A 57,671-nucleotide genomic window follows, 5' to 3' on the forward strand; every position below is an offset into this window, starting at 1 on the left:
GTAAACCAACAACAGTAGCTCCGGTAGCTCCTCCTCCTACTGCATAAACAATATTTGAGATCGCTACATTCTGACATACCGTTTGGTTAGCGGTAGCCGCTGCTGATGTTAAAGCAATTATAGGTAGCGGTGTTACTGTGATAGTACCCGTAGCCGTAGCTGCCGGTGCACATCCACCTGTAGTCGTTACCGTGTAGTTAGAACGTTCCTGATGCTGTTGGTGTTCCACTGATGGTGAATACTCCGCCTGCATAACTTCCTGTTACACCAGCCGGTAAACCAACAACAGTAGCTCCCGTTGCACTCCCACCAATACTATAAGTAATAGGTGTAATTGCATTATTAGCACATACAGTTTGCGCATTAGTTCCAACCGCAGAAGTAAGCGTAATTACTGAAGGAGGATCAACAGTAACATTAACCGCTTGAGGAGTTCCAAGACATCCTCCAGGATTAGATGTTGGCGTTACTGTATAAACAACAACTTGAGGAACCGATGTTGTATTAACAAGCACATTATTAATTGTAGCGCCACTCTGAGGAGTTGTACTTTCCCCTGTTACATTAGGATTAGCTGTAGCAACCCAAGAAAATGTAGATGGTTGATTAGCTGTTAACGCCAAACCTACGGAAGTATTACTACATATTGTTGCCGTATTTGCACTTGTCATTACAGGACCAGAAGCCATAACAGCTGTAAAAGTATTTGCCGCATCGGTTTGACAGGCAACATTTGACCAGCTTCCGGACTCTCCATCCCCACTCGTATTGACCGTTACACCTAAATTCTGTCCCGCCACACACGTTGAACTAACAGTTAGGTCCCAACAGAAGGTCCAACTTAATCCAGTACCCGAACAGTTATCCCCAAAATTATCAGAGGCAGCAGTTCCACCATCTGTAGTATCGAAATAAAATCCTGGTCCCCAAGAGCCATAGCCTGATGGGAAGAAAATCCAATCACCATCAGAACCCGGTCCCGGAATATTCTGACATGTTGCAGCCGGTGTCGCATTAGTGATGGTACCTGTCCAACCTGGTCCCATAGTAATCTGAACCCCATGAAACCAGTTTGTATTAGTCTGCTCCCATTGCGTTACTGTATAACAAAAACGTACTACCTGTCCTGGCGAATAGGTTCCCCCAACAGGTGCTGGTGTTGCCGTTAGCGCACTTTGTCGTAAACAGTTATTACAATCGGTATCATTATCTAATGTAATTGAAAAATTATTATCGGTTGCAGTAGTTGATCCACCACTAATTTGAATATAATAAGTATTACCTATAACAAGAGTCGGCACCACTAAAGTACCATTACCCCCTCCTCCAATATTGGTACAGGAAACACCTGTAAGCGAGTTACAGTTCGTACCTGTCCATACTCCAATACTTGCATTTGGGAATCCATTAATTGCAAAATTTAAAGATGTACCAGTTGCAGTAAAACTATACCAAACATCAAGAGCCGGAGACTGCATATTTCCGCCACCTGAACAACCCGTTAAATAAGTGTACGGATTTGCTCCTGTAGCACCAACGGTAGTCTGATTATTTAAGGTAACCGCAGCCCCATCCTGTATACCACTAGCACATACTCCCGGAGTAGGTAAAGAACCAATGCTTGTCGCACTATTACAGTTATCATTTGCAGGTTGCGCCCAAGCCAACGTGCTAACTATAGCAAAAAGTAACGATAAACAAAATTTAGTAAAAATATTCTTCATACTACTTAACTTTTAAGATATGATTTATTAGGGGTTACAGCAACGCCTTTTGCAACATAGCCGTTAGCTGTTATCGACCAGACATAATTTCCAAACTTTGCATCATCATACATAAAACAAGTATCTGACATGCTCGATCCGTTCTGCATCTCTTTCCTGGAGAGCAGCCTGACAACCGAACCGTCATCTAAAACTATGTCGTTAGATTTTGAGAAATAAAAGTTCCCACACATATCTGCCTTTTGAAAAGCAGCCGTAAGGACTTCTTTAGAATATTTGTTCCCTATTTTAATTACAGTAAAATTCGCATTCTTACTCTGCGAATAAATAGACAAACAAAACATCATAAAAACAAGTAGTAATAGTTTCTTCATAATTGTTTTTGGTTTTGAATTTTATAGTTTGGATTTGTTTTTAACTCAATTTATAATTCAAGGATCAGACGTTTTATTAAGAAATTTATTTGTAATAATAAAATCGTAATATCACACTTTAACCTTAAAATATTAAATTTTTGTTAATTAACAAATATGCAAAACTTTAGGAATAAAAAAAATATATTGATAAAAATATTTTAAAATCAATGATTTTCATTCAAAAACCCTTATACAGCAAGGCTTTTAGATGAATTTAATCACACATTTATACCTGTTTTTGTTAAATATTTATCAACAATTCTTCAACATTCATCGAAATTATTATTCAATTTGTCGATAATGAGTGATTCAGTTTAATTATTTATCTTTGCGTAATAATTATTCTAAACACCATATCATTATAATGATTCATAACGACGATTTGAACGATCAATTAGGAGATGATCATATTGCTACAAGTGCAGAAACTCCTTTACGTTCTGATGCATTTGAAATGTCTGATGAAGAGAAAATTACCTCTATCAGAAAAGATGTCGAAAACATACTGAACACACTTGGCCTGGATCTTACCGACGATAGCCTGAAAGGCACGCCAAACCGCGTAGCCAAAATGTTTGTGAAAGAGATTTTCGGCGGATTACACCCTCATAAAAAACCAGGTTCTTCCACTTTCGAAAACAAATACAAGTACGGCGAAATGCTGGTAGAAAAAAACATCACCGTTTATTCTACTTGCGAACACCACCTACTTCCAATTGTCGGACGTGCTCACGTTGCCTATATTTCCAACGGAACTGTAGTAGGTTTATCCAAAATGAACCGCATTGTTGATTATTACGCAAAGCGCCCTCAGGTTCAGGAACGTCTTACCATCCAGATTGTTCAGGAATTACAGCGTGTTTTAAATACTGATGATGTTGCCTGTGTTATCGATGCCAAACACCTTTGTGTAAACTCAAGAGGAATCCGCGATATTGAAAGCAGCACCGTAACAGCTGAATTCGGAGGAAAGTTCAAGGAAGACAAAGTTCGCAGAGAGTTTCTGGATTACATTAAACTTGAAACAACTTTCTAAATTGTTGAGATTCTGAAGTTTTATCTTTTCAATCTTTTAATTTATCAACCTTACATTTTATATGCGTTTATATCAGAATCAAACATTAAAGTTATACAATTCGCTTACTGGTGAAAAAGAACAGTTTCAACCCTTACATGAAGGCCATGTTGGCATGTATGTATGTGGTCCGACAGTTTACAGTAATGTTCACTTGGGGAATTGCAGGACTTTTATGTCTTTTGATATGATTTACCGTTACATAAAACATTTGGGATACAAAGTACGTTACATTAGAAACATTACAGATGCCGGCCATCTAACCGATGACGGAAATGTGGATAATGACCGTTTTGTAAAACAATCCAGACTCGAAAAACTGGAACCGATGGAAGTAGTTCAGAAGTACACCGTAGATTTTCACAAAGTACTTCAGTTGTTCAATCTTCTTCCCCCAAATATCGAACCGACAGCAACCGGACACATCATTGAACAAATTGAAATCACTCAAAAACTGATTGAAACCGGATTTGCCTATGAAAGCAACGGTTCTGTCTATTTTGATGTTTTAGAATACAACAACCGAGGTTTAAATTACGGGGAATTAAGCAATCGCAACATAGAAGAGCTATTGGCTAACACCCGAGATCTTGACGGTCAGGACGAGAAAAGAAACGCTGCCGATTTTGCGCTGTGGAAAAAAGCATCTCCGGCACATATCATGCGTTGGCCTTCTCCGTGGGGAGATGGTTTCCCGGGATGGCATTTAGAGTGTACTGCCATGAGCACTAAATACTTAGGTCAAAAATTTGACATTCACGGTGGTGGTATGGACTTAAAATTTCCTCACCATGAATGTGAAATTGCTCAGGGAAAAGCCTGCAACGGCACTTCTCCGGTAAATTATTGGATGCATGCCAATATGCTGACAATGAATGGACAGCGCATGAGCAAATCTACAGGGAATTATATTCTTCCAATGGAACTTTTCAGTGGTGAGAATACTTTCTTTGAGAAAGCTTTTCATCCAAGCGTTGTTCGTTTCTGCTTTTTACAGGCACACTACAGAAGCATTCTTGACATTTCCAACGAAGGCATGCTGGCTTCCGAAAAAGGATACAACCGATTAATGGAGGCTATTGAAAATCTAAAAAGTCTTGAAGCAGGACAATCTTCTTCCTTTGACGTAAACCAATGGATTCAAACCTGTTACGATGCCATGAACGATGATTTCAACAGCCCTATTCTAATTGCGCAGTTGTTTGAAGCCGTTCGTTACATCAATCTTATGAAAGAAGGAAAAGAAACACTAACAGCAGTTGATTTGGAACATTTTAAAAATGCAATTCACGCTTTTGTGTTTGATGTTTTAGGATTAGTAAGCGAAAAAGAAACCGCAACAAACAGTGACAAACTGGACGGTGTAGTTAATATGTTAATTGGAATGCGCAATGAGGCCAGAGCCAATAAAAACTGGGGCTTATCCGATGAAATTCGTGATAAACTTTTGGCATTGGGCATCCAATTGAAAGACGGTAAAGAAGGTACTTCTTTTTCAGTTCAATAAATCAAATTACAAGACTATAAATTCTCAAAATGATGGAGTATCTTTACTTCATCATTTTTTTTTGAATTATGCTGAAACAGATTCTCATTTTACCTTTTATTCTTCTGGTGCGGTTTTATCAGGCAGCAATTTCACCTTATACTCCGGGTGTTTGCCGCTACTCACCCACTTGTTCACAATATACCGTGGAAGCCCTTAAAAAACACGGTTTATTCAAAGGCGGATGGTTGGCGGTTAAACGAATCGGAAGCTGTCATCCGTGGGGTGGCAGCGGGTATGACCCCGTACCTTAAAATTTCTGATTAAATTAACCCTTTTTAATAGCCTTGCTATTTTTCATTTCTTATTTTTACCAAAATTAAAGAATACACTTTCAATATGACACAATCGTTATACTTTGTATGGAACCCCTCCGAAGGGATTGACTTAGGTTTTTTCATGATTCGATTTTACAGTTTAATGTTTATCATTGCCTTTGGTTTGGGATGGTACCTTATGAAACATATCTACCAGAGAGAAGGCGAATCCCTTGAAAAACTGGATTCTTTGTTTATTTACACGGTATTCGCAACACTTTTAGGTGCTCGTTTAGGCCATGTATTCTTTTACGACTGGGACTACTTTAAAGACCACAAGCTGGAGATTCTATTACCGTTTCGATTCGAACCTCAATTTGAATTCACAGGTTTTGCCGGTTTGGCCAGTCACGGCGCAGCCATTGCCATCATTCTGGTAATGTTCTATTACAGCAGAAAAATTATCCACCGACCAATTTTATGGATTTTAGACCGAATTGTGATTCCGGTTGCCAGTGGTGCTATTTTCGTACGTTTGGGCAACTTTTTCAATTCAGAAATTGTTGGAAAAAAAACAGATTCTGCCTTGGGCATCAAATTCATACGAGATCAGTATTCCCCGCGTGAAGCAATGGAAAAAACAGGGCTTACGGATCCGAAAGCAGCCTACAACGCCATTGAAACCAATCCGCAATTTACCAACTTACTGAATGATGTGGTAATAAAACACCCGGCACAGCTTTATGAGGCCTTTGGCTATGTGATTGTATTTGCCATTTTGTTTTATCTGTACTGGAAAACCAACGCCAGAGAAAAACAGGGCTATCTTTTTGGCTTGTTTTTAGTAATGCTTTGGACCATTCGTTTCCTTGTGGAGTTTGTAAAGGAAAGCCAGGGTGGTTTTGAGAGCTCCTTAGGGCTTTTCTCTACCGGACAATGGCTAAGCTTACCTTTTATTGCAATTGGCGCTTATTTCATCTCCAGAGCGCAAAAAACTAAAGAATAAATAGAATCAGAATACTATATAAAACAAAAAATCCCAATGTTTATTGGGATTTTTTTTATGGCTGAAAAGAACATTACTCTTTGATAAACTTGGTGTTCGAAGTTCCTTTATCAGAACTAACTTTAATGAAGTAATTCCCGGAAGTCAAACTCGAAACATCAACCGTTTTTACATCCTGAGCATTTGGCACTACTAAAACCAACTGTCCCAGCGTATTATAAATACTGATAGACGTCACTTCAATGGTTTGTTTGGTTTCGATGTTCAAAACCTCTTTTACCGGATTCGGATACACGCTGATATACTTTCCAAACTCAAAATCCTGCGCATTCAACGTTTGAATGGTTGTCGTTGCCGTATTGGTCACGATTGGGAAGTTGTAATCAAAATAAATGCTCGCGGTGTTGCTGAATGTATTCCCTGTCACCAAAGTTGGTTTTGTCTTGATTTTGAAGGCCACAAACCCATCATTATTCGCATCGTCAAAAGGCAAGTTGATGTTCTCAAAAATGAACTCCACTTTATCGCCAGAGATTTTCGTGTAGTAGTTATGGCTTCCGCTAATCGGAACTAAAGAGTTAACATCAAACTTCGTCGCATCAATTACGTCTTTCACTACGATATTTTCTGCTGAAAATGTTCCTGTGTTCTCAAAACGGATCATATAATGCACATACTTCCCTACAGCACTTGGCGCGATGGTTGTTCCTTGTAAGCAGGTTTTATCATTCGGGTCATAAGAATTCACAATTCTTTGATTGAATACAAACGTATTATCTGCCGGTGTTTCATCAGTAGCTGTTGAAGATATACTTGCAGTAAAATTAAGTACATCGCCCCCATTCACCGCCGGGGTATCCATTGGTGAGTTTATGCGAATCGTCAGCTCAATAGCCTTACTCTCAGAAGGTTTCAAATTAACAAAATCCCAAGAAATCGAATTTGTTGTCGAAGTAGTATAAACCGGATTCGTACTAAGCAATCCCAAAACTGCATTATTATACATTAAGTTTACCGAACCCGATTGAGTACCAGTCCCCTTATTTTTATAAACTATTTTGTATTTCGAAGTGAAACCTGGTCGTGCAGGACTTATCGGCAACATTAAAACTTCTAAATCCGAATGAACTCCATTTGCCGTAATGCAAAAATCTTGGGCTACCGGACTGGATTGAGAAGGAAAAGAAACGTTAACCACGGAAGGTGCCACATTAAAATATGGATACAATTCAATGTTTGGGGTAACAACATAAGCACCTTCATTAACAGAAATCGCATAATTACCCGTTTGGTTTGTCGTTATAAAGCCATCTGAAACCCCATATGTGATCTTTAAATTGGCATTAGGGATTTTTATGTCGTTTACATCACAGCCATTTCCATCTAAATCATATTTTACATCCCCTTGCAACGTATAGTACACCCCAGCCGGAGTAAAAGAACAATACGAATTTACTTCAACAACAGAATTAGACATCCCGCTCTGATACACTTTATTTCGAAAAAAGGGTATCTGAGATTCTTCCACACATATATATCTTAAATTAGGGTTGTCATAAAAAGTCACATCATAAGTTCCCCATGTATGACCATTTTTTAAGAACAATCCCGTCAAAAGATTATCACTGCATTTTGCCGTGATTAAATTCAACTTATCTGACAAGTACAAATTACCCGTCATCCTATTATCCTGACATTCAAGTATTCTCAATCGATTCATCCCAGATAAATTAAGACTTGCTATCCTATTCGCATTACAATACAGTTCTTCCAAATTGGGCAAGCTCGCAAGTTGAAGATTTGTTAAAAGTGTATATCCGAGGCCTACGCAATACAATTTCTTTAAGCTGGGTAAATTAGTTACTGTAAAATGCTGTAACCCTGTACCGTTAAAGCTTATGTTTACCAGATTATTTAAACCGGTAATCGTCATATTGGCTATACGATCTACCGATGTAGCGGTAAGATTTTTAAGGTTTATACAAGGCGTTAGATTTAATGTCGTCATAACGTCGTTCTCACTACAATCCAGTGTTTCTAAATTCACCAAGCCGGTTAAATCTAAAAAATCATCCGTAAAATGATAACAGTTTAATGCCTTAAGATTACTTAATCCTGCAACAATGAGGTTTTGAGTATAATTCTCCCCAATATTAAGTTCTCGCAAATTAACCAGAGGTCTGGCATCAAACGATTCTATTGAGTTTCTAAAACAGAACAAATGAGTCAGGTTCGTAAAGTTTTCTATCCCGCTCAAATTATCAATAGGATACCAACCGTCATAAGGTTCACTTAAATCCAGCTTATACACATTCAAAGCTTCACTAACCTGTATTTCCATATCATGATTGGTATCAATTTCCATTGCCACCTCGTTTACATCATAGGCAACAGGAGCATTTCGTTGTGGCCAATGTAAGCTGTTTAAAAGTTTTAACTTGAAATTAGAATCAGAAAAATAGATGGTCTGTGCACTGGTTTCAGAAAAAAAACACAGGGTAGCAACCAATAAAAAAGTAAAGTTTTTTCATAAAAAAATTTAACGGCATCAAAGATACAATTTCCTGATTACCACAATGTATTATTCTTACAAATATGTCGAAAAAGAAGTTAGGGATTGCTTGCGTAATGTAAAGTCATTCATAAAACGATCAAACACGCATATCGAACCCCTTCAACCGAGTTCACCAATGGGGCTAATGGGGTTAAGAAAGAAGAACCGCTTTTAACAAAAAAAACCACTCAAAATTGAGTGGTTTTTTTTGAATATTAAATATCTTAAACGTTTGCTTCTTCGTGCAGTCGTTCTACTTCTTTCTTATCTGACTTCGGCATAGTATCTACCAATACCGGTGTTGCTAAGAATAAGGAAGAGTAAGTACCGACACCAATACCAATCAACATCGCGAAGATAAACCCTCTGATCGACTCACCTCCGAAGATGAACATGATTAACAATACGATAATCATCGTCAATGATGTATTGATGGTTCTTGATAACGTAGTATTTACCGAGTCATTAACGATTTTGTTAAAGTCACCTTTTGTGTTACCCGCGATAAACTCACGGATACGGTCGAATACAATTACGGTATCATTCATGGAGTATCCGATAACAGTAAGGATAGCTGCAATAAAGTGCTGATCCATTTCCATATGGAATGGCATGAATTTGTACAATAACGAGTACGTACCCAATACGAAGATAACGTCGTGCGCTACAGCTGCGATAGCTCCTAATGAGTACTGCCATTTACGGAAAGAAACCGCTAAATACAATCCTACTACTAACATCGCTCCGATAACCGCCCAGAAGGAGTTGCTCTTGATATCATCTGAAACGGTTGCACTTACTTTTGTAGACTGCACTACACCTAAAGTTTTACCTTCCGCCGTGTTGATGAAATCGTCGTAAGAAATATTGCTTGCGTAGTAAGATTTAAGACCGTTATACAACTTCTCGTTAACTTCTTTATCTACACCTACTCCGTCTTCCTGTACTTTATATTTCGTGATAATACGCATCTGGCTTGGGTTACCAAACTCTTTTACTTCTACGTTTACACCAAATTCCTGAGATAATTTTTCTGAAACTTCTGTCGGTTCAACCGGTTTTTCGAATTTCACCTGGAAGGTTCTACCTCCTACGAAGTCAACTCCTTCATCCAATCCAAAGGTTGCAAAGGAAATACAACTTCCGATAACCACTAAAGAAGAGAAGATATACGTAAACTTCTTAGCCTTGATAAAGTCGAAGTTAAAGTTTGTAAACCAGTTTTTAGTAGTATTGGTTGCAAACATTAAGGTTCTTCCTGCTGCGATATCTCTGTCGATGAAAATTCTAGCGATAAAAATTGCAGTAAATAATGATGTGAAGATACCAATTAACAATGTAGTCGCAAACCCCTTAATTGGACCTGTTCCGAATACGAAAAGGATTAAACCGGTTAAGATGTGCGTAACGTTCGCATCAATAATCGAACGCATAGCACCTTGCCAGCTGTATGACGTTACTACCGCATCCGGCAATGATTTTCCATGACGCAATTCTTCTTTTGCTCTTTCGTAAATAATGATATTGGCATCCACGGCAGTACCCATTGTTAATACGATACCTGCAATACCCGGTAAGGTTAATACCGCACCAACACTCGCTAAAATTCCGAACAACAACAATAAGTTTACCAATAAAGCAACGTTAGCATACCAACCTGCTCTACCGTAATAGAATACCATCCATAAACATACCAACGCCAATCCTACGATAGAAGACATGATACCGTTATCGATTGCCTGTTGTCCTAAGGAAGGACCAACAACTTCTTTCTGTACAATTTCCGCAGAAGCCGGTAATTTACCTGCTCTTAAAATATTGGCTAAGTCTTTCGTTTCAGAGATTTCGAAAGCCCCTGAAATTTCACAACTTCCACCTGGAATTGGTTTCTCAACTCTTGGCGCAGAGTGTACTGTATTATCCAGTACAATTGCTATGAAACCAACTGTTTTAGAAACGTCAGATGTAAAATCTTCCCATTTTCTAGCACCTGCTGCATTAAACTGAATAGTAACACATGGTTTTCCTAATTGGTTAAAGTCGTCTTTAGCACTAGTAACTACTCCACCACCAACTGGAGGCACACCGTCACGGGTTGTTTTAAGAGCATACAGCTCAACAACATCCGGCGTTTTAGCATTTACTTTACCCCATGCAAAACGAGCAAAACGCTGCTCTGCAGGCAATAAAGCTCTGATATCTTCTCTTTTTAAGAATCCATTTACTTTAGCAGTATCCTTAGGATCAAAATAAGCCAAAACCGGACCACCTTGTTGTCCTGGACTTTTCACCAAACCTAATAACGGATTGCTCGCTGCTAATGCTGCTGCTGTAGTATCTTTTGCAGTACTTCCTGTTAATAACGAATCAATTTGAGACGCTTTAGGGGTTTCTTTTTTAACATCAGCTGTTTTTTCAGTCTTTTTCAAAGATTCGTTAGCCGCCAATAGGAAGTTACCGATTTCTTCAGCTTTATAAGTTTGCCAGAATTCTAACTGAGCAGTACTTTGAAGTAATTTAGTAATACGATCTACGTCTTTAGCACCCGGTAACTCTACTAAAATTCTTCCAGACTCTCCTATTTTCTGAATATTAGGCTGCGTTACTCCGAATTTGTCAATACGCTCTCTCAATACGTTGAAAGCACTCTCAATTGACTCCTTAACTTTTTGCTTGATGATTGGTTTTACCTGAGCGTCGGTCATTTTAGAATCTATCTCAGTAAGATTTCTGTTGGCAAAAATCTCAGGAGAAGATAATTTTACGGAACCATTAGAAACTTTATCGAAAGCAATGAAGAACGCATCCAGATAATCCTGATTACCTTCTCTGTTTTTTGTAGCTTCTGATAACGCCTGGTTGAAAACCGGGTTTTTAGAATTATTCGCTAATCCTTTTAAAACGTCTTTGATGGAAATTTGAAGCGTTACGTTGATACCTCCTTCAAGATCAAGACCTTTGTTAATTTGTTTTTCTCTTACTTCATTAAAAGTATGTCCTAAAAATACTTTTTCTTTACCTATAGAGTCTAAATACGCTAATTCTTTTTGAGAATCGCCATTCGCAAATGCTTTTGCTTTGCTTTCTATATTACTGGTAACAAACGTGAAGGAAAGCTGGTAAATACTTACCAATGCAAACAAAATTGCAAAAAATTTAATGAGTCCTTTATTCTGCATTATTACTAAAAATTAATTATTTTTTTCAAAAACGAGCAAATATATACTTTACAATACTATTTACCAATTTATTTCTTAATTATATCAAAAAAAAGACTGCACAAAGCAGTCTTCAATTTTATATACGATTTGGATTACACCAAAACAGACTTCAAATCACCATTCATCGCACGAACAGCATCGGCACTTTTCGCAAATAATGCTTTTTCAGCATCGTTTAATTTGATATCTACAATAGACTCGATTCCGTTTTTACCAATGATACATGGCACTCCCAAACATATATCTTCCTGACCATACTCTCCTTCCAACAAAACAGAACAAGGAATCATTTTTCGCTGATCGTTTAAAATACTATCCACCAAATAAGCCACAGATGCTCCCGGTGCATACCACGCCGAAGTCCCTAATAAACCTGTTAAAGTAGCTCCTCCTACCATAGTATCGGCTGCCACTTTATCCATTTCTTCCTGAGAAAGATAAGTAGAAACCGGCGTACCGCAGTACGATGCTAAACGTGTCAAAGGAATCATGGTAGTATCACCGTGACCTCCAATAACCATTCCATCAACATCATTTGACGGCTTGTTTAATGCTTTTGACAAATAATATTTAAAACGGGAACTGTCTAATGCACCACCCATTCCAATGATACGATTTTTAGGCAATCCGGTAGCTTTTAACGTTAAATATGTCATAGTATCCATTGGATTAGACACCACAACAATAATAGCGTTTGGAGAATGTTGCAATACATTTTCAGCCACACCTTTAACGATTCCGGCATTAATTCCGATTAATTCCTCACGAGTCATTCCCGGTTTTCTCGGAATACCTGATGTGATCACTACCACATCACTCCCAGCTGTTTTAGAATAATCGTTTGTTGAACCTACTAATCTGGTATTAAAACCTGTTGTAGTGGCACATTGCGAAATATCCATAGCCTTACCTTCGGCAAAACCTTCTTTAATATCTAACAACACTACTTCACTTGCAATTCCTCTGTAAGAGATAACATCTGCACAAGTGGCGCCTACATTTCCGGCACCAACTATTGTTACTTTCATGATTACTATATTTTTTTTGGGTTGGTTAATAAGGTTCTAAATATAGGAATTAAAATTCATATTGAACAGAAAAATTGGTGTTAACAAATTTCCCAAAAGCAACAATCGGCTGAAAATAGAATTTCTTAAACCCATAACGTCCTGAAACTTCACCCATAACATTGGTTTTGGTCTTGTAAATCTCTTCCAGCTTGATGTTCAAAATCTCCTGAAGCGGGATTACATCTTCAATTTCTCCCCTTTCACCACCTACCTTATATTTAAAATTACTCGTATTAGCAATAATCCCGGCCATCAATTCAAAATTTCCGAACTCTTTTGAAGCATTTACCTGGAACTGCCAGGTATCCACAAGGCCATTCAAACGATTAATTCCCAAACTCCCATACTGGGTAGGAATACTGATAAAATCAAAACTGATATCTTCTTTAGAATACAACACTAATGCCGCAAGATGTATTTTTTTACTTTCAAGACTTTTAAAATACTGACTGAAATTATGTTTCAAACCGAAACCATATACCTGATAATCACCCTTTTTAAGCTTGGTTTTTGTGGAATATTTCCCAAGAATTTCAAATCCGTAAGGCAATGCGATCGAGCCTTGCAAATATGGATAGAAAATCGTTTCCTGATTAACACCTTCCGGGCTTTTTAAACGAATTTCCTCTCCATCCAGATCACCAACTAAATATATTTGAGCATCATTACCCAAGGCAGTTGGAACATTTGCTGATGTAGCTCCTTCAATCTGAAAAAACTGAAAATCCGAATTTTTAATATCAAAACTTCTGTCTCTTTTCGGTACGAAAAATAAATTCGTATGAATCCCCAAAGTCACATCCCATAATTTTCTCTTTTTAGGAGAAGTCATCCATCCGGAAGCTGCCTGATAAACCGCCGCATCTGTAGCCGGAGTTATGTATTGATCCGAAAAGAAAAGGGCATCATTTAACAGATACCCTAAATCTTCCAAAGCTTGTTGTGACTGTGCCTTGGACTCGTTTGCAAAAAACAAACAAGCCAGCAACAATCCAGATATTTTAAGCCGTTTATGCATCAATATTTGCATACGCAGCGTTTTTCTCAATAAACTCTCTACGTGGCGGCACCTCGTCTCCCATCAACATCGAAAACACTCGATCCGCTTCTGCCAAACTGTCAATCCCAACCTGACGCAAGGTTCTGAATTCCGGATTCATGGTTGTTTCCCACAATTGCTCCGCATTCATCTCTCCAAGACCTTTATAACGCTGAATATTAGTTCCTCCACCCATTCTTTCTGAGATTTCATCACGCTGAGCATCATTCCAAGCATATTCCTTTTTATTCCCTTTTTTCACCATATACAATGGCGGTGTCGCAATATAAACATAGCCGTTTTCAATCAACTCTTTCATATAACGGAAGAAGAAAGTCAAAATCAAGGTTGAAATGTGACTACCATCGACATCGGCATCACACATGATAACTACTTTGTGGTAACGCAGTTTTTCAAGGTTTAAGGCTTTACTATCTTCTTCTGTTCCGATAGTAACCCCTAGTGCCGTGAAGATATTACGAATCTCCTCATTTTCAAACACTTTGTGGTGCATTGCTTTTTCCACGTTCAAAATCTTACCACGCAATGGCATAATCGCCTGGAACGCACGGTCACGACCTTGTTTTGCTGTTCCACCTGCCGAGTCTCCCTCGACTAGGAACACCTCACATTTTGCCGGATCCTGCTCAGAACAATCGGAAAGTTTACCCGGTAAGCCACCGCCCCCCATAACAGTTTTGCGTTGTACCATTTCACGAGCCTTTTTCGCTGCGTGACGTGCCTGAGCTGCCAAAATTACTTTCTGAACGATAATTTTCGCATCGTTTGGATTTTCTTCCAAGTAGTTCTCCAACATCTCTGCAACCGCTTGAGAAACCGGCGAAACCACCTCTCTGTTTCCTAATTTGGTTTTTGTCTGACCTTCGAATTGAGGTTCCGCCACTTTTACCGAGATAATCGCAGTTAAACCTTCTCGGAAGTCGTCTCCGGAAATTTCGAATTTCAATTTATCCAACAATCCGGAAGCATCAGCATACTTTTTCAACGTACGGGTCAATCCCATACGGAAACCTTGTAAATGCGTACCTCCTTCATGCGTGTTGATATTATTTACGTAAGAAAAAATATTTTCAGAGTAGCTGTCGTTGTAAATTAACGCTACTTCAACCGGAACTTCTCCTTTTTCGTTTTCCATACTGATTACGTGACCGATAATTGGCACACGGTTTCCATCAAGGAATTTAACGAATTCTTTCAGACCTTCTTGAGAATGAAAGGTTTCTCCAACGTAATTTCCGTCTTTATCTGTTTCTCTTTTGTCGGTTAGGGTGATGGTGATTCCTTTGTTAAGAAACGCCAACTCACGCATACGAGCCGCTAAAGTATCATACGAATATTCTAAAGTTTGCTGAAAGATCGTACCATCCGGCTTAAACCAAACCGTTGTTCCGCGCTTGTCAGTTTCCCCAACCTGCTTAACCGGATACATCGCTTTACCTCTTTCATATTCCTGCTCGTATACTTTTCCTTCTCTGAAAACCGTAGCTTTTAAATGGTCGGATAATGCGTTAACACACGACACCCCAACCCCGTGCAAACCTCCGGATACTTTATAGGAATCTTTGTCGAATTTACCTCCGGCACCGATTTTGGTCATTACAACCTCTAATGCGGAAACTCCTTCTTTTTTATGAATATCTACCGGAATACCACGACCATTATCTTCAACGGTAATGGAATTATCCTCATTAATCGCTACAACAATAGTATCACAATGTCCGGCCAACGCCTCATCAATCGAGTTGTCCACTACCTCGTAAACCAAGTGGTGAAGCCCTCGCACTCCCGTATCTCCAATGTACATCGAAGGACGCATCCTTACGTGTTCCATCCCCTCAAGCGCCTGAATACTGTCTGCCGAATAATTGTTCTTTTTTACTTCTTCGCTCATAATTTATCGTCTGAATGTGTATTTTTTTGTCTAACGAGCAAATATATAAAAACGAAGCTGATTTTCCATTACAAATACCCCATTCTAAACGTAAGTTATTAACAAAAAAAGCTTTTTTATCAAGATTCCAAGCGAATAAATTTACTAAATCGGCAACAAAAGATTTGGAGCGAACGGTTCGGGATTCCTTGGTAACCCTATTCCTGCTGTACATTAAATCTTTTGCTACGGTGCTCTCCGCAAAAGGATACCATTCCCATCAGGGCTAGGAAGGATTCTTTGTGGTGTGTTTGTGATTTTTAGAGCCACCCCGCCCTGCGAGCACCCCTCCGCGGGAGGGGAATACTACCTCAATATCTTCAGACCACCCTATTCATTTTCACCCCTTTTATGGCAAGTATAAATACATTTGAAATAGTAAAACATTAATCAATTAATTAACAAATTCTTATATATATTTCTGTTATTTTACATTAATTTTAACAAGCAAAAAAGGGCAAATTAAATCAATTTTAGATTATAGCCGTAGCAGATCACGATTCATAAAAAAGGATTCCACACTAAGGTAATCTAACCCAATAAGGATGATTTTTAAATGAAATAACTCTATCTCTTTTTCCTGTAAATCAAAATTAAAAGGACATCTTTTTTTACAAAAATCTTCTTAAAACCCCATTTCATATAATTTATTTTTAACTGAAAATACTGTAAGATGCTTACCTCTACAGTTCTTAAAAAAATTAAATATTATGAAAACACATTTTACTTTTTTAATCGGATTATTACTTTCTTTTATTAGTTACTCCCAATCCTCTAGCTTCATACAATGGCAGAAAACATATGGTGGCACTGCAGATGATTATGCAAATGACATTTGCCAAACCTCAGACGGCGGTTATCTTGTTGCCGGAATGACAGGTTCTAATGATGGCGACATTACAGGAAATCATGGAGAATATGATTGTTGGGTTGCAAAAACAAACAGCACCGGAACTATTCAATGGAAAAAAACATTGGGAGGTTCAAGTATGGATGACATTAAAAGTGTACAGCAAACCCTCGATGGTGGCTATATTCTAGCAGGCTCAACAAACTCATCAGATGGCGATATTACAAGCAATCACGGAGGTTATGATTGTTGGGTTGTAAAATTAAACTCCACAGGAACCATTCTATGGCAGAAAACGTTTGGAGGTACCGGTTGGGAATCGGTACAGAGTATCCAACAAACTTCAGATGGAGGCTATGTATTTGCCGGGTACAGCGGCTCTGTAGATCGCGATGTCACCACAGCTTATATGGGTACTAATTATTGGGTGGTGAAATTGGATTCTTCCGGAACTATTCAATGGCAGAAAACATTAGGCGGCAACGGACAGGATTATGCATGGAGCATACAACAAACGACAGATGGCGGGTACATTGTTGCCGGGGAAAGCAATTCTACCGACGGTGATATAACTGCAAATGCAGGAAACTATGATGGCTGGGTTGTAAAACTGAATGCAAGCGGAATTATACAATGGCAGAGAACCTTGGGAACAAACTATATTGATAATATATCCTGTATCCGACAAACTTCTGATGAAGGATATATGCTGTTATTGAACAGTAATAACAATGTCTATTTCGAAAAATTAGATAAAAACGGAATCCCTCAATGGTATGAAATTGCAGGAGGTTCAAGCTATGATCATTCCTACGACATGCAACAAACTGTTGACGGTGGTTATATTGTTGTAGGAGTCACTTCTTCTACAGACGGAGATTTGTCCGGAAATCACGGTGGCAATGATTATTTGGTTGTTAAATTTAACGCAGGAGGAGCATTGCTGTGGCAAAAAGCAATGGGCGGTACTGGAGAAGACAAGGCCTTTGCTATCCAAAGCACCTCTGACGGGGGGTGCATTGTAGCCGGGATGAGTAATTCTACCAATGGTGATGTAACGGGTAATCATGGCGATTATGATTATTGGATCGTAAAATTATCATCCGCTCCATTAGCAACAAATGACTTTCTCCAGGAAAATTCGTTTATAATCCACCCCAACCCTGTTTCAAATACCGCAACAATTTCCTTTACCCTTTTACAAGCAGAAAACGTTTTAGTCAAAATCTTTGACCTGAACGGAAGATTGGTTTTAACTCTTGACGATAATTTTTTTGAAGCAGGGAAAAACAACCTGAATTGGAATTCAAACACATTGAATACCGGAATTTATATCCTGCAATTTAAAGCAGGAAAAAATATGCAGACTAAGAAATTGATTGTGATGAAATGATTTTTAAAACAGGAATTATGAAAATAAAAATTATTGAGTTAATCGATTAAACTTCCATATACCATCACCCTTAAATATTGTTTATGGAAAATTTCAATGGTCAAACATACCCAGTATAGTAAAAAATTACCAAATGATCATGCCTGCAAAGCCTATTTAAGCAAAATTAAATAAGATAGATAGTTTTCAATAAAAAAGCGCCGATTAAAATCGACGCCTTTAAACAAACAAACTAATCACATTGTAAATTATGCAATTGCTTTTTCTGCAATAACTGCTATAGTGGTATCGGCATTTACGTGAGCTGCATTGGCACGACCGCTTGGATCTTGGTTGATCTGCCATTTTGGTATCCATTTTCTAACGGTTTTCGCGGCACTCTCCTGTGGAAAATGTTTATGAAAAATTGTTCGGTAGAAAAAGGCCTCTTTTGTAACAGGCGTGTTGTACGGAAATACGACTGCTGCTTGGGCAAATTCTTTATCAGAAACCTGCGATGCGCAATATTCAATTAACTGATCAATCCAGTTATATCCCACCCCATCGGAAAATTGTTCTTTCTGGCGCCATAAAACCGAATCCGGCAAATAAGGCTTTTCCGGCGTATCAAATGCTTTTCTGAGAATGTATTTTTCGATATCATCGTATGTTTTAGGCATTTTCTCTTCCGGTTGGATTTTGATAGCCAACTCCAAAAAAGCTTTGTCTAAAAACGGAACTCTCGCTTCTAAACCGTGTGCCATGGTTGATTTGTCAGCTCGCAATAAATCAGCAGTAGACAAACGTTGCACGCGTTCAATGGTTTCTTTCTGAAAATCAGCCACACTTGGGGCATTTCTGAAATACAGATAACCTCCAAAAATCTCATCAGAACCTTCCCCGGAAAGCACCACTTTGATTCCCATATCGGTGATGGCTTTAGAAAGGAAGTACATCGGCGTACTTGCACGAATGGAAGTCACATCATACGTTTCCAGGTGCCAGATTAATTTATCCAGAATTTCAATACCTTCTTCGATGGTAAAATGGATTTCATGATGTTCAGTTCCTAAAAATTCCGCCACATCTCTGGCCGCAATCGCATCTGGTGCAGTAGCATCCAAACCAATGGAAAACGAACGAAGTCTTTGCCCATCAACTTCTTTCAATAATCTAGAAGCAATTGAAGAGGTAAGTGACGAATCCAAGCCTCCGGAAAGCAACACACCAATAGGCACATCACTCATTAAGCGTTTGCGAACGGCTTCGGTTAAGGTTTCGCGAATGGCTTGTAAATCCAGTTTTTCTACCGCCAACGATTCGTCTTCCCATTTGGGTTGATAATACTTAACAAAACCGGTTTTTGGTGTGTAATAATGTCCGGGAGGGAAAGCTTCAAACGATTCACACTGATCGGCAATTGACTTCATTTCTGAAGCGAAATACAATCGACCTGCTGCGTCTTTTCCGTAATACAAAGGTTTCACCCCAAGCGGATCGCGGCCGGCTATAAAATCATCGCCGTCTATAACCACGAAGGCAAAAATGCCGTCCAACATATCGCAAAATTCATATCCGAATTCTTCATACAGATGCACGATTACTTCAGAGTCCGAAGTGGTTCTGAAAGTATGGTGCTTTAATATCGTTTCACGCAATTTCTGATGGTTGTAGATTTCACCGTTGTGTACCATCCAGGCGGAAGACGTTCCCTGAATGGGTTGCTTGCCATTTTTTAAATCGACGATGGATAAACGCTCGTGGCTTAAAAAATGTCCTTTTTCGGTGATGTGTAAGTCGCTTTCATCTGGTCCACGGTGGGACATTCTTTTGGATAATTGCTGGACTAAAGTGGTATCGAGTTTTTGTTCTGTTCCAAGGATTGCTAAAATTCCGCACATAATCGTTTCATTTAAAGTTTTATTATGAAACAAAATTGCGCTTTAAAGTTTTATATTGAAATCATAAATCATATTTCAATTACATTTTTAAATTCAAAAAATCTATTTTTAAACAAAACTGTAATTTACAAACATTAAAAAACTAATTTCGGATTACAGATTGTAATTTCGACGCGTACTTGCATAAAAAAAGCTGCCAAAAGACAGCTTATGATTCAAATTTAATCTTTTCGAAAAGATATACCGGTAATTTCTTAACAGATTGTTTCAAACGGGACAGGTTTTCATTTTTAACCGGTTCGTCTTTAATGTAATGATTGTAATTAAGGAACAGATAATACATTACAATTCGGTTGTAATCGTCCAGATTTGGATCTTCTATGGCATCCAGGATTTGTTTTTCAAAAACCACTTTGTCTTTGCTTTCCGTAAGCGCTCTCCCCAAACGGCCAATATCGGCATAATAATGATTCTTAACAGGATTGTTAATTCGGAATGAAGTTCCTAAAAGCAAATCCGGCACATTAATATCCAACACCTCTAATTCCCGAATATACGTTTGTCTGGCTGCCTGAGCCCAACTCCCGTCACTTACACGGTCAAACCTGTCGTTCATAACGTTGAGATGCGATTTGAGAAAAACATCCCATTTGGTAGTTTCTGCCGATAGTATGGCAATATTGACGGCGTGATAACGGGGTGAGGAATCCATACTGCAACCACCAACTACCCTTCTGTCCCTCTTTAACTGCAACGCTTCTTCTTTTGAAATATAACGGGCAACGAGCTCTTCCAACTGATCATCGGAATGCGCAGAACCTTTTGCATCAGTCAAAGCCTCATTAAGCATTCTGATGAACGCCGGGTTGGTATTTTTTAAAGAGTCCAAACGTGTTAACCGAAGGGATTCCCAAATTGCCATTTTCTTCTGAAATGTATCGAAATCCTCTTCTGCTTGTTTTTTTAACTTCTCTTTTTCTGCTTTTTCTTTCTTAGACAGCTTTTTCTTTGGTTTATCATCTGAATAGTCTTCAAAATCCATAACCAAATTGAATTTTTCTGAGTCAAAATCAGGCTGCTTTAAGGTTTTCTCAATAAAATCATTTAATGCTGAAATCTTATTAGGAAGGGTATCATAAAAACGTCTTCCGCTGTATTGTGCTTTTTCGGAAAAAATCTGCGATGTAGTATCGATCAGGCATTCCGAATACTGAATCATCTGCTGGTATTTACTTGAGATCTTTCGGATAGAAAAATCCTCCTGAAAGTAAAGAGCCGTGAGATCTTCTTCGGAATAATCGGATTGCTCACTGTATTCTGAAATCCATTTTCCTTTGGCTTTAGCATACTTCCTTGCATAATCCGTTTCACTGATAGTAAAACCAAAACTTGGGTTATCTCCCAACTCGACACTGCTGAAACTGATCATTTCACCATCTTCATCCTCATCAAAATACTCATGAGTAATCACCAAATTATCCCTAACAACTAAAGCTTTTGGATATTTAGCAACAAATGCCTCGAGTGAAATATTTGCCTCAATATCTTTCTTAGCCTCTTTAACATTTTTAGTACTTACACGAACGTAAATAGCTTTACTCTGTTTAACCGAATAATAGGATTTTGGTTCACAGGTTTTAAATTTCAAATTTAGGGAATCAACAATGTGCTTCAATTTACCCACAGTTACATCCGAATAAATCAAACCATTGTCATAAACCTGAAATTCACCGTTCTGGGAATGTGAAACAACACAAACAAGCAACGCGAAAAAATAGAGCAGCTTCTTCATAATAGTTAAATTTGGTTATAACTATTTAACGCGTTTTCCCTTAATAAAAGTATGAATAGGTTTTACATAAGGCACGCCATCAATATCCATGGTCATGATATCGACATCGAAAATGGTAAAATCGGCCCATTTTCCCTCCTCAAGACTTCCTTTTTCGTTTTCTTCAAAATTGGAATACGCGGCCCAAATGGTCATTCCTTTAAGTGTTTCTTCTCGCGTTAAGGCGTTTTCAGGCTGAAAACCTCCTTGTGGATAGTTTTTCAGATCTTTTCGGGCTACGGCGGCGTAAAACGTGTACATTGGATTCACTTCTTCAATAGGGAAATCGGTTCCTAAAGCTATCAAACCTGCTTTACCCAACATTTTTTTATACGCATAGGAATTTTTAATGCGCTCCTTGCCCACTCTGTCCTGCGCCCAATACATATCGGAAGTGGCATGTGTGGGCTGAACGGAAGGAATAATTCCCAACTTGAAATAGTCGAAATCGGCTTCCTGCATGATTTGTGCGTGTTCGATTTTCCAGCGTCGATCCGGTTTATCGGCTAACACTTCTTTGTAAATTTTAAGCAACACGGTGTTGGTGGAGTCTCCGATGGCGTGCGAGTTCATCTGAAACTCAGAATCGGCAATTTGCTGTGCCACGGAACGGATTTCTTTTACAGGGGACAACAAAGCACCAAAATGTTTCGGTTTGTCGGAATAGGCTTTATGCAAACAGGCGCCACGGGAACCTAAGGCTCCGTCTCCAACAAATTTGAAGGAACGAACGTTAAGTTTGTCGGTTTTTTGAATGCCGAGTTGGGTATAATAATCAACGTTTTGTTTGGATACCGCCACCATCGCATAAATATTGATATCCAACTGATTGTTTTCCTGCAACTCGTCAATTAAATCGATGGTTTCACGCTCCAGACCTGCTTCGTTTATTGTGGTCAGGCCGTAATCAAACATTACTTTTTCTGCCTCCTGCAAAGCTTTCATTTGTATTTCCTTTGAAGGCTTCGGAATACTACTGAACACCAATTCCATTGGGTTATCAATTAAAATCCCGGTGAGTTTGCCGTTTTTAATTTCGATTTCACCTCCTTCTACTTTGGTTTTTTCTGTAATTCCCGCCATCGCTAATGCCTTGGAGTTGGCCAATAAGGCATGACCGTCAATACGGGAGATCGCTACGGGTGTATTTGGAAAATACTTGTCCAATACTTCTTTGGTTGGAAACTCTTTGATGGCCCAATCGTTCTGATCCCAACCGCGACCTTGTATGTAATCGAGATTTTTCTCTTTCTGAAAAGCAATGATTTTAGCAACAACCTCATCAAAACTTTTAGTGCCGCGCAAATCGACACGCTGCAAGTTTAAGCCATAGCTGTAAAAATGGGCATGAGCATCGTAAAATCCCGGGTAAATGAATTTATCTTTTGCATTGATATTGTTCTTGGAAACATACTTTTTATTGACTTCCGCAGATGTTCCGATTCCGACAATCTTTCCGTTAACAATAGCGAAAGCTTCGGCGTTGTCAAAATTTTTATTGACGGTATAAACTTTGGCATTGGTTACGATTAAATCGGCCTGTATTTTTTTCTGAACTTTTTGGGCAAAAACAGAAGTGGTCAATAACGCTAAAAGATATGGTTTCAAATTCATCATGTTGGTTTTGAAACGCTAAAGTAGTAAATTACTGAATGCTTTCAACCGTAAATTTTGAGCCGTTCACTTCCACAACTGCGCCGTCTTCTTTACCGATTAATTGCGAACCTAATGGCGATTGTGGCGAAAGCGCTAAAACGGAAACCCCTTCAATATTGATTTTTGGCAATGCTGCACTAATGAACAAATGCAGCCCATTAGCTTTTACAAGACTTCCCAGAATCACTTTCTTGCTTTCAACGGAAACATCAATTTTACTTAAAACATCTTTAAAATGAATCGCTTCCTGTAGCTTGGTACTTAGTTTTTCCTGCTCCAGATGCATCATGGACAAAGCCGTTTCGTGTTTGTCGCCTGCGGAACTTTTAGCATCATTTTGAGCATCATCGGCCAGACCGGAAATCATGTCCCGATACACATCAATTTTGTCTTGCAATAGGGTTAAGTGATGCTGGAGTATTTTTTGTTTGAAAGTCATAAATGCTTTTTAAATTAATTTTTAGGAACAAAATCCATCGGCAACATATCGCCTAGCCTTTTTTTTCCTAAATCACCGCCGAATTGGATTTTATCGGCTTCTGTACTATTTCCAAATTCGTCAACATAAAACTCCTGGATTAAAAAGTCTACCTTAGATTGCTTTTTTTTGTTATACAACAAATTAAAAGTCGCTATAAATTTCGAACCGGTGTTAGCGATATAACCATTTGTCTGCGTATTCTTGGTAACGGTTATCTTTTTTAAACTTCCTTCCTGAGTAATTGAAAAAAAGTGATCGGGATTGTCCTGATAAGATCCGTTGAACAATAAAAAATTTTTACCGCCCCAAACATTTTGCGAAAGATTCTTAAAAAAATGCATTTGAGAACCGAAATAGGCGACACCGCGATTTTTGTCCGTTTTCTCAGATATATTGGCATCGGCATATCTTGTCGTACCTAAGAACAAGCTGCTCATCACGTCGGCGCTTTTTATGCTTTTCTTATAAAATTTTACATAAAAATCAAGCATTTCAAATTCTATACGATATCCTAAATAAAGGTTTTCAATTTCCAATGGAACATTTGAACTGGCAATTAATGTATTCGTTTTGTAATCGTATTCGAAATCGATTTCATTTTCATTGAGAATTTTACATGTTTTACCTGCCTTGGTTTTTCCCAAAAACTGTTCTCTGAAAACAGCGAGTTTTTGCTCTCTGGTAAAAGGATCTTTAGCAATTACAATCTCATCCAACGAAGTGGCCTTGGGTGTCATATAAATTACAGCGTTGTTATCCTTGAAAGGATTTTCAATTATCATGGTTTCATAACCTATGAATCGGATAACTAACATGGTATTAACCGTATTGCGGATGGACAAGTCATATTTTCCAGTTTCATCAGTGGAAGTTCCTATGGTAGTACCATCCAGATAAACCGAAACACCCTGCATGGGCTTTTTGTTTTCGTCATAAACCCGGCCGCTTATCGTTTGCGAAAACATATGACCGGTCGCAAGAAGCAATAAAAGTAAAATTCTAATCATATCATTCTTTTGAAATCTGCGCAATAATAAATAAAAAAAGAGCATAGATTTTCGCTACGCTCTTAATTTTTTACTAATTCTTTTACAATTTTAGAAATCAAACTTATAATTCGCTCCCACTAAAAACTGAAATCCCTGCACCGGATAATTCATCCAACGTTCGTATTGCTGGTTAGCAATGTTGTTCAGCTTTAAGAAACCGGTTAAACGTTCGTTGTGTTTATAGCCTAAATGAGCGTTTAAGTCGAAATAACTGTCTAACGTTACCTTATGAGTGGTAAATGTTGGCGGAAAAACGGCCGTTAAATCCTGAGTTATCATTTGATCTTTACGTTCCCTTACGAAGAAAACATTCGTCCCGGCATACCATTTTTTGGTAATATTCACATCTAAATTTGCTCCAACTTTCATGGAAGGCAAATTCCATGCTTCGTCCTGATCGGTTGTATACGAATTAAAGGTTCCGTTGATGCCGAAAGAGGCGTTCTTTGAAAAATCCATTTTCAACTCTCCAAAAATACTAATGGTTGTCAGCTTATCGTATACCACACCAAAAGAATTTCCATAGGCATACCCTTCTTTATTAGTAGTAACGGCAAAGGGGTTGGCAGTAAAAAAAGCTTTATCGTCTTCAGTCATATAAGAACCTCTTACATTGAAGGTTACCGTATTGGCCAGTTTTCCTTTCAATCCTACATAAACATCGTACTGCTGATTGGTTGGTGCAATGGCTAAAGTCGGGGAAACGAATTTATTTTCTTCTGCAAAATCTGCAAACGTATTTTGTTTTAAGGTCCCTTCTGCGCCGGCATAAGCAATCATAATATCTCCGACTAACTTATAAGAAGCCTTAACTTGCGGAAAGATGTAAAACTTGTTATCGCTTTCCTCATTGAATTTCCCAACGCTATAGAAAAAACCTGCTCCGGCTTGTACCGACAAATCGTCCTGCTGTAATAAAATTGCCGGCTGTACTCCGAAGTTTAAATACGAATAAGAAATATCTCCTGTATCGAAATAATCTTTTTCAAAACTTCCGCCCACATAATCTACTACAAACCCCGATTTGAATTTGAAATTATCCACCTCAAAATTGATGGCCGGCTTTACAAAAAATCGATTTTCCTGTGAACCGTGTGAATCCCAAAAACGTTTGAATTGCAATGAAGTTTCATCCAAAACACTTTCTTTCATCCCTACTTTTGCACCTAATGCAATGGTCTGATAGGTTTGCTGCTCGTTTATGGTATTGATAACGTCGTCTGTAAAAGTTACAAATTCAGTAGGCAAACCATACCAGTTGTACATTTGATGTTTGTAACCTAAATCGGCATTCCAGTCCAGATCGCGGGTGCGGCTTCCGTAGGTAAAATCTAGCGAAGTATCGTAATATTTATCCTCCAGTTTTACTTCGTTAATACCGCCTTGCGAAGACAAATGGCGCAACATCCCCCCTACATAATCGGTGCTGCTTAAGTTTTCGGTAATGAACAGTTCGCCGTTTACAGTTCCGTAATTACCAACGCCTAAGGTTGCATAATTCTTGAAGATTTTTTCCTTAGCGGATTTGTCAACTGAAGCCGCTTTCCCCTTTGCAGGTGTAAACGTAGACGCTACCGGAAAGGAGAAAATATTATACTTAATCTCTTCTTTATCGGTATTGACTTCATCTTCGATAACTGGTGTTTCTTTTACTTTGAAGGCATCCGAAATGGTTGGGGTATATGGTTTTACCACGTTTACCACTTCCGTTCCTATGTTTTCATCTTTCTTTTGTGAATAGGATTTCACTCCTGCACAAAGCGCTACTATTGCTGTTATATATCTGAAAGTCTTGTTCATCGCTTTAAATTTTAATTTGGCTTATAATTAATTGGTTATGGATGAATTGCGTTTTGCTTCTTCTCCTTTGATGAAATCGAGTTCGGTTTGAGCTTCAGTTACGACATCTTCATATTGAGCGAAATTTTTGATTACACTCTCCAAAATGTAAGTCGCCTGGAAACTGTCTTTCAATCCGTAGAAATTTTTAGCCATTACAATCAATCCTTTGGCTCCGAAATATTTATAACCCGAGTAATCTTTCGCTAATTTCTGAACCACCGTATTGGAAGTTTCAAACTTCCCTTCTTTATTTTTAAAATACGCGTCGTAATACAAAGCTTCGGCTGCCAATTCTCCTTTGGCAATTTTCTGCAATTTCGCATAGGCCTCTTTTGCTTTTACTTCATCATTGGTTTTAATAGCCGAACGAGCTACAATGATTTGCGCATCACTTTTAATATTGTCTTCAATTTTAGAATTCCCCAATACTTTATCAGCATAAATTACCGCATTCGGATAATCTTTCCCTTCATAATAACATTTCATCAGGTTGGATTGGGCGAAAGTGATATTCTGTGGAAAATCAGCTTCGGTTTCCAAACGATTTAACACCGGAATGGCTTTATCGTAGGTTTTGGCTTTCAGATGAATTTCGCTTAAACGGGCTAACGACTGCTCGGTGTATTCATTTCGCGATTTGCTGATTACATACTCGTAATTCGGAATGGCATTGTTAGCCAAGCCGTCTGCAAAATACAATTGTGCTAAATAGAAATTCGCTTTCAAGGCATGTAATCCGTTCGGGAAATTCGCTAAATAACCGCTGAAACCGGAAATGGCTTGTTTGGCATTATTCTGTAAATATTGTTTCTCAGCTGCGTTGTAGGTATCGTTGTCCAAATCAGCATTCGATACTTCCACAAAATCCAAGGTTTTTACCCAAGCGGCGTATTCATCCACTTTGTTTTCATCCATGTAGATTAAACGAGCGGTGGCTACTGCTTCATTGGCTTCTTCCGTTCTTGGATATTTTGCCACCACTTCTTTAAATTTCGTAAGTGCTGATGCATTATTGTCATTGTTGTAATACACCAAGCCCTGACGCAAAATTGCTTTCGACACATACGAACTTGATTTGTATTCATTTTTCAGTCGGTCATATGTTTCAACAGCTTTGTTTACATTGTTTTGGGTTACATAGGTGTTGCCCAATTCGTATAAAGCATCGTCAGCATACTGTGATTTGGAATGCAATTTCATGAAGGCATTCAAATCTTCAATCTTTTTGTCATTTTTGCCTACAAATCCATAGGAAATGGCTTTTTGAAAATGAGCATAATCGGCATCTACACTGCGCAATTCGATGGCTTTGTTATAAGCATCCATCGCTGGCCAATACTTGGTGGAAACGAAATAACTGTCTGCCATACGCAAATACGCATCGGTTAGTCGAACGTTATCTCCTTTTGCCGTTGCCACATAATCCTGAAAATGTTTGGCCGCACTTTCGTATTCTTTTAGTTTGAAATAGGTATAAGCGATATTATAATCGGCGTTTTTGGCTTCCGGAACGTTTTTGGCTTCGGCATAACCTGCAAATTGTTTGAAACTGATTAAGGCTTCATTAAACTGATCCAGATTGTACTCGGTTTCCCCTTTCCAAAAAGTCGCCCGTGCGCTGAATTTAGCATCTCTTGGTTCCGCAATTGATTTTTTGAACAACGCTAAAGCTTCCTGGTAATTCCCATCGGTATACAATTCCAAACCGCGATAAAAAGCCACTTTCTGATACGCCTGACGGTTTTGCGGATTTTTGTTTTTCTCCAGCAAACTCAACGCTTCTTTGTAGTTTTTGGAAGTAATATAGGAGTTGATTAACAGGTTTTCAATTTCCAGTTTGTAAGATGTATTCGGATATTTGTTCAGGTAGCCCATCAACACTTCCGGCACACTTTGGTAAGGGTTTCCGATTTCATAACTCAATTTGGCGTAATTCAGATAGGCATCTTCCTGAATTTTCAACTCGAACTCCATTTCGGAAGCGTTTTTAAAAGCATTCAAAGCCTCTTGCTTCTTCCCTAATTTCAGGTAACTTTCGCCTAAATGATAATAAGCATTTTGCGCTACACCATCCTGACCGTTGATGATTTTATTGAATTCGCCGATAGCGCTTTCGTAATTTCCTGCTTTGAAATAAGCGTACCCCAATTGGTAAAAATCGGTGTTGTTCCATTTTCCTTTTTTACCTCGGTATTCTTTTAAATACGGAAGAGCTTTGTCGTATTGTTTTAAATTGAAATAACTCTCCCCGATGATTTTATTCAGTTCCGATTTTTCTTCTGCGTTGGATTTTGACAACTGTGGAAGTCCTAAATCGATGGCTTTCTGAAAATTACCCAATTTGAAATTCATGTCAGCTTGGAAATAAGACATTTTTTCTTTGTATTTGTCCTGATCCTGAACCTGATCAAAATATTGCGTTGCCTCTTTATAATTATCGGTCTCGTAAGCCATATAGCCTAAATAATATTTCGCCTGTGAACCAAACTCTTGTGAATTAGCCACTTTGTTGAAATATTTCTCAGCTTCTTTTTTATTCTTAGCCGAAAAATAGCAGTAGCCTTTCTGGAAATTAAATTTTTCACGCTCGTCATTGGTCATAACGCCTTCATCCACACGATCAAAATATTTTAAAGCCTGCGGATAATTGGATTGCTCAAAATAATAATGCGCCACCTCAATAAAAGCTTGATTTTGTTTGGATGATGTCGGGTATTTTTCCACGAAATCTTCCATCATCGCATCGGCTCCGGACTGCTCCAAACGAATGGCGCAATTAGCACTGTAATAGGCACAATCCGACTTTACTTCATCATTAGAAGTCGCGTTTTTCACTTTATCAAACAAAATCTGAGCTGCTTGATATTGCTTATCTTTATAAAGGACAACCGCTTTATCAAAATCAGTAAGCTCGTGTGTATAGATATTGGATTGTTGTGCAGAAAGATTTATAGCACTCATAATGAGAGCCGTAGAAAGAAACCTGTTCAGTTTTCGCATAATTTTGGCTTTTAAACATTCAAATATATCAAATTCCCGTGGTTAATAACGTGGGGTTTTCGGGGTTTATTATATATGTTTTCAACAAATTTCGAGCCAGAAATAAAATTCCTAATTACAATTACCTATAATCCATTTAAGTCTTGAACCCAGAAACTCAGAAACAAAAATAATTTTATTTGAAAAAGTTCGTTCTACTTCTTACTTTTACCAAAATTAAACTTCGAACCATGTCACAAACGATTCTTTCATTAAAAGAGGTTACCATATTTCAGGAAGGCAACGCCATTTTATCCAACGTTAACCTAGACATTAAACAAGGGGACTTCCTTTATATCATCGGAAAAACAGGTTCCGGAAAGAGTAGTTTGATGAAAACCTTATATGCTGACTTGGATTTAACCAACGGTGAAGGCACTATTGTAGATTATGATTTAAAAACGCTGAAGGAAAACGACATCCCATATTTAAGAAGAAAATTGGGGATCGTATTTCAGGATTTCAAATTACTGCCGGACCGAAACGTACACGACAACTTAGAGTTCGTTTTAAGAGCTACCGGCTGGTCTGAAAAGGAAGAAATCCAGGTAAAAATCGAAGAAGTGTTGGACAAAGTAGGTATGAAATCGATGACCGGTAAAATGCCACACCAACTTTCCGGTGGTGAACAACAACGTGTTGCCATTGCAAGAGCCTTACTAAACGATCCGGAATTAATTTTAGCCGATGAACCTACCGGTAATCTTGATCCGCAAACCAGTGTGGAAGTAATGGAAGTACTAAAAAAAATCAACCAGAACGGCAAAACCATCATCATGGCTACCCATGATTATGCCTTATTGATGAAATTCCCATCAAAAACCTTAAAATGTGAAAACGGTCAGTTGTTTGAAGTAGTGCAACGTACTGTGTAAACTACTATTTTGAAAGTTCAGCCGCGAGTAATCGGGCATTCTCAATATCATTTAAATGCGATTCAAGTATTTTTTTACGGCGCGCTGTTTCCGTGAAAGGTAATTGAATCGTTTTTTTTATGGCAGTCAATAACTCTTCCTCATTTTTCACCTGTATACACAAACCGGAAACCTTGTAATCATCAATAATATTCTCGTTTATAATGCAATGACGGGAATTAAACAGCGAATTAATTAATTTCAGCTTGGTTCCCGATTTCTGAAACGACCAGCAAATATTAAGATGAGCTTCTGAGAATAATTGCTTCAAATGATCAAACCCCTTAAGGGCTACAAATTGAATATTACTTGCATCATCTATTTGAGATTTCACAAATTCCTCATTCGACCCTGAAGCAATAATCAATTGATAATCTGGAATTTGTTTAAAAACCCCAACCAGAAACATTACGGTTTTACGGTTATCGGAAGTGGTCAAATCGCCATGATATAATGCATAATTTCCAAAATCACTCAACTCTTTTACAGCAACATTTCCATGAAAAACAGGGATATAAACTGCGTTTGAAAACCTTTGATTTACAACTTCATTCTCAAATTCCGAAAGTGTAAACACTTTATTGAAAGCATTCATTTCATATTCATACCGCTTATATTTTCTGGCTTCCAGATAAAAAGCAATCTTTTTCATGAAATTTGTTTCGCTGGAGGCAATTCCCTTGTAATAATTAGGTTCAATATTGTGAAGACGAAGGTATTTTTTGTATGATTTCAGACGAAGTGCATTCATCAGACATGTGGTTTTAAGACCATCAAACAGAATTGGTGCTTCCTCTTTAACGATGTTTTCAATCAGTTTTCTGTCCGATCTTGAAATAACCGAAAAAGGCAACCTGCTCAAAAAATATAGTGGGTTTTGTTCTATCTTATAAAAACATACTGTTGCCGTTAATGCCTTAAGTTCATCAAAATGTTCCGGAATTTCTTTCACAAAACAATGCAAATGAATGGAATACCCAATTTGATGCAACGCCATGATTTTATAATAAACATCTATCACTCCCCCATAATTAGGAGGATAAGGATTATCAAAACTCACGATATGAAGTGCTTTTCCTGACATTTGCATCACAAATATACTATTTTAAAAACGTATGTAAAGATTTGATTATATTTGAGAACCGAAATTACCGAGAATGCCGCTTTTTTCAGTCATAATTCCGCTATACAACAAAGAAAAACACCTTAAAAACACTTTGCTCAGTGTTTTAGACCAGACGTATCCTGATTTTGAAATATTGGTGGTAAATGATGGTTCAACCGATCGTAGTATGGATATCCTTCATCAGTTTAACGATTCCCGAATTGTCATTATTGAGCAAACCAACCAAGGTGTTTCATCGGCTCGAAATCATGGTATTGAAAAGGCTTCGGGGAAATTAATTGCCTTTTTAGATGCAGACGACTACTGGTTTTCCAACCATTTAGAAGTGATGGCGGCTTTATACTTTGATTTCCCTCAGGCTGGCATGTATTGTTCCCGTTACAAAATAAAATTAGCAAAAAACAACCTTTATTCTCCAAACCCCACCAATATAAAACCGGACTTCAGAGGAATGGTACCTGATTTTTTTCATTCCAGTTTAGTGGATCGTGTGGCATGGACTTCGATTGTAGTCATTCCTAAACCGGTTTTACAGTCAGTTGGCGGTTTTACTACAACAGTCAGTAACGGTCAGGACTTGGAACTTTGGATTAAAGTTGCTGTAAAACATCCGGTTGCTATTTCAAATACAGTAACAGCTCATTATCATTTTGAAATTGCCGACAGCCTTGCCAAGAGGAATATTCTGAAAAAGAAACTGATGGATTTCGGTCAATTTGCGGAAGCGGAAAAGAAAAACCCATCATTAAAAAAATTCCTGGATATCTATCGTATTGAATATGCTCTGCATTACCATATGTTTGGCGATGACAGCAAAATGAGTTACTATTTAAAAGATACAGACAGACATAATATCGCCTTTAAAACCAAAATATTGCTACTCTTACCCGGTTTTATCTTAAGATTACTGTTGAAATTGAAACACCTGTTGAAAAAAATCGGGATCAACTTTACAATTTACCATTAACATACTGCATAAAAGCATCGAAGTCACGAATGTAATCGTCTTCTTCATATACTTCTGAAACTACGGCCAGACAAACCGACCCTGATGAAAAATTTCGTATTTCACGCCATATTCCGGGATTAATCAACAAACCTTCATAAGGCTTATTAAGCGTGATTATTTTTTCTTCCGTTGCGTTTTTCAGCACCACATCAAAACTTCCGCTTAAAGCAACCAGAAACTGCTTTAGGTTTTTATGGGCATGTCCTCCTCGTTCCGCCCCGCTGGGTACATCATACAAATAATAAACCCTCTTGATGTCGAAAGGAATAGTATTGCCTTCAATCACGGAAAGATTACCGCGACGTTCTTCTATTTTAGGAAGTGAAATAATTTCAATATTCATAGTTACGAATGTACTTCTAATTTCATTAAATCGAGCCACTTCTGCCCTATTTTATCGATGGAAAACCTTTCTATGGATGACACTGCATTTTGCTTACAGAATTGACGCAAAACCGTGTCAGCAACCATACGGTTCATTTTAATTTTTAGGTCTTCAAAATTTTGATTTTCAACCAATAAACCATTTTCGTTTGGGATGATTATTTCATTCGGCCCTGAAACACAGTCGAAAGCTACAACCGGAGTTCCGCAGGCCAATGCTTCCACTACAGACATTGGAAAACCTTCGTATTTACTGCTCAATATTAAAAATTCTGCGTTTCGCAAATAAGGATAGGGATTTTCTTTAAATCCTAAAAAATGGACAAAAGGTGAATTTCCGGCACTTTTCTCAATCGTTTCTCTTCTTTCTCCCTCGCCAATCAGCACTAAATGCACCTCTTTTCCTGGAAGTTCCGACTCCAGATAAGCAGCAATCAGTTTATCAAATTGTTTTACGTTTTTGTAATCAAACCTTCCCAAACCAACTACATATCGAAAATCTAATTTATTTTCTTCATACGATTTTTCCCGAATCTCTTTAACATTTACAGGGTTATGAATTGTAATCAGGTTTTGAAAAGCAAACTGATCAAAAACCGACTTTTCAATGGCTTCGGAAACACAAACCACAGCATATTTTTTTCTAAAAATCAGATTCGAAAGCCATTTGCGCCGTGGAATATACGTTTCAATATTTCCACTGTGAACGGTATAAATTGTTTTGGTTTTGTACACCCAGTTTGCCATTAAAACTTCCTGAAAAGGTTTTATTCTGTAGCGGAAATCGATAATGTAATCAAAATTGTTTTCTTTGAGATAGCGTTTCAGGTAAAGAAAAAGTTTCCACTTCCCGAATACACCTTCATGATTTTCCTTCATTTTTCCAATGTTAACCAAAGTGCCGGAATACGGATATACGACGTCATCCACCAAAACAATGTTATGTACCTCAATCCCTTTGGAACCCAGATACAGTGACAGTGATGACATTACCCGCTCCAGTCCGCCGGAGTTTAAGGTGTAGCCAATTAATGCTATTTTGTATCGGGTTCTTTGAAAAGTCATTCCTGAATGTGTATTTTAGCATCTAAATATAAAGGTTTATTCAGGACATGCAAAATTCTCCGCTGGTTAGTGTTATCTGTTTGTGTTATAATCATGCAAAATTTGTAGAGGCTGCACTGAATTCCGTTTTGAATCAAACCTACCAAAATATTGAACTTTTAATTGCAGACGACTGCAGTTCAGACGACTCCGAACAAGTAATTAAAAAATGGCTGCAGCAACATCCCGGCATTGTGTTTATTTCCAATCCCGCTAACATAGGAAACACAAAAACTTTCAATAAACTTTTACAACTAGCCAAAGGTGATTACATTATTGATTTGGCTGCTGATGATGTTTTGCTACCCCATTGCATTGAAAAACAACTCTATACATTTCAAAACACTAAACATAAAAACGTGGGGATTGTATATGGGAATGCCGAACTGATTTCCGAGGAAAATAAACCTTTAGGTTACTACTATAATCAGGATCAAAACGGTAAAATTGAAAACCTTCCGCCAAGTGGGGACATTTATCTGTCGGTTTTATCGCAATCCCATAAAATCTGTTCTGTCTCATCATTGATTAAAAGGGACGTTTTAGAAAGTTTAAGCGGTTATGATGAAAATCTCGCCTATGAAGATTTAGATTTATGGGTAAGAGCCTCCAGATATTATCATTTTGATTTTATAGAAGATACACTGGTTCAAAAAAGAATAGCAGTGAACTCTTTGGGTTCACAGTTTTACAACCGTTTTAATTCGAGAACCCGAAAAATAAATCATTCTTCCTATCTGGTCATAAAAAAAGCAATCCGTCAGAATAAAAACACTGAAGAAAACAAAGCTTTGCTTAAACGGTTGCATTTCGAAATGTTCAAATCCTACAAATCCTTTGATATTCTTCTATTTTTAAAGTATATCATACTGGAACTGAAACTTCGTTTTAGTTGAATTTACTTTTGATTTTATCTTTCACCTTTTTAAACCCGACTTTTTTATTGAATTCGTAAGCAGATAAGATAACCGAAACTATAAATAAAAAGCCAAGCGGTAAATAAGCTACGGGATAATCCAGGACAAAAATCGAAATCATTGCCAACAAACCAAGCCCAAAGGATTTCAAGATAGCGATTAGAGTTATTCTATCATAAGTAAAACCATACTTACGGTTAACAACATAATAAACATAAAGACCATACAGTAAAAACATTAAAACACTAGCAAACCCTATTCCGGAAAGTCCGAAATAATGATAGAAAACAAGGGTAAAAACAATATTCATACTGTCCCCCACGATTTCCTGTTTAAAATACTGTCGGTTATTCCCTTTGGCCAGAATAATGAATCCCAAAGGCCAGGTAATCGCCTTGAGAATAACTGAAAACAAAGCAGCCTTAAGAATTACAACCACTTGCAGAAACTCTTTAGAATACAATACCTGAATCATTAGCGGTGCCAGAAAATACAAAAAGATAATGGCCGGGGTTACAATCAGTAAAGCAGATTCTGTCTGATGGTTAACGAGTTTAACAAACTTTTCTTTTTCATCCCGCAATGATGTTAAAGCCGGATAAAAATCGTTAGACATTGCACTGAAAACCATCCCAAGATACGAAACAACAATCACAGTACTTACTTCATAAAAACCCAGAATTTGAGCAGAACTGCCCTGCCCATTCAAAAACAGTTTGATGATAAAAATGCAAAATTGTCCGAAAACAACATTTAACGAAAGTAAGATTCCCAGTTTAATCATGGATTTCCCTTTAACCAGTGTTTCTTTTAATGACATGGAAATTTTCTGATTTCTCAGATCCCGAATCATAAAAAAATTAGCCAACACTGTAATAACCGACGATAAAAGAATAACTGGCACTATTCCCTGAAGTCCGTAAAAATAATAGATCGGCACCGTGATAATAGCAATAAAAAAAGTACTTACAACACTGGAAATCACTATTTTCCTCAGCATCCTTTTCCCTTGCATGATAGCCGTCTGAGCGGATGAAATGCTGGTAAAAAGAAAATAAACCGATAAAATAACAAACCAATAATCGTATTCCGCGGTTCCGAAGGTCCATCGACTTAACAATTTTGAAAATCCTAATGAAATTATTGCACCTATCAGTCCGATTGCAATTGACCAACGGTTGAGCAATACGATAACTTCTGAAACTTTCTGCTGATTGTTTTCCGATTCGGCTATTGCCACCTCCCTGACACTTGAAACATTTAGTCCTAAGCCCGTAACAGCACTTATTAAACTTAACGTATTATTTAAAAGCCCTACAATACCAACGCCTGCCGGACCTAAAAAAAGAGCAGCAAATTTTCCGGTAAGAATTTTGAGAACAATTTTCATTACCTGTGTAAAGCCAAAGATTCCTGTGGCCTTAAATATGGATTTATGAAAATTTGTTTCGCTCTGTTCCTGCATCTTAGTCGATTTTGCAACCAATTGTCTCGTATTGCTCTTTAAATCTTGTACTCCATTTTTTCCATTCAACAGTCTTTGAAGCAATCGGGCTTTTTTCTAAAAAATAGATTATGCTGTCTTCCGATAAATCTTCAAAAAGAGCAACTGTCGTGTCAAATTCACCGGAATACCAGGCTTCGTTAAGTACAAAATTCACTTCAAACATATCTACTTTCGTATCGTAATCTTTATAAAAATTTGTGGCCGATGTAGCAAAACCTGTTTTCAGTACTTCTTTTTCTGTTCGCCCGAATTTACACTGCGGATTTTTATTCAGAAATTTGAGGGCATTCCAAATCTGAAGCTTTTCATCCACCTGGTTGTCATGTCCTTCCCATAAACGCAAAAAATAATCCTTATGAAAAACCGCTCCGGCTACGGAATAAACGGAATAATACTGCAAATTTTTCTCACTGGAATACAATCCTAAAAGAGTCATTATCTGCCGGATTTTAAAACGGGTCATTTTAAAAATCAGTCGATACGCAAAAGGGTTTCGGGTAAAAATTTCAGGCCGATACAAAACTAAACCATTATCTTTTTTCGTTTCATGACCGGAGATAAGTTTTTCGTTTCCAAGCCAAAACAGTTTGACCATTTCGATTTTCTGTTGGGAGACAAACACTTTCAAATACGGATAATCAACCGCTGAAGTAAACCAGATATCATCTTCCAGCAAAAGAAAATAATCCGAAGTATCCCGGGCGGCATCCAACCATAAACGGATTGGTATTTTTTTTACAGCAATTGGTTCTTTCAATGCAATTACTTCCGATTTCTCTTTGTAAAATTCCGATTTTCTTATAGTTACATTGGGATATTTCGCTACTATCCTTTCCAGATATTTTGCAGGTGTTCCGTCATCTAAAACAACGATCTTTCCGTCAAAACCTTTCAGATAGTTTTGAATGCTAAACAGGCACCTGTCCAGATAATAAGGTCGGTTAAACGATTTTATCAGGATGTCCATGCATTCAGTTTTTCAATGATAAAATCGATTTTTGCTTCCTCTAAAACCGGACTCATCGGCAAACTAAGCACCTCATTGTGTATTTTTTCCGTTATCGGCAAAGACAAATGATGAAATGCTTCCATAGCTTTCTGTTTATGAGGCGCTACCGGATAATGAATAAGGGTTTGAATACCGTTGTCCGCTAAATATTTTTGAAGTGCCTCCCTATTCTCGGTACGGATAACAAACAAATGAAACACATGATCAGCAGAACAAACAGGCAATAGTATTTTATCGTTTTTAATTTCGCTCAGATAACGATTGGCAATTGCGCTTCTTCTTTCATTTTCAGCCGCCAGAAAAGGTAATTTTACTCTTAAAAAAGCAGCCTGTAACTCATCCAGCCGGGAATTATAACCAATATAATCATTGTAATATTTTTGTTCAGAACCGTAATTGGAAAGCGATTTTATGGTTGTCGCCAGTTTTTCATCATTGGTAACCACGGCTCCGGCATCACCTAAAGCACCTAAATTTTTTCCGGGATAAAAACTGAACGTTCTGGTGTGGCTTCCTTTAAAAAGCAAACCGTGCGCCTGAGCAGCATCTTCTACAATCAGTAAATTATATTTGTAACCGATTTCCATAATCGCCTCCATATCCGCCAATTGACCGTAAAGATGTACCACCAAAATTCCTTTGGTTTTAGCGGTGATTTTTTCCTCGATTCCTTTCGGATCAATGTTGTACGTTTCAAGATTCGGTTCAACCAAAACAGGCACCAAACCAGCATGTAATATCCCTAAAATGGAAGCAATATAAGTATTAGCGGGCACTATGATTTCATCGCCTTTTTCAAGGTTGCCCATTTCGATATAGGCATTAAACGTTAAGGTAATTGCATCCAAACCGTTTCCAACTCCGATACAATATTCTGAGCCTGTACAAGCTGCAAATTCCTCCTCAAAAGCTTCAACCTCATCACCTAAAATGTACCAGCCTTTTTCAAGAAACTGTTTTAATTTTTCCTGAAATTTTATATCATAAGGCTTGTTTACTGCTTTTATATCTAAAAAAGGGATCATAAGAGTACGTTTTCCAATAATAAATGATTTGCCGTTTCAACTGCGTAAAAATCCTGGGTTACCAAACCGCTTCCAAAAGTTTCCTTCCAGTACAGCAAACCCAGATTGATATTTTTTCCCTGATTTTCGTTCGAAATTCCAAAATCGAAGTATTTTTTGGATGCAAAAACTTCTGAAATTAGTTTATAGTGTAAAAAATCAAGGCTTCCTAGTTCATTTTTAGCAGTATTGGAAGATATATATTGTGAGTGAGCAACACAATCTGTTTCGAAAATGGTAGTCCCTCCGACTATCTTTCCTTCATGATACACATTAAACTGACGAATATTTTTAGGGAATTTCAATTTTAAAAAAATGATTTCTTCCAAACTGTGAACTGGTGAAACTTTGTGCTTTTGACTTAAATTCGGAATAAGGACGTCATTCCAGAATTCGGTAAAATCATCCGTTTCATTTACTTCAAGACCGTTTTTCAAACCTCTTTTTATGCCTTCTTTACGGTCTTTGGAAAGTTTTATTTCTCCTGACAAATCCAATACTGAAAGCACATCCCTGCGATACAATCTGGCTTCAGTTAAAAAAAACAGGTATTTTAATTCATCTGAAAATTTACTAGTATAGAAAAACGGTAGTTCTTTCAGGTGAAGTGTCGGAATTCCTTCTTCATGCAAAAATTGCATAAGGCTTTTAAAAACCCAAAGCGACTGTTTTAATTTAGCCTTTTCAGAGACTAATAATCCGCCATATGTTAACCCCTGATGGGAATACAACACTCCTTTTGAAATATTTGCCGGCAAAACCGCGAGTAGCTTTTCGTCTTCAAAAATTAACAGTGAAAAATCTTCAAATCGATCCGAATGATACTCCATAAAATCCCGATAAAAAAGAAACGTTGCGTTTTTGGCATGACTAACAAAATCATTCCAAAGCGCATAATCTGCTTTTTGATATCTTCGAACAAGGTAATTTTTCACAATCGCTTATAAACTTTGGAAAAGTACTAATTTTTAGCACAATTTAAGTAAAAACAAATCGATTTTTATCAGTTTTTATTGTGTTTATAATCAAACATTTGTTACTTTTAAAAAAATATTTATTCGGGTGAACACAAAATTACTAAACGCATGTTGTTTTCTTTTACTGCTTCTATCGGGAACCATTTCAGCACAGGATGTTTCGCTTTACAATCAATTTGCAGGAAGATATGATTATACGTTTATCGGAAACACCCTTAATCCTGAGGAGAATTCTTTTCAGTTTGCACCAACTATATTCACCAGTTCTTCAGCCAATCTGAATCTTAGTACCGGAAATACTATTGAAGCAGCCTATTTGTATTGGGCCGGTTCCGGAACAGGCGATTTGGATATTTTAGTTAACGGACAAGCCATTACCGCAGAGCGTACTTTTTCACATCAGCGGGTGTTTGGCTCCTTAGTTTTGGATTACTTCAGTGCTTTTACCAATATCACTTCATTGGTACAAGCTACCGGTAACGGAACATATACCATTTCAGAATTGGACGTTTCACCCTTTATCAGCGATCATTTTATAAGACGAACCAATTTTGCCGGCTGGGCCATTGTCATCATCTACCGAAATGATGCTTTGCCGCTAAACCAGCTTAATATTTATGACGGTTTACAAACAGTTCCGAATGAAATCCTTATCACACTCGATAACCTGAACGTAATTGACAATGAAGATGCAAAAATCGGTTTTCTGGCTTGGGAAGGCGACAGTAACATCGCCGTTAACGAAAGTTTATTTATTAACACCAATCTTATCAGTGACCCGCCGCTAAACCCATTCGACAACGCCTTCAACGGAACCAACAGTATCTTAAACACCGGCAACCTTTACAACATGGATTTGGACATTTACAATGTTCAGGACAACATCGATATTGGTGATACTGAGGCTACTATTCGTCTAACGTCAGGGCAGGATTTTGTAATGATTAATGCTATTGTTACCAAATTTAACAGTCAGCTTCCCGATGCAACGGTTACTATAGACAATTTCAGTCAGCAGTGTAATGTTAGGGAACTCTTATTGGATTACACGGTTTACAACATAAACAGTACCGATCCGCTCCCGGCTGGGACACAAATCGGGATTTATGCCAATGGCGAATTGATCGCCACTAATCAAACACCTGCTGTATTGCAAATCGGGGAAAGTGTTTCCCTATCGCAAACCGTAACAATTCCGGGGGGCATCCCATTAAATTTCACATTAACCGTAATGGCAGACTATAACGGTGCTGTTACGGAACTCAACGAAAACAACAACACTGACAATCAAGAAATTACACTTTGGGTTTCACCAGCTTTCAATCAACCTGGAGATTTAACAGGTTGTAACTTAGGACTGGGGTCGGCGTATTTTGATTTTTCATCGTACGAAGAAAGCATCAAAACCGATCCTTCCCAAACGGTAACCTTTCACGAAACCTTGGAAGATGCACAACTCGATCAGAATGCAATTGTTTCCATTTTTCATTATTATGCAGCGATTACCCCGCATCAGATTTTTGTTCGTATTGAAAATGACAACTGTTATTCAATAACGTCATTTATGCTTTTAGTACGCAATTGTCCGCCAATTGTTTACAATGCTGTTTCGGCAAATGGTGACGGATTAAATGACACTTTCTTTATTGAAGGATTGCGTGATATTTTCGTAAACTTCGAATTGTACATATACAACCGCTGGGGAAGACATATCTGGACTGGCAACAACAGCGTTGGCGATTGGGACGGTTATGTAAAAGACGGTGTAGGCAGCACTCAGGCTCCGGACGGAACGTATTTTTATGTTCTAAAACTGAATGATCCGGATTACCCAGATGCCATGACGGGTTATCTGTACCTGAACCATTAAAAAGTTTCAACTAATAACCGAATCAGACTATTTTCTTTCCAAGGCCGGTAACGACCAATGAAAGATAACCGCCATCAGACGGATAGCAATGATTAAAAGCGATGTAAGCAGGTAAAGTAAGTCCTGAGGCAGATTAAGCGCTTTCATCAAAAAGAAAAAAGCCCCGCCAACAATACAAATAGTCGCATAAATTTCTTTGCGAAAGATTACAGGAATCTCATTGCATAAAATATCGCGAGTAACCCCTCCGAAACAGGCCGTCATCGTTCCTAAAGCAATGCAGATAACCGGGTGCAAATTGATTTCCAAACCTTTCTCAAGACCGATTAAAGTAAAAACACCTAAACCAATCGTGTCAAATAAAAACATCGAGGTTCGAAACCTGTCGAGTTTCTTTCTGAAAATCACTGCCAAAAAATAACCTAAAATGATAACGTATACGTAATTCAAATTCAGCATCCAGCCCACTGGCGTTCTGCCGATTAAAACATCCCTAAGCGTTCCGCCTCCAACTGAAGTTACAAAAGCAATAATAAAAACCCCGAACGGATCCAGTTTTTTATTCATAGCCGTAAGCGCCCCCGAAACGGCGAAGGCCATGGTTCCTAATATATCTAACAGTTCAAACATTACATGTTGCGGGTATAGTAATTGTAATCTTTCAGTACCACCTTAATAAATTCCGAATCGTAGGCTTGTTGCGGTTTTATGCCGGTAACCGATTCGATTTTCTCCACTAATTTGTAAATCAGCTTAAAATCTTTGTTTTTCAGTGCGGCTTCATACGTTTCTTTGATAATGCGGACATCGTTATCGGACAATTTAATCACCATCGGATAAGTTGGCACATAATCATCATTGATTTCCTGAAGAATGGTATGATTGATATTGATGTTGTTCTTCAATGAAATTACCGCTGTTCCAGCTGCCATATCTCCTAGTCGCTGATTTTTACTACTGACTACCATCGCAATCAATCCGATGATTCCGTTGCCGATACTGATTTCGATAAGACGGAACAGCCATCGGATAAGGTAATCGCCAAAGCTGGCCTGATACCCGTCTATTTTGATGACTTTAATTTTCATTATTTTTTTTCCGAACGTTTGCCCTTCCATAAGGCTTTCCTGCACCAACGAATAAAAAATTACCGGTAATCCGAACAACATTACAATTGCTGTAACCGACCAAGTATCGGCGGAATCTAGGTAATCGTTTAAGCCTATCCAGTAGAAAAACACAGAATAGACCACCACTACGTAAGCAATTTTTATCGCTAAGTCAAGGAGTTGCGCCACAAGTCGATCGCCTACAGAAGCTGCTGTAAAATTTATGTTCACATTTTGAGTTGTAGTTATCGATAATTCTGACATATTTTATATTTTAGCCTCTTTATGAGAGAAGTTGCGTTTATAAAACAAAATAAGGAAAAATGGCTTGAATTTGAACAGGCTATTTTTGGCAAAGCTAAAAAAAATCCCGATGAATTAGCGAGTTTGTACATTCATTTGGTGAATGATTTGTCGTATGCGCAAACGTATTACCCTAAAAGTAAAACCGTAGTGTACCTGAACTACCTGGCTTCTCAGATTTACCAGAAGATTTACAAAACCAAAAGAGAAGAGACTAACCGCTTGGTTTATTTCTTTAAAACCGAAGTACCACTTTTGGTATATGAGTACCGACGATACATTCTTTATGCATTTCTGTTGTTTTTCCTTTGTGTGGGAATCGGAGTGATTTCCGCGCACAATGATGCAGCATTTGTCCGCCTGATTATGGGCGATGCGTATGTAAACATGACTTTGGAAAACATCGAAAAAGGAAATCCTGTTGCCGTTTACAAAGGCGGAAGCAACTGGGGCAGTTTTATCGGCATCACCTTAAACAATTTAATCGTAGGGGCCAAATGCTACATTTACGGTATATTTTTCGGAATCGGTACTTTTTTCGTTTTGATACAGAATTCCATCATGTTGGGTTCGTTCCAGTATTTTTTTTACGATCAAAATGTATTCTGGGAAAGCGTACGCGGTATCTGGATTCATGGTGCCATGGAAATTTTCGGCATGGTGGTGGAAGCCGGCTGTGGTTTTATTTTAGGTGCCAGCATCCTGTTTCCCAAAACCTATTCGCGTTTGCATTCGTTTAAAATCGGATTCAAAAACAGTTTGAAAATTTTCCTCAGCACAGCGCCTTTTACCGTAGCTGCGGGATTCCTGGAAGGGTTTATCACCCGATATTCCATAGATATGCCTCGTTTTTTAAATGTTCTGGTTATTCTGGGCACTTTGGCAATCATATCTTATTATTTTATTGTTTACCCTTTTATTGTTAACCGAAAACACCGTAAAAACCATGTTTCAGCTCTTTAAAAAAAGAAATTTCAGTGAATTGGTAGGCGATACTTTTACCTTTTTCAAAATGCACGGTAAGCATTATTACCGCAACTATTTCATCATTAACGGTGGAATTTTGTTAGTGCTTTTAATCTTGGTTTATTTACTGATGAAAATCTTTTTCGAAGGCATGTTCTCCAATCCCAATGCCGGAATTGGCAACATCGACAGCAATATGGATCTTTATATCAGTGACAATCTTCCGTTAATAATCGGCTTGGCTGTTTTGACCGGTCTAGCCGCTATTTTCCTGAGCCTTTTAAGTTACTCCTACCCTGTGGCCTATCTGAAACTGCTGGAGAAAAAATCAAACTTTGAAACCAGTGAAATCATTACAATGATAAAAAGTAAAATTGGTAAAATTTTCATCTTTTTTATTGCTTCGCTTTTCATCATGATACCGGTTATGGCCATTGTAATGCTGTTGAGTTTTGCATTGGTGTTCCTTCTCATCGGAATCCCTTTGCTTTTCATTCTCATTCCGGCTTTCGGTAGCTGGTTTTCCTTGAGTTTTTACGATTATATTTCAACTGACAATGGTTATTTCGATTCGCTTGGAAACGGCTTTAAACTCTTAAAACAGAAGTTTTGGCCCTGTGTGGGTTCTACCGTTGTCATGTACATGATTGTTCAGATTGTTGTGGGAATTGTTTCGATGATTCCTTACTTTATTGGGATTTTTTCTTTATTTACTTCTTTCGAAAATCAAGATGGAAATCAATTACAACCGGAACAATTTTCATTCTTTATGATTATGTTTGGCGTTACCATGACCTTATCCATTTTGATGAATTTCGTTTTGCAGAACTTTATTTTGGTAAACCAAGGCATTATATATTACAGTGTTCGGGAAGAAAACGAAAACAATACACAAAAAAGTGAAATCGATTTGATTGGAACACCAAGTGAATAAGTTTATCCTTTATATAACCTTCTTTTTTTCTGTTGCCGTTTTCGGGCAATCGGACAGTATTTCCGTAGTTCCTGAATTGGTAGAAGAAGTTGAATTTACTTCTGAACAGGATGTTCATCCCAAAAAATTCCGCGAACATTTTCAAAACGATTACCGCACGGAAGACTTTGTGTATGAAGCCGTTGTAAAAGACACCTCAAAATGGGACCGCTTTAAACAATGGCTGGCGTATTGGCTGGATCGTATTTTCTCTTTTGGCGGTGAAGGCGACAGCTCAATTTGGGGAATTGCAATCAAAACAATAGCCGTTTTGGTAGTGCTTTTTGTGGTTTATCTTATCGTGAAAGCCATCCTGAACAAAGAAGGCAAATGGATTTTCGGAAAATCGTCAAAAAAGAAAATCATCACCTCCGAAATTCACGAGGAAGACATCCATGCCATCGATTTTAAAGTCATCATCGAAAAAAGCAAACAAGCAGACAATTACCGTCTTTCCATACGCTATTATTATTTGTGGCTGCTTAAAAAAATGTCGGATAACGGCATCATCGAATGGGATATTGAAAAAACCAATACCGATTATCTGTACGAAATTAACAGGCAATCCCTTAAAGACGATTTTCAGTATTTGTCCTATATCTACGATTACAGCTGGTATGGCGAATTTGTTGTAGACCAGATTTTATTCGAGAAAGCCGAAAAAGCCTTCATCAAAACCATTAATTCCCTATAATGAACAGAACACTGAAAATATACATCGCTATTCTCGTGCTGATTATTATCGGGATTATTTTTGTGGATGCGAACCGTCCAAAACCCATCGACTGGACACCAACCTACGCTACTACTGACAAAATTCCGTTAGGATTGTTTGTATTCAATAAAGAGATTGACAAATTGTTTCCTAATGAAAAGATTGAACGCTACAGCACCACGCTTTACGAATATTTGGATCCGAAGTTCAGTTATGATGATTCGACCTACAGTGTTAAAGGTAACCTGCTTTTTATCAACGAAGGAAATTCTTTTGATGATGCTTCCACCGATGAACTGCTGTATTTTGTAAAACGAGGCAATACGGCTTTCCTCAGCATGAAATCCTTCCCGGAACGCCTAATGGATTCCCTGAACATGGATTTTGAAAACCGTTATTTCTTCGGCGACAGCGTAAAAGTTGACCTTACCGATAAAACATTGATGCCTAAACCTTTATTCCTAACCAAAGGCATCAGCAATACCTATTTCAACACAATAGACAGTTCAAAAACCACGATTCTTGGGAAACAACATTATGAAAACCGGGATTATGTGAACTTTATTCGCGTGCCCTACCAAAACGGGCAAATCTTTTTACATACCCAACCGACAGCTTTCACTAATTACAATTTGTTACACAAAAGCAATCACCAGTATACGGAAGCACTCTTAGCCTATCTCCCTAAAGGAACGGTTTTATGGCAGGCACACAACTATCAGAACGAAACCATTTCCCAATCACCAATGCGTTATATTTTGAGCCAACCGGCCTTAAAATGGGCATGGTACCTTTTTCTTTTGGGGATGCTTACCTTCATGATTTTCAATGCCAAACGCCGTCAGCGGATCATTCCGGAAAAAGTGCCGTTAACCAATACAACAGTTGATTTCACCAAAACCATTGGTAATTTATACCTGCAAGAAGGCAATCATCATAATATCATCGATAAAAAAATCATCTATTTTCTTGAAAAAGTACGAAACGATTATTTGATTGACACCTTTAATCTTGACGAAGTCTTTGTAAACCGATTGCATCAGAAAACCGGAAAAGACAGAAACGCAATTGAGCATGTTGTCCTTCTGATCAAAAAACACCGAAACAACCTGCAAAGCACTGAAAACGATGTGATTGAAATCAGTAAAGCAATCGAAAAACTGAATAAAAACAAATAAAAAAACAACCACAGATAACGTAAAGTAATATGGATACTTTTGAAAATAACCACACCCCGCAAACCGAAAGTGTAAATTTCGAAACGCGAATCGATCTGGCACCGCTTTTACAGCGCGTGAACGAAATTAAAGCCGAACTGGGAACTGTAATTGTTGGACAACACAAAATGATTGACCAGCTTTTGGTTGCGGTTTTATCCAACGGACACGTGCTTTTGGAAGGTGTTCCGGGCGTTGCCAAAACCATTACCGCGAAATTACTTTCAAAAACCCTGGATTTAGATTTCAGCAGAATTCAGTTCACACCGGATTTAATGCCTTCGGATATCATCGGAACCTCTGTTTTTGATTTGTCGAAATCGAAGTTTGAATTTAAGAAAGGACCGGTTTTTTCCAATTTCGTACTGATTGACGAGATCAACCGTGCCCCGGCCAAAACTCAGGCCGCTCTTTTCGAAGTGATGGAAGAACGTCAGATTACCGTTGATGGCCAAGCCTATCCGATGGACACGCCCTACTTGGTAATTGCCACGCAAAACCCAATTGAACAGGAAGGGACGTATCGTTTACCGGAAGCACAATTGGATCGTTTTCTTTTTAAAATCAGTATTGGTTACCCGAATCTTGAGGAAGAAATCCATATTCTTCAAAAAGAAAATGCGCTACAGGATAAAAACAAACTGGACCATATCCGTCAGATTCTTTCCAAACATGAAATCGGAAACTACCAGAACCTGGTAAAACAAATCATGATTGAAAGCCATTTGGTGGAATATATTGCCAAAATTGTGATGAACACCCGTGAAAACGCCTTTTTGTATTTAGGTGCTTCGCCACGTGCTTCGATTGCTATTTTAAACGCAGCCAAAGGTTTTGCTGCTTTACGCGGACGGGATTTCGTAACGCCGGAAGACATCAAAGATGCGGCCGTTCCTGTATTACAGCACCGTGTGGTGGTAACGCCGGAAAGAGAAATGGAAGGCATTACCTCAACCGAAATTATCCGTCAGATTATTGATACCGTAGAAATTCCGCGCTAATGCAGTTTTTTAAACGATTATACTTAAACAATCTCTTTTTCTATGTGCTCATGGGCATTATGGCAGGCTTTGTTTTTGCTTATTTTTTTCCGAGCCTGTACAAAGTTGTCTGGTTACTCCTGTTCATTTTTCTGGCAGTTACCGCTATTGACATTTTGCTTTTGTTTGCTACAAAACAACAAGTAAAAGCCTCACGGAATATCCCTGAAAAACTGTCCAACGGAGACGAGAACGACATACTCATTAAAATCAGCAATCAGTATTCTTTTACTGTTTTTGCTAAGATTATTGACGAAATACCGTTTCAGTTTCAGCTTAGGAATTTTGAAATTAAACGAACAATCGCGGCCAATTCAAAAGATAAATTTCACTACCATTTAAGACCGACCGAACGAGGAGAATATTTCTTCGGAAAACTGAATGTTTATATTGCCTCACCCTTGCGTTTGGTTGCCCGACGCTTTACGTTTGCCAACAATCAAATGGTACCCACCTACCCGTCTTATGTGCAATTGCGTAAGTATGATCTGATGGCGTTTTCCAATCATTTATTTAACTATGGTTTGAAGAAAATACGCCGCATTGGCCATACCATGGAGTTTGAGCAGATTAAAGAATATGTTCAGGGTGATGACATCCGCACTTTGAACTGGAAAGCCACCTCTAAACGCAATCAGTTGATGGTAAACCAGTTTCAGGATGAAAAATCCCAAACGGTGTACATGCTTATCGACAAAGGCCGCGTTATGAAAATGCCTTTTAACGGTTTAAGTTTGCTGGATTATTCCATTAACGCCAGTTTGGTTTTGGCCAATGTGATCCTGAAAAAAGGGGATAAAGCCGGAATGTTTTCCTTTTCGAAAAAAGTGGAAAACAGAGTGCTTGCAGAGCGTCGTCAGTCGCAAATGAACCTGATTCTGGAAAATCTGTACAACATCAAAACCGATTTCTTTGAAAGCGATTACAGCCGTTTGTATGTTGATATCAAAAAGAACATCAACCACAGAAGCTTAATCTTACTTTATACCAATTTTGAAACGGTAGACGGATTACACCGCCAATTACCTTATTTGAAAGGAATTGCCAAAAACCACTTGCTGGTAGTCGTGTTTTTCAACAATACGGAGCTTAACGAACTGATCCATAAAAAAGCTACCACTATTCAGGATATTTACGACCAAACCATTGCCGAAAAATTTGCTTTCGAAAAGCGATTAATTGTAAACGAATTGCGAAAATACGGCATCTATTCGGTGCTTACCCAACCCGAAAACCTGACTTTAGACACCATTAACAAGTATCTAGAAATTAAAGCACGCGGAATTTTGTAATCGTTTTCGAATTAACGCTTAATTTTGTAGCATGAAACAAATCACATCCGTTCAGAATCCCTATATAAAATCTTTAGTTCAGCTTCAGGAAAAAGCGAAAACCCGAAAACAAACCGGTACTTTCCTGATTGAAGGGCAACGCGAAATCATGCTGGCACAAAAAGGCGGTTATCCACTGGAAACGATTTTATTTTTACCGGAATTGATCTCCGAGAATGAAATCCGTCAGTTAACCCGTCAAAAAACAGAACTAATTGAAATATCCAAAGAAGTGTATCAGAAATTAGCGTATCGCGACACTACGGAAGGTATTTTGGCGGTTGCTAAAACCAAATCGCTTCAATTATCCGATTTACAATTATCCGAAAACCCATTGATTTTGGTAGCCGAAGCCACTGAAAAACCGGGAAACATCGGCGCCATTTTACGAACGGCGGATGCAGCGAATTTAGACGCGGTGATTATTGCCAATCCAAAAAGCGATTTGTACAACCCAAACATTGTGCGTTCCAGCGTGGGTTGCTTGTTTACCCGACAAATTGCTGTGGGATCAACCGAGGAGGTAATTGAATACCTGAAAGAAAAGAACATTTCGATTTACTGTGCCACGTTACAGGATTCGACTTTTTACCATACCCAAAATTACACCACACCAACCGCATTAGTGGTAGGCACCGAAGCGACCGGTTTAACCGAAGCCTGGAGAACTGCCAGCACTAAAAACATCATTATCCCGATGCAGGGTGAAATCGATTCTATGAATGTATCGGTAGCGGCTGCTATCTTAATTTTTGAAGCTAAAAGACAACGCGGCTTTTAATACCTAAACCATAATCTTATGAATTTCAGAATTTCTATACTAGCACTTTTCATCAGTTTTGGATTATCGGCACAAATTACTTCGCCGGAAATTGATGTTTTAGTAGAAAAAACCATGAAAACCTTTGACGTTCCGGGAATTGCTGTTGCGATTGTAAAAGACGGGAAAGTGATTCACTCCAAAGGGTACGGCGTAAAATCCATCCTCACCAAACAAAAAGTGGATGAAAATACCTTATTCGGTATTGCCTCTAACAGTAAGGCTTTTACTGCTGCTGCTTTGGCTATTTTAGCAGATGAAGGTAAACTGAATTGGGACGATAAGGTAAAAAAACACATTCCGGAATTCAAAATGTACAACGAGTACGTTACGGATGAATTTACCATTCGCGATTTATTAACACATCGCAGTGGTTTAGGATTGGGTGCCGGTGACTTAATGATTTGGCCTGACGGACATGATTTCACCCCGAAAGACATCATCAACAATATCCAATATCTTAAACCCGTTTCGGCATTTCGAACCAAATACGATTACGACAACCTGCTGTATGTAATTGCAGGCGAAGTCATTGAACGTGTAAGCGGAAAATCCTGGGCCGAATTTGTAGAAACACGAATCATGAAACCTTTGGAGATGAACAACAGCGTTGGCACCTGGTCACGTTTGAAAGATACCACCAATAGCATCGTGCCACATGTTCCGATTGACGGAAAACTGAAAGTAGTTACCCGTTACAAAAGCCGAATTATGGATGCTGCCGGCGGTATTTATTCCAGCGTAAATGATTTGAGTAAATGGATGATGGTGCAGATGAACAAAGGAAAATATGGTGACAACCAACAGCTTTTCAGTGCCAAACAACATGCTGAAATGTGGACACCCCAAACGTTACAGCCAAACCGTAGCGTAGCACCTTACAACACTTTATTCAGAGCCTATGGATTAGGCTGGCAGTTACAAGATATCAAAGGAAAATTACAGGTTTCCCACACCGGCGGTTTAGAAGGTATCGTTACCCAAACCATCATGATTCCAGAATTACAACTTGGTATTGTGGTATTAACCAACCAACAATCAGGCGCGGCTTTCAATGCTATTTCCAATACGATTAAAGACAGCTATTTAGGCGTTCAAAACGAAGATTGGGTAGCGAAATACAGTAAACAAATGCAGGCCAGTGTTTCGGAAGCCGATAAAGTAACCGGAGAAGTTTGGACCGCTGTAACCAAAAACAAACTGGACAAAAAACTGAAAATCGACAATACAAAACTAATCGGTACTTACGCTGACAACTGGTTGGGGGAAATTACTATTTCGGAAAAGAAAGGCAAGTTGCTTTTTACTTCGAAACGTTCACCGAAACTAAGCGGTGAAATATTCTTCTACAAAGACAATACCTATGCTGTAAAATGGTTTAACCGCTATTTTGATGCTGATGCTTTTATGTTTATCACCTTCGATACTCTTGGGAATGCCACCAATATCAAAATGAAACCGATTTCTCCATTGACGGATTTCAGTTATGATTTTCAGGATTTGGATTTTAACCGGATCAAATAAACTGCAAAGCGCTCTCAAAATGAGCGCTTTTTTTATTTAAAATATCTTTTAGCCAACAATATGTGATGCGATATGTTCATATTGTAGGCCTGTATACCGGCAAAACTCTTCTATACTTACAAAAGCCTTATCTGATTTGTTTAAATCGTCTTTTATTTTTTTAAATAATCTTGTGCTTTGACGATAACTTTTTCCTGTTATATTCTGAATATCCTTGGGATAAATACAGGCTCTTTTTGATACTATCTTCATATACTATCTATGGCTTTTACCAGGCTTTGTTATTTTCTTTTCTTTCTTGTTGCGTTGCAAAACTATATAAAAATCACATCGCTTTTAAGCGACTGTTATGAATGAATAATGACGATTTTTTTCTTTTTAGGACATGTTTGTACAGTTATAACCCTTCTGAACCTCTCACTTAAATTTAAGTTGATTAAACCTCAAATTTGCTCTCGAATCAATCAAAAAAATGTTGCAACAGAATTACGATTGAGCGTATTGCATTTTATTAATCTTTAAAAAAGAAAATTATGGCCAGACAAAAAGGCATATTTAAAATTAAAGGTACCATAGGAGATGTTACCTTTTACAAATCGGGTGATGGGTATCTCGTACGTGAAAAGGGCGGTATCGACGCCAAAAGAATTGCCAGTGATCCTGCATTTCAACGCACAAGAGAGAATGGGTCGGAATTTGGGAGAGCCGGTAAAGCCGGAAAGGTGTTACGTACAGCTTTGCGACCATTACTTATAAACTCCGCCGATCACCGAATGGTTAGCCGTTTAACCCAAAGCATGATGAAGGTAATACAGGCAGATGCCACCAGCCCTAGAGGACTTCGTAATGTAATTGACGGAGAAGCTGAATTGCTTTTAGGTTTTGAATTTAATATTCGAGGCAAATTAGGCACTACTTTATTTGCTCCTATTGTTCCTACAATTGACCGGGTTACCGGAGCATTAAAAACAGATATTGCACCATTTATTCCAACCAACATGGTTGTAGCACCAAGCGGGACGACACATTACAAAATTCTTTCCGGTGGCGCAGAAATAGATTTCGAGAATGAAACCTACGTAGTAGCTACATCTGAAACGGCCATTTTACCTTGGAATGCTACCGCTACAACTGCCATCAGTCAAACAAATATGGTTACTCCTAACTCGACCAAACCTTTGTTTCTGGCTTTAGGCATTGAGTTTTATCAGGAAGTTAACGGACAAATGTATTCTTTGAAGAATGGAGCCTTTAATCCTTTATCGATTGTGGCAGTAGACAGTGGTGTTTAAATTTAAAATATAATTTTATGAATGTACTTGAAAGGGCTAAAGCGCCCACCCCTAAGTTTTTTAAAGTGTTACGCAGTGTTGGACTAGCACTACTAACTGTAAGCGGTGTCATTGCAACAGCACCTGTATCATTACCTGCTGTTATTGTTACAGTTAGCGGATATGTTGCAGTAGCTGGAAGTGTTTTATCTGCAGTAAGCCAAATCACAGTTGATGATGAAAAACTCCAACTAAAAAAGAAACCTAAAAAAGTTCAAACTTATGACAACTAATTTCCCTTTATTAACCTGTGTTGTTTGCGGAACTCTTTTTAGCATTGTTCCTAATATCACATCGGCAGATGTTATTAAAACAGTTTCATTGGCTGTTTTAGGTGCCATTGTTAGTTTTATTGTTTCACTATTACTAAAACATACTATTCGTAAACAAAGAAAAGAACAAAAAAATTATTGATTTAAAAAAGCCCAAACCCATACGTTTGGGCTTTTTCTTTCTTTTAATAAGCTTTTTCATTTCATCCACTTCGTAAATTTTCCCGTTCCTGATAATAGACGGTTTGCAATGAGCTGCAATATTTATAATCCGCTTAATTAGTGTCGTAGCTGATATTTTCCAAATTCATGTTATACTTCTAATTCCTAAACATTCTTTAGTTAAATTTATTATATTTTCGTTACTAGTTGCTCCCCTTTAAAATGTAAAAGTGATTCATACATTTACAAAAAAAATCAAGAATGCCTTATAAAAACAACCGAATTTCCTGGGACACCAGCGTAAAACACTATATTAGGTTAGGACTTTACAATAATCTGCCCGAAGAAATTAAAGTTCAAATACCAAGAACCAATATTCATAGATGGGCTAACGAAACCGATACTAAATATTTAGGTTGTGAAGTTGCAAAATTTATCAAAGAGGAACTAGAACTTATAAAACAGACTGGTCAATCAAGACATGCCAAAAAAGTTCTTGACGTTTATTTTAAATTATCCGAAACGTATCATTCCATTGTTGGTAAAACACGTGGAATAAAAAATGTAATCACCCATAGTAAAGAAAAAATAGTAGAAACAATTGAACAAGTAAAGTCTATTGTTTCTCTTGACAACGCTCTTAAAATATTTAATATCTCAAGGGCAACATACCAAAATTACAAAACACTGGTTTTAAACAAATGTGTCCCTTCTTATTTTAATTGGTGCCTAAAAACCTACCCTCAGCAGTTAGTAAAAAAAGAAATCGACACAATCAAAACGTATTTTGAAAATGGTTCATCCCAATATTGGTCAAAATCCTCTTTATATTATTTAGGTTTGCGAAACAGAGATTTTGGGTTTTGCTTAACTACATTTTACAAATATTCCAAGCTGCTCGGATACAGTAGCCGACACTTACGCTTAAAACCAAAATATGATTCGCTCATCAGTTCAAGACCTAATCAAATTTGGTGCGCTGATGTTACTATTTTGAAAACAAAAGATGGTACAAGGCATTATCTTCATATTTTATTAGATCATTATTCAAAAAAAGTTTTAGGCTATACAATTGAAGATTTTTCCAATCCAAAAGCAATTAGGTCATTACTTCAGAATGCCTATTCAAAAATTTCCATTAAAAGTGAAATCCGATTTATTACTGATGGTGGAATTGAAAATGTAAACAATACCGTGAATCAGTTTATCCAAAACCACAATATCATCCATCAGATAGCTCAAAAAGACATAACTTTTTCAAATTCTAAAATCGAAGCCTTCAATAAAATTATCAAGCATCAATTTTTATTGCCTCGTATGCTTGAAAACAGGAAGCAATTAGAAAATGCTCTAGCAGAAGATATTGAAATTTACAATACGGTACGCCCACAACAATCCTTATCCGGAAATACCCCAGAAGAAACCTTCAATGGAAAACCTATATGTATTTCACAATACAATTCTCACTTAAAAGCACAGAAAAAGTTTAGACAGAAACAAAACAATAAGAACCGATGTAAAAAATGTTACTAATTGTTTAAAAGAAAGACCTGCCGCCGGAAAACCTACGGCAAGCTTTAAAATTAAAGGCCTTTTTTTTAAAAAAACCTTCATTATCAGACACAATTCCTTATACGGAACACGTTTTTACAAAAAGATTGTGGAAAGTGGAGGGCTATGATGGGCTAGAAGTATCGTGGGTATAATATTAGTTGGAGGAATAGGAAATGAAAGACGCTTTGGGGTGTCTTTTTAATAGGCAAAATTTAAATAGTTATATTCGTGTATTATACACTAAACAAAATTTATTATGACAAATTCTTTAACGAAACAAAAGAATTTGGATTTTAACTGGATCAAATAAATTTGAGATTGAAAAATTGCTGGTTTGAGATTTTAAACATATTAAATCTCCCGATTTTGAGCAATAGCTCGTTTTCCCCATTGCCAAGTTTGAGAGTGCGTTGTAAATGCTATTAAAAGCACTAAAATTGTATGTAGTTGTTTTTTCATAGGTTGTAGGTTGTTTTTGCTTCGATTTCACTCAGCATAAGCTAGTTCAGGCTGCATATTTTTTTTTATCATATTACTCTTTACTAATCTTAAACACCTTGTCATTCCCAGAATTATCCGAGCATTTCAACACATAAATCCCTTTGGTTAAAGGACTGATGTTGATTTGATTTTGACCAACTTCAATCTTCCCTTGCGCAACTTTTTGACCTAAAAGCGAATAGACTTCATAACTTGTCCAACCGGTTTCGCCTTGCCAATACAAGTTATCTTTTACCGGATTAGGGTAAACTTTTATTTCATTTAAATTGAACTCTTCATTGCTTAATGGTGAACAAACCGAAGTGGCGAACTTCGCTATAAAAAAATCGGTTTGGGTACCGGCATTTTGCAAAGTGTTGCCGTTGATGGTTAGTTGGTTACCAAAACCTCCGCCTAAAATGTAATCGCCGGAAGCGTCTACGGTTAGGGCGGTGCCGTAATCGTCATAATTTACGTTACCGGGAATTTTGTGCAAACCTAAGCAGGCTCCGGTGTCTTTGTTAAATCGGGCCAGCATGACTTCTGTGCCTTCGTTAGCGTTGGAGGCGAAAATGGTTTGAGAACCCCAAGTAAAAGTTGGTTCAAAGCAATATGCTGCCAAACCAACTTCGTTGCCATTTAAAGCTATGGCACCATAAATATAAGAGCCATTGTAATTGTGACGAGTACTCCAAAATACCGTATCGGCAGTTGCATCGGTTTTGATAATAAAAGGCGTATTTATCCCGGATCCTGCTGTAAGCCCTAAGAATGATTCTGTGGCTCCAGAAATTTTTCCGGCTATGTATAGATTGTTCGATGAGTCGAATTTCAAGCCATAGAACCTAAAAGCTCCAGCCGTAGTATTCGTAGATTCTTTTTTCCATTGAAATTGCCCTAATTCGTTAAAGCACGCTATAAAACCTGAACCTGCAACGGTCTGACCACCTAATACTGCCGTAGAAGTTGCATCTGATTTAAAACTAGTAATATAAAAATTACCTGTGTTTATATTACGATAAAACTTCAAATTCAAGCCAAACCAGCTTGTCAATTGCACATCGAAATAAGTAGCATTTATAAAATTACCGTTAGTATCATACTTTAATATGAATAAATTTGTTCCCGACATATTGTTTACAAAAGCTCCATCTGCATAAGTGCCGGTTGGCAAATAACACAACCAATAACTATTTCCGATATTATCTGTAACCAAACCTCTTGAAAGGGTTTGCCCATTAGCAACAGCCTGTGTTACCAAAGCTTGGGGTTGTTTGAACCAAAGAATGTTTCCAGCTGAACTATATTTGACAATAAATAAGTTTTTACAACTCGCAGAAGTATAGGTATTTAAAATCACATCGCTATCGATGCGGGCATAATACGGGGAAGAGCAGCTCTTAAATGTTCCGGAAACATAAACATTATCCAGATTGTCTATTTCAATTCCATCAATGTCTTCAATACCACCTCCTCCAATGATTTTAGACCAACGATACGTCCCATCACAACTAAAACTGCTCAAGGCAAAATCCGTTTTGGAACTACTGTCACCATAATTGGTTTTGGGATTTCCATCTATATTTAAAAGCGCTTGGCCAACTGGTGACAAAATATAAATATTCTTTTGGCTATCAGTAACCATGTCAATTACTTCTTCCCATCTATCGTCGCTAGTTATCGATAAATTATCGGTACTACCACCCCGCTTGCCCCATTGCCAGGTTTGAGAGTGCGTTGTAAATGCTATTAAAAGCAATAAAATTGTGTGTAGTTGTTTTTTCATAGGTTGTAGGTTGTTTTTGCTTCGATTTCACTCAGCATAAGCTAGTTCAGGCTGCATATTTTTTTTTATCATATTACTCTTTACTAATCTTAAACACCTTGTCATTCCCAGAATTATCCGAGCATTTCAACACATAAATCCCTTTGGTTAAAGGACTGATGTTGATTTGATTTTGACCAACTTCAATCTTCCCTTGCGCAACTTTTTGACCTAAAAGCGAATAGACTTCATAACTAGTCCAGCCGGTTTCACCTTGCCAATACAAGTTGTCTTTTACCGGATTAGGATAAACTTTGATTTCGTTTAAATGAAACTCCTCGTTGCTTA

General features: G+C 37.9%; 48 protein-coding genes (1 of these 48 running past the window's edge). 21 read left to right on the forward strand and 27 right to left on the reverse strand.

The features are described 5' to 3' along the window. From ABGT15_RS06660 to ABGT15_RS06670, 3 genes are all read right to left on the reverse strand, one after another. Window positions 1-253, reverse strand: a 253-nt coding sequence (locus ABGT15_RS06660; RefSeq protein ID WP_367230653.1) for a hypothetical protein, incomplete at its 3' end; no start/stop codon positions are given. Further along, window positions 198-1,724, reverse strand: a complete 1,527-nt coding sequence (locus ABGT15_RS06665; RefSeq protein WP_367230654.1) for a PKD-like domain-containing protein — start codon at window positions 1,722-1,724, stop codon at window positions 198-200. The genes ABGT15_RS06660 and ABGT15_RS06665, both read right to left, overlap by 56 nt. 5 nt (window positions 1,725-1,729) lie before the next feature. Then, window positions 1,730-2,098, reverse strand: a complete 369-nt coding sequence (locus ABGT15_RS06670; protein ID WP_367230655.1) for a hypothetical protein — start codon at window positions 2,096-2,098, stop codon at window positions 1,730-1,732. Window positions 2,099-2,504: 406 nt separating this feature from the next. On the opposite strand from ABGT15_RS06670, the gene folE reads away from it, so the two are divergent. The 4 genes from folE to lgt all read left to right on the forward strand — a co-directional run bounded on the left by folE (window position 2,505) and on the right by lgt (window position 6,024). Then, complete coding sequence (folE, locus tag ABGT15_RS06675; RefSeq protein WP_367230656.1) at window positions 2,505-3,176, forward strand: GTP cyclohydrolase I FolE; 672 nt, start codon at window positions 2,505-2,507, stop codon at window positions 3,174-3,176. 61 nt (window positions 3,177-3,237) lie between these two features. Continuing rightward, window positions 3,238-4,722, forward strand: coding sequence for a cysteine--tRNA ligase (gene cysS / locus ABGT15_RS06680; protein WP_367230657.1), 1,485 nt, complete (start codon window positions 3,238-3,240; stop codon window positions 4,720-4,722). Window positions 4,723-4,790: 68 nt separating this feature from the next. After that, window positions 4,791-5,015: a membrane protein insertion efficiency factor YidD gene (gene yidD / locus ABGT15_RS06685; RefSeq protein WP_367230658.1), complete on the forward strand. Its 225-nt coding sequence runs from the start codon at window positions 4,791-4,793 to the stop codon at window positions 5,013-5,015. A gap of 85 nt (window positions 5,016-5,100) precedes the next feature. After that, window positions 5,101-6,024: a prolipoprotein diacylglyceryl transferase gene (gene lgt, locus ABGT15_RS06690; protein WP_367230659.1), complete on the forward strand. Its 924-nt coding sequence runs from the start codon at window positions 5,101-5,103 to the stop codon at window positions 6,022-6,024. A 73-nt stretch (window positions 6,025-6,097) separates the two neighbouring features. Here lgt and ABGT15_RS06695 read toward each other — a convergent pair whose 3' ends face one another. The 5 genes from ABGT15_RS06695 to gyrB form a co-directional block, all read right to left on the reverse strand. Then, the gene (locus ABGT15_RS06695; RefSeq protein ID WP_367230660.1) at window positions 6,098-8,389 is read right to left on the reverse strand and encodes a DUF7619 domain-containing protein; all 2,292 of its coding nucleotides are present in this window, start codon (window positions 8,387-8,389) and stop codon (window positions 6,098-6,100) included. A 413-nt stretch (window positions 8,390-8,802) separates the two neighbouring features. Continuing rightward, entirely contained in the window at window positions 8,803-11,757 is a 2,955-nt protein-coding gene (gene secDF / locus ABGT15_RS06700; protein WP_367230661.1) for a protein translocase subunit SecDF, read from the reverse strand. Between the two features lie 134 nt (window positions 11,758-11,891). Next, window positions 11,892-12,827, reverse strand: coding sequence for a malate dehydrogenase (locus ABGT15_RS06705; protein ID WP_367230662.1), 936 nt, complete (start codon window positions 12,825-12,827; stop codon window positions 11,892-11,894). Window positions 12,828-12,876: 49 nt separating this feature from the next. Then, on the reverse strand, window positions 12,877-13,899 hold the full coding sequence (locus ABGT15_RS06710; RefSeq protein ID WP_367230663.1) for a DUF6588 family protein: 1,023 nt from the start codon (window positions 13,897-13,899) through the stop codon (window positions 12,877-12,879). Then, a complete protein-coding gene (gene gyrB, locus ABGT15_RS06715) occupies window positions 13,880-15,820 on the reverse strand; it encodes a DNA topoisomerase (ATP-hydrolyzing) subunit B (protein ID WP_367230664.1) in 1,941 nt (646 codons plus the stop codon). Before gyrB ends, ABGT15_RS06710 begins: the two co-directional genes overlap by 20 nt. Window positions 15,821-16,569: 749 nt before the next feature. On the opposite strand from gyrB, the gene ABGT15_RS06720 reads away from it, so the two are divergent. Continuing rightward, on the forward strand, window positions 16,570-18,102 hold the full coding sequence (locus tag ABGT15_RS06720; protein ID WP_367230665.1) for a T9SS type A sorting domain-containing protein: 1,533 nt from the start codon (window positions 16,570-16,572) through the stop codon (window positions 18,100-18,102). Between the two features lie 248 nt (window positions 18,103-18,350). Here ABGT15_RS06720 and asnB read toward each other — a convergent pair whose 3' ends face one another. The 7 genes from asnB to ABGT15_RS06755 all read right to left on the reverse strand — a co-directional run bounded on the left by asnB (window position 18,351) and on the right by ABGT15_RS06755 (window position 29,841). Further along, window positions 18,351-19,982, reverse strand: a complete 1,632-nt coding sequence (gene asnB, locus ABGT15_RS06725) for an asparagine synthase B (protein WP_367230666.1) — start codon at window positions 19,980-19,982, stop codon at window positions 18,351-18,353. 208 nt (window positions 19,983-20,190) lie between these two features. Next, on the reverse strand, window positions 20,191-21,774 hold the full coding sequence (locus tag ABGT15_RS06730) for a hypothetical protein (RefSeq protein ID WP_367230667.1): 1,584 nt from the start codon (window positions 21,772-21,774) through the stop codon (window positions 20,191-20,193). A gap of 21 nt (window positions 21,775-21,795) precedes the next feature. Further along, the gene (locus tag ABGT15_RS06735; RefSeq protein ID WP_367230668.1) at window positions 21,796-23,430 is read right to left on the reverse strand and encodes an amidohydrolase; all 1,635 of its coding nucleotides are present in this window, start codon (window positions 23,428-23,430) and stop codon (window positions 21,796-21,798) included. 28 nt (window positions 23,431-23,458) lie between these two features. Further along, window positions 23,459-23,908, reverse strand: coding sequence for a hypothetical protein (locus ABGT15_RS06740; RefSeq protein WP_367230669.1), 450 nt, complete (start codon window positions 23,906-23,908; stop codon window positions 23,459-23,461). A gap of 14 nt (window positions 23,909-23,922) precedes the next feature. Beyond that, a complete protein-coding gene (locus ABGT15_RS06745; protein WP_367230670.1) occupies window positions 23,923-24,957 on the reverse strand; it encodes a carboxypeptidase-like regulatory domain-containing protein in 1,035 nt (344 codons plus the stop codon). Window positions 24,958-25,047: 90 nt separating this feature from the next. Then, window positions 25,048-26,799, reverse strand: coding sequence for a TonB-dependent receptor (locus tag ABGT15_RS06750; RefSeq protein WP_367230671.1), 1,752 nt, complete (start codon window positions 26,797-26,799; stop codon window positions 25,048-25,050). Between the two features lie 27 nt (window positions 26,800-26,826). Then, window positions 26,827-29,841: a tetratricopeptide repeat protein gene (locus ABGT15_RS06755; RefSeq protein ID WP_367230672.1), complete on the reverse strand. Its 3,015-nt coding sequence runs from the start codon at window positions 29,839-29,841 to the stop codon at window positions 26,827-26,829. A 230-nt stretch (window positions 29,842-30,071) separates the two neighbouring features. On the opposite strand from ABGT15_RS06755, the gene ABGT15_RS06760 reads away from it, so the two are divergent. Continuing rightward, a complete protein-coding gene (locus ABGT15_RS06760; RefSeq protein ID WP_367230673.1) occupies window positions 30,072-30,755 on the forward strand; it encodes a cell division ATP-binding protein FtsE in 684 nt (227 codons plus the stop codon). 4 nt (window positions 30,756-30,759) lie between these two features. On the opposite strand, the gene ABGT15_RS06765 is transcribed toward ABGT15_RS06760, so the two are convergent. Further along, the gene (locus ABGT15_RS06765) at window positions 30,760-31,887 is read right to left on the reverse strand and encodes a hypothetical protein (protein ID WP_367230674.1); all 1,128 of its coding nucleotides are present in this window, start codon (window positions 31,885-31,887) and stop codon (window positions 30,760-30,762) included. Between the two features lie 64 nt (window positions 31,888-31,951). On the opposite strand from ABGT15_RS06765, the gene ABGT15_RS06770 reads away from it, so the two are divergent. Continuing rightward, window positions 31,952-32,887 carry a glycosyltransferase gene (locus ABGT15_RS06770; protein WP_367230675.1) on the forward strand — a complete coding sequence of 312 codons (936 nt, stop codon included), beginning with the start codon at window positions 31,952-31,954 and terminating at the stop codon, window positions 32,885-32,887. Here the strand turns inward: ABGT15_RS06770 and ABGT15_RS06775 are convergent. Continuing rightward, window positions 32,871-33,272, reverse strand: coding sequence for a sugar 3,4-ketoisomerase (locus ABGT15_RS06775; protein WP_367230676.1), 402 nt, complete (start codon window positions 33,270-33,272; stop codon window positions 32,871-32,873). The genes ABGT15_RS06770 and ABGT15_RS06775 overlap by 17 nt on opposite strands. Window positions 33,273-33,274: 2 nt before the next feature. After that, window positions 33,275-34,378, reverse strand: a complete 1,104-nt coding sequence (locus ABGT15_RS06780) for a glycosyltransferase (RefSeq protein ID WP_367230677.1) — start codon at window positions 34,376-34,378, stop codon at window positions 33,275-33,277. A 47-nt stretch (window positions 34,379-34,425) separates the two neighbouring features. Here ABGT15_RS06780 and ABGT15_RS06785 point away from each other — a divergent pair, with 47 nt between their 5' ends. Beyond that, window positions 34,426-35,313, forward strand: a complete 888-nt coding sequence (locus tag ABGT15_RS06785; RefSeq protein WP_367230678.1) for a glycosyltransferase family 2 protein — start codon at window positions 34,426-34,428, stop codon at window positions 35,311-35,313. Here ABGT15_RS06785 and ABGT15_RS06790 read toward each other — a convergent pair. Genes ABGT15_RS06790 through ABGT15_RS06805 form a run of 4 tightly spaced genes read right to left on the reverse strand, consistent with a single transcriptional unit; the run spans window position 35,306 to window position 39,849 of the window. Then, window positions 35,306-36,799 carry an oligosaccharide flippase family protein gene (locus tag ABGT15_RS06790; RefSeq protein ID WP_367230679.1) on the reverse strand — a complete coding sequence of 498 codons (1,494 nt, stop codon included), beginning with the start codon at window positions 36,797-36,799 and terminating at the stop codon, window positions 35,306-35,308. The genes ABGT15_RS06785 and ABGT15_RS06790 overlap by 8 nt on opposite strands. 1 nt (window position 36,800) lies before the next feature. Continuing rightward, the gene (locus tag ABGT15_RS06795; RefSeq protein WP_367230680.1) at window positions 36,801-37,808 is read right to left on the reverse strand and encodes a glycosyltransferase family 2 protein; all 1,008 of its coding nucleotides are present in this window, start codon (window positions 37,806-37,808) and stop codon (window positions 36,801-36,803) included. Next, entirely contained in the window at window positions 37,796-38,875 is a 1,080-nt protein-coding gene (locus ABGT15_RS06800) for a DegT/DnrJ/EryC1/StrS family aminotransferase (RefSeq protein ID WP_367230681.1), read from the reverse strand. Before ABGT15_RS06800 ends, ABGT15_RS06795 begins: the two co-directional genes overlap by 13 nt. After that, window positions 38,872-39,849, reverse strand: coding sequence for a GNAT family N-acetyltransferase (locus ABGT15_RS06805; protein ID WP_367230682.1), 978 nt, complete (start codon window positions 39,847-39,849; stop codon window positions 38,872-38,874). Before ABGT15_RS06805 ends, ABGT15_RS06800 begins: the two co-directional genes overlap by 4 nt. 127 nt (window positions 39,850-39,976) lie before the next feature. Here ABGT15_RS06805 and ABGT15_RS06810 point away from each other — a divergent pair, with 127 nt between their 5' ends. Next, the gene (locus ABGT15_RS06810; protein WP_367230683.1) at window positions 39,977-41,761 is read left to right on the forward strand and encodes a gliding motility-associated C-terminal domain-containing protein; all 1,785 of its coding nucleotides are present in this window, start codon (window positions 39,977-39,979) and stop codon (window positions 41,759-41,761) included. Between the two features lie 27 nt (window positions 41,762-41,788). Here the strand turns inward: ABGT15_RS06810 and ABGT15_RS06815 are convergent, their stop codons facing one another. Both ABGT15_RS06815 and ABGT15_RS06820 read right to left on the reverse strand, forming a co-directional pair. After that, window positions 41,789-42,391, reverse strand: coding sequence for a trimeric intracellular cation channel family protein (locus ABGT15_RS06815; RefSeq protein WP_367230684.1), 603 nt, complete (start codon window positions 42,389-42,391; stop codon window positions 41,789-41,791). Further along, window positions 42,391-43,134: an RDD family protein gene (locus ABGT15_RS06820; RefSeq protein WP_367230685.1), complete on the reverse strand. Its 744-nt coding sequence runs from the start codon at window positions 43,132-43,134 to the stop codon at window positions 42,391-42,393. The genes ABGT15_RS06815 and ABGT15_RS06820 overlap by 1 nt, the downstream gene beginning before the upstream one ends. A 21-nt stretch (window positions 43,135-43,155) precedes the next feature. Between ABGT15_RS06820 and ABGT15_RS06825 the strand changes: the two genes are divergently transcribed. From ABGT15_RS06825 to ABGT15_RS06860, 8 genes are read left to right on the forward strand one after another with little or no spacing between them, the layout of a single operon-like run. Continuing rightward, a complete protein-coding gene (locus tag ABGT15_RS06825) occupies window positions 43,156-44,136 on the forward strand; it encodes a stage II sporulation protein M (protein WP_367230686.1) in 981 nt (326 codons plus the stop codon). Then, window positions 44,120-45,073 carry a hypothetical protein gene (locus ABGT15_RS06830; protein WP_367230687.1) on the forward strand — a complete coding sequence of 318 codons (954 nt, stop codon included), beginning with the start codon at window positions 44,120-44,122 and terminating at the stop codon, window positions 45,071-45,073. The genes ABGT15_RS06825 and ABGT15_RS06830 overlap by 17 nt, the downstream gene beginning before the upstream one ends. Then, window positions 45,054-45,806, forward strand: a complete 753-nt coding sequence (locus ABGT15_RS06835) for a DUF4129 domain-containing protein (RefSeq protein ID WP_367230688.1) — start codon at window positions 45,054-45,056, stop codon at window positions 45,804-45,806. The genes ABGT15_RS06830 and ABGT15_RS06835 overlap by 20 nt, the downstream gene beginning before the upstream one ends. Continuing rightward, window positions 45,806-47,005 (forward strand): DUF4350 domain-containing protein, encoded by a 1,200-nt coding sequence (locus ABGT15_RS06840; protein WP_367230689.1) that lies wholly within the window; start codon window positions 45,806-45,808, stop codon window positions 47,003-47,005. The genes ABGT15_RS06835 and ABGT15_RS06840 overlap by 1 nt, the downstream gene beginning before the upstream one ends. 29 nt (window positions 47,006-47,034) lie before the next feature. Next, entirely contained in the window at window positions 47,035-48,045 is a 1,011-nt protein-coding gene (locus tag ABGT15_RS06845; RefSeq protein ID WP_367230690.1) for an AAA family ATPase, read from the forward strand. Next, window positions 48,045-49,376, forward strand: coding sequence for a DUF58 domain-containing protein (locus tag ABGT15_RS06850; RefSeq protein WP_367230691.1), 1,332 nt, complete (start codon window positions 48,045-48,047; stop codon window positions 49,374-49,376). The genes ABGT15_RS06845 and ABGT15_RS06850 overlap by 1 nt, the downstream gene beginning before the upstream one ends. A 31-nt stretch (window positions 49,377-49,407) precedes the next feature. Continuing rightward, window positions 49,408-50,196, forward strand: coding sequence for a TrmH family RNA methyltransferase (locus tag ABGT15_RS06855; RefSeq protein WP_367230692.1), 789 nt, complete (start codon window positions 49,408-49,410; stop codon window positions 50,194-50,196). An 18-nt stretch (window positions 50,197-50,214) separates the two neighbouring features. After that, window positions 50,215-51,759: a serine hydrolase gene (locus tag ABGT15_RS06860; protein ID WP_367230693.1), complete on the forward strand. Its 1,545-nt coding sequence runs from the start codon at window positions 50,215-50,217 to the stop codon at window positions 51,757-51,759. 48 nt (window positions 51,760-51,807) lie between these two features. Here the strand turns inward: ABGT15_RS06860 and ABGT15_RS06865 are convergent, their stop codons facing one another. After that, complete coding sequence (locus ABGT15_RS06865) at window positions 51,808-52,011, reverse strand: hypothetical protein (RefSeq protein WP_367230694.1); 204 nt, start codon at window positions 52,009-52,011, stop codon at window positions 51,808-51,810. Window positions 52,012-52,292: 281 nt separating this feature from the next. On the opposite strand from ABGT15_RS06865, the gene ABGT15_RS06870 reads away from it, so the two are divergent. The 4 genes from ABGT15_RS06870 (at window position 52,293) to ABGT15_RS06885 (ending at window position 55,057) form a co-directional block, all read left to right on the forward strand. Next, entirely contained in the window at window positions 52,293-53,051 is a 759-nt protein-coding gene (locus ABGT15_RS06870) for a hypothetical protein (RefSeq protein ID WP_367230695.1), read from the forward strand. Between the two features lie 17 nt (window positions 53,052-53,068). Beyond that, window positions 53,069-53,323 (forward strand): hypothetical protein, encoded by a 255-nt coding sequence (locus tag ABGT15_RS06875; protein WP_367230696.1) that lies wholly within the window; start codon window positions 53,069-53,071, stop codon window positions 53,321-53,323. Beyond that, window positions 53,313-53,504 (forward strand): hypothetical protein, encoded by a 192-nt coding sequence (locus ABGT15_RS06880; protein WP_367230697.1) that lies wholly within the window; start codon window positions 53,313-53,315, stop codon window positions 53,502-53,504. Before ABGT15_RS06875 ends, ABGT15_RS06880 begins: the two co-directional genes overlap by 11 nt. Window positions 53,505-53,785: 281 nt before the next feature. After that, window positions 53,786-55,057: a transposase gene (locus tag ABGT15_RS06885; RefSeq protein WP_367230698.1), complete on the forward strand. Its 1,272-nt coding sequence runs from the start codon at window positions 53,786-53,788 to the stop codon at window positions 55,055-55,057. A gap of 553 nt (window positions 55,058-55,610) precedes the next feature. On the opposite strand, the gene ABGT15_RS06890 is transcribed toward ABGT15_RS06885, so the two are convergent. Both ABGT15_RS06890 and ABGT15_RS06895 read right to left on the reverse strand, forming a co-directional pair. Further along, the gene (locus ABGT15_RS06890) at window positions 55,611-57,344 is read right to left on the reverse strand and encodes a T9SS type A sorting domain-containing protein (RefSeq protein ID WP_367230699.1); all 1,734 of its coding nucleotides are present in this window, start codon (window positions 57,342-57,344) and stop codon (window positions 55,611-55,613) included. Between the two features lie 73 nt (window positions 57,345-57,417). Continuing rightward, a protein-coding gene (locus tag ABGT15_RS06895; RefSeq protein ID WP_367230700.1) for a T9SS type A sorting domain-containing protein crosses the window boundary here: on the reverse strand, window positions 57,418-57,671 show its final stretch. The gene runs 1,480 nt beyond the window's last position; 254 of the gene's 1,734 nt are visible here — the last part of the coding sequence; its start codon lies beyond the right edge, outside the window — the gene reads right to left on this strand; its stop codon occupies window positions 57,418-57,420.

This window comes from Flavobacterium enshiense, assembly GCF_040750275.1.
GTDB classification, from domain to species: domain Bacteria; phylum Bacteroidota; class Bacteroidia; order Flavobacteriales; family Flavobacteriaceae; genus Flavobacterium; species Flavobacterium enshiense_B.

What these genes read in the sequence shown, in the direction of transcription:
- ABGT15_RS06665 (WP_367230654.1), bottom strand. Translation starts at nt 1,724, where the DNA reads ATGAAGAATATTTTTACTAAATTTTGTTTATCGTTACTTTTTGCTATA.
- ABGT15_RS06670 (WP_367230655.1), bottom strand. Translation starts at nt 2,098, where the DNA reads ATGAAGAAACTATTACTACTTGTTTTTATGATGTTTTGTTTGTCTATT.
- folE (WP_367230656.1), top strand. Translation starts at nt 2,505, where the DNA reads ATGATTCATAACGACGATTTGAACGATCAATTAGGAGATGATCATATT.
- cysS (WP_367230657.1), top strand. Translation starts at nt 3,238, where the DNA reads ATGCGTTTATATCAGAATCAAACATTAAAGTTATACAATTCGCTTACT.
- yidD (WP_367230658.1), top strand. Translation starts at nt 4,791, where the DNA reads ATGCTGAAACAGATTCTCATTTTACCTTTTATTCTTCTGGTGCGGTTT.
- lgt (WP_367230659.1), top strand. Translation starts at nt 5,101, where the DNA reads ATGACACAATCGTTATACTTTGTATGGAACCCCTCCGAAGGGATTGAC.
- ABGT15_RS06695 (WP_367230660.1), bottom strand. Translation starts at nt 8,389, where the DNA reads ATGGAAATTGATACCAATCATGATATGGAAATACAGGTTAGTGAAGCT.
- secDF (WP_367230661.1), bottom strand. Translation starts at nt 11,757, where the DNA reads ATGCAGAATAAAGGACTCATTAAATTTTTTGCAATTTTGTTTGCATTG.
- ABGT15_RS06705 (WP_367230662.1), bottom strand. Translation starts at nt 12,827, where the DNA reads ATGAAAGTAACAATAGTTGGTGCCGGAAATGTAGGCGCCACTTGTGCA.
- ABGT15_RS06710 (WP_367230663.1), bottom strand. Translation starts at nt 13,899, where the DNA reads ATGCAAATATTGATGCATAAACGGCTTAAAATATCTGGATTGTTGCTG.
- gyrB (WP_367230664.1), bottom strand. Translation starts at nt 15,820, where the DNA reads ATGAGCGAAGAAGTAAAAAAGAACAATTATTCGGCAGACAGTATTCAG.
- ABGT15_RS06720 (WP_367230665.1), top strand. Translation starts at nt 16,570, where the DNA reads ATGAAAACACATTTTACTTTTTTAATCGGATTATTACTTTCTTTTATT.
- asnB (WP_367230666.1), bottom strand. Translation starts at nt 19,982, where the DNA reads ATGTGCGGAATTTTAGCAATCCTTGGAACAGAACAAAAACTCGATACC.
- ABGT15_RS06730 (WP_367230667.1), bottom strand. Translation starts at nt 21,774, where the DNA reads ATGAAGAAGCTGCTCTATTTTTTCGCGTTGCTTGTTTGTGTTGTTTCA.
- ABGT15_RS06735 (WP_367230668.1), bottom strand. Translation starts at nt 23,430, where the DNA reads ATGATGAATTTGAAACCATATCTTTTAGCGTTATTGACCACTTCTGTT.
- ABGT15_RS06740 (WP_367230669.1), bottom strand. Translation starts at nt 23,908, where the DNA reads ATGACTTTCAAACAAAAAATACTCCAGCATCACTTAACCCTATTGCAA.
- ABGT15_RS06745 (WP_367230670.1), bottom strand. Translation starts at nt 24,957, where the DNA reads ATGATTAGAATTTTACTTTTATTGCTTCTTGCGACCGGTCATATGTTT.
- ABGT15_RS06750 (WP_367230671.1), bottom strand. Translation starts at nt 26,799, where the DNA reads ATGAACAAGACTTTCAGATATATAACAGCAATAGTAGCGCTTTGTGCA.
- ABGT15_RS06755 (WP_367230672.1), bottom strand. Translation starts at nt 29,841, where the DNA reads ATGCGAAAACTGAACAGGTTTCTTTCTACGGCTCTCATTATGAGTGCT.
- ABGT15_RS06760 (WP_367230673.1), top strand. Translation starts at nt 30,072, where the DNA reads ATGTCACAAACGATTCTTTCATTAAAAGAGGTTACCATATTTCAGGAA.
- ABGT15_RS06770 (WP_367230675.1), top strand. Translation starts at nt 31,952, where the DNA reads ATGCCGCTTTTTTCAGTCATAATTCCGCTATACAACAAAGAAAAACAC.
- ABGT15_RS06775 (WP_367230676.1), bottom strand. Translation starts at nt 33,272, where the DNA reads ATGAATATTGAAATTATTTCACTTCCTAAAATAGAAGAACGTCGCGGT.
- ABGT15_RS06780 (WP_367230677.1), bottom strand. Translation starts at nt 34,378, where the DNA reads ATGACTTTTCAAAGAACCCGATACAAAATAGCATTAATTGGCTACACC.
- ABGT15_RS06785 (WP_367230678.1), top strand. Translation starts at nt 34,426, where the DNA reads ATGCAAAATTCTCCGCTGGTTAGTGTTATCTGTTTGTGTTATAATCAT.
- ABGT15_RS06790 (WP_367230679.1), bottom strand. Translation starts at nt 36,799, where the DNA reads ATGCAGGAACAGAGCGAAACAAATTTTCATAAATCCATATTTAAGGCC.
- ABGT15_RS06795 (WP_367230680.1), bottom strand. Translation starts at nt 37,808, where the DNA reads ATGGACATCCTGATAAAATCGTTTAACCGACCTTATTATCTGGACAGG.
- ABGT15_RS06800 (WP_367230681.1), bottom strand. Translation starts at nt 38,875, where the DNA reads ATGATCCCTTTTTTAGATATAAAAGCAGTAAACAAGCCTTATGATATA.
- ABGT15_RS06815 (WP_367230684.1), bottom strand. Translation starts at nt 42,391, where the DNA reads ATGTTTGAACTGTTAGATATATTAGGAACCATGGCCTTCGCCGTTTCG.
- ABGT15_RS06820 (WP_367230685.1), bottom strand. Translation starts at nt 43,134, where the DNA reads ATGTCAGAATTATCGATAACTACAACTCAAAATGTGAACATAAATTTT.
- ABGT15_RS06825 (WP_367230686.1), top strand. Translation starts at nt 43,156, where the DNA reads ATGAGAGAAGTTGCGTTTATAAAACAAAATAAGGAAAAATGGCTTGAA.
- ABGT15_RS06830 (WP_367230687.1), top strand. Translation starts at nt 44,120, where the DNA reads ATGTTTCAGCTCTTTAAAAAAAGAAATTTCAGTGAATTGGTAGGCGAT.
- ABGT15_RS06840 (WP_367230689.1), top strand. Translation starts at nt 45,806, where the DNA reads ATGAACAGAACACTGAAAATATACATCGCTATTCTCGTGCTGATTATT.
- ABGT15_RS06845 (WP_367230690.1), top strand. Translation starts at nt 47,035, where the DNA reads ATGGATACTTTTGAAAATAACCACACCCCGCAAACCGAAAGTGTAAAT.
- ABGT15_RS06850 (WP_367230691.1), top strand. Translation starts at nt 48,045, where the DNA reads ATGCAGTTTTTTAAACGATTATACTTAAACAATCTCTTTTTCTATGTG.
- ABGT15_RS06855 (WP_367230692.1), top strand. Translation starts at nt 49,408, where the DNA reads ATGAAACAAATCACATCCGTTCAGAATCCCTATATAAAATCTTTAGTT.
- ABGT15_RS06860 (WP_367230693.1), top strand. Translation starts at nt 50,215, where the DNA reads ATGAATTTCAGAATTTCTATACTAGCACTTTTCATCAGTTTTGGATTA.
- ABGT15_RS06865 (WP_367230694.1), bottom strand. Translation starts at nt 52,011, where the DNA reads ATGAAGATAGTATCAAAAAGAGCCTGTATTTATCCCAAGGATATTCAG.
- ABGT15_RS06870 (WP_367230695.1), top strand. Translation starts at nt 52,293, where the DNA reads ATGGCCAGACAAAAAGGCATATTTAAAATTAAAGGTACCATAGGAGAT.
- ABGT15_RS06875 (WP_367230696.1), top strand. Translation starts at nt 53,069, where the DNA reads ATGAATGTACTTGAAAGGGCTAAAGCGCCCACCCCTAAGTTTTTTAAA.
- ABGT15_RS06880 (WP_367230697.1), top strand. Translation starts at nt 53,313, where the DNA reads ATGACAACTAATTTCCCTTTATTAACCTGTGTTGTTTGCGGAACTCTT.
- ABGT15_RS06885 (WP_367230698.1), top strand. Translation starts at nt 53,786, where the DNA reads ATGCCTTATAAAAACAACCGAATTTCCTGGGACACCAGCGTAAAACAC.
- ABGT15_RS06890 (WP_367230699.1), bottom strand. Translation starts at nt 57,344, where the DNA reads ATGAAAAAACAACTACACACAATTTTATTGCTTTTAATAGCATTTACA.